This is a genomic window from Terrisporobacter othiniensis (assembly GCF_000808015.1).
Classification (GTDB): domain Bacteria; phylum Bacillota; class Clostridia; order Peptostreptococcales; family Peptostreptococcaceae; genus Terrisporobacter; species Terrisporobacter muris.
Genome location: NZ_JWHR01000121.1, coordinates 56,520 through 101,753 on the forward strand (window position 1 = coordinate 56,520; position 45,234 = coordinate 101,753).

The window sequence follows — 45,234 nt, forward strand, 5'->3', positions numbered from 1 at the left end:
TATCTAGTATAATCGATGAAATTATTTGGGATGGTGATACTGGTAATATAAATGTGTGTTATTTAGGTACTAAAAAAAAAGCACTAATATAGAAAATATAGCTACTGCAACTGATTCAGAGTTTTTAAAAACATTGTATTTTAGTTGTTGTAGCTTCCGTATGCCCAACATAAAATCCTGATTTTTCTCCTCCAACAAATAAGTTTTTCATATTTTCCGCTCTCATATAATTATCCCTTGGAGATACTGCCATATATCTGATTGAGTTTCCCTTTCCTCCACTATATGGATCTACTATACAAGCAGTTTCAAAACCAGATACACTTCTTAATTTTTCCAGATTGAAGAAAGGTGACATTAATTTTGCATGTGCTGTGTTAATAGTATTGCGACACTTAAACCAATACGTTTTAAATTGTATGGAGATAAAACTTATCGTTTATATAATTATAGCAAAGATGATACTCTTTCAGAAATGATAAAAAAATATAGATTAAATAATAATTTATCTTATAAAGAACTTGGTGAACTTGTAAACTGTTCCCAAGGCCATTTATGGATGATTGAACATAAAGATAGAGACTATCCTCAATCAAAGGTATTAATCAAAAAAATATTAAAATTAGTAAGAAAAGATTTTATACTATGCATAGTAGTAGGAAATATAATTAAGTTTATTTTTACATAAATTTATATTAAATATAAATGAAAAAAATATAAAAATTGGATCTTTATAGATGAAATGAGGCCTAGGTTGGTACTCTCTGTATAATTGATTACCAGTTTTATCGTGACTGACAATTATACATATAATAATGAATTATAATATCACATATTTAAAATCAATATTTTAGACTAAAACACTCAAAAAAACTAATATTCCGCATAAATAACTGGAAAATTTATGAAAAATATGATATAATTTTAAAAAAATACTCATATAGTAGTATTTTTCAAACTTCCATAAATCAAGAACCTATAAACTTGACATCTACTTATTAAGTTTAAAAATAGTTCTTGTTTAACCCCAATAAAGTGGTTAATATCCCTGTAAACCAAAATCCCTAATTTAAGTTTCAAAACCACACTATACTTAATTAAATAACTTATTTTTTATATTTTCTTTTTAAAGAAATGTTATATTTAGAAGAAGAGAAAAAATGAAAAATTTAATTAAAGAGGTTTTCAGGGAAAATTATATAAAATTAGAAATTAGAGATACAATTGTTGTTATCAAGTTTACTTTAGATTCTACACAGTTTATGTTTTTTCTTTTCTTCTTAATTTTTCTTAATTTTAATAGACATGTATTTACTAGATAGTATTATATATATATTGGCTACTCAGTCTAAATATCAAATTACAAAAACTGTATTTTTTATTTAGGCCCTTATTTCAAAAATATGTATTTCCCAGGGTATTTGTTACCCAAATAATTAATTAAAAAGTGCTAGGATAAAACTCATCCCCCTAGCACTTTTTCTTATACTTTTAATCACATGAATTTAAATTATTTATTATTTTTCTACAAATACATATTTTTTATTTAAAGATAACCATCCTTTACGATATGGAGCATACCCCCATTTTCCATTTTTAGATACTTTAGTAATTTTATACCTCACACCCTTTGGAGCTGTATGTAATATATCAACTTCAGTTGTTGGTGACTTTCTTATATTAAGCTTTCCTTTTGTAATTACATAATAAGGAACTTTATTTGTTATATACTCATTAGTTATTGGTTTATTAAATCCATTTAATCCTTTTGATTTTATAAGAGATGTATAATCTACATAACAATAGTTTTGGTCAGTACTTGAAGAAGGTATTCCATTTATTTTTTTATTTCTAAGCAGATTTGTCTCTCCTCCAAACTGCCACATCATTAGATCCTTTTCTTTGTAACCACATTCTTTTGCATAATGAGCTATCCATTTATCATACTTAGAAAGTTCACTTTCAATAAGATGATCTCTTAATATATATTTACCTGAATATATAGCTACATAATAGCCAGCATCTTCTACAACCTTAGCCATAGCTTTTACTGCATCTGTTAGCTGTCTTTTTGATGTTTTCTTTAATACTTCTGTATCTTCTATATCCAAGAATATTGGATATTCAAACTTTTTTCCTTTAAGTAAATCTACTATAAATTTACCCTCTGCTTTACCTTCTGCAACAGTAGCACATCTACTATAGTAATAAGCTCCTATAGGCATTCCTATAGCTTTTGCCTGTTTATAATATTCTTCAAACTTAACATCCTTTGCCATTGTTTTACTAGAAGATAAACTAGTTCTTCCAGCTCTTAATATTGCAAATTTTACACCTTCAGATTTTACTTTACTCCAGTTAATAGTTCCATTGTGATAGCTAACATCAATTCCAAATATTTTTTCCATTTTATTTACCTTCCTTTTCTATATTTTATAAAATAAAAGTGACTCTGCATGATCTACACAAAGTCACTTTATTTTTCTACTTTTTCTAATTTATCAACTTTATTTGCTCCAACTTCTAAAGCTTTCTTTATGCTATTTGGGACCCATACATCTAGCCTTACTAAATTTTCTATGATACTAAGTCCTTCTTTAAAAATAAATCCTATAATAAACGTTCCTATGTATGCACTAATTTGAGGTATAAAATAATCCAATGCTATAAATATACCGAGTACTATACACTCTCCAAAGCTCCTGAACATTCCTTCACTACATCTCCTTGACTTTAATCCACCTTCTTTAGCCGCTGCTAATATTCCAGCAATAAAGTCTATTGATATTCCTACAAAAAATACTTTAAATAATACTTCTAATGTTATTCCCATGTTGTTATTCTCCTTTTTCGTATAAAAAAAGAATCTAAATTTATTAGATCCTTAAGATTTGTGTAAATGCAATAATTTATAAAATTCTACTTAATTATTATACACTAGAATGCTTATTACCTATTGCAAGCCAAAATATTGATTTATTACCTGTTGAAGTTGATGATACTAAAATTCCTATTTCACATGTAGTAGATGTTGTACTAGCACATGAAAAAACTTGATTAGCATAACTTGTGTTATCACTTGTGACTACAAAAGGATTAAATGCAAACTTTTTAGGATATGTTATCGTTTGAGTATATCTTGTATTTGCTGTCATTCCTGTAAAAGACGCTTTACCCCAGCATATTAGCAAATCACCCATCACCATATAGCTATGATTATCATTATTTATATTATTAACTTTTTTATGACCTTTGAGTTTTTCAATATTTTCACTTATCTTGTCAATTTCTAGATTTGTTCTTTCAATTTCAGATTCTTCTTCTGTTTTAGCAGTGGTAGAATTAGTAGTATCTGTTTCTCCACTTGCTCCAATAATCATGTTAAAAGTACCATTATAATTAATATTCATATTATGAATATAACTATTAAAACTATCACCTTTTTTATTAGTTATTAAAACATCATCTCCTAAATCAGCTAATATATTACCTCCAAAATTCATTGAATAACCTTTAAATTCTAAATATGGAGCATATATTAACATATCATCTCCCCAGTAAGCATTACCATTCTCATACATTTTCTGCGAAAATAAAGGGTTATTTATTTCAAGCACCTTCCCAGTATCATGTATATTAAACTCCATGGAATCGCTATCTTTCCAAATCACTCTAAGTGTTTTAATTTTAAATATATCTTTTTCGTATGATAAATTTAAATAATCATCTATTGTAAATGTATGCTTATAATTAGGTGTATCATCTTTTCTAAATGTTTTTATTGTTATTTGCCCATCTCTAGTGCAGCTCACATCACCTAAAACCAAACTGGCCATTAATCCCAAAACTTCTCTACAAGAATAACCATCTATTTTAATTTGCTTTGAATTAGTAGCTATTAGTTCAAATACATCTTCATGAATTTCAACTCCTGTTTGGTTTTGAATTCTTAATAATTTATCATATGTAGTTAGATTATCTTCATCTATGTAAGGAATATCTAGTTTAACTATATTATCATACATTGTGAAAGTCGTTGTTGTGTCTGTCTCACTTTCATTTGCAATATTAAAAACACCGTAAGGAACATATTCATACAATCCATTTTCAAGCAACAGTCCAAATTCAATTTTAACTTGCTTAGATGTATCTATAATTGAATTTGGAGTAATAAAAGTTAATGTGCATGTAGTAGAGATACAATTACCTACACTAAAAGCATTATCATTTTTTAACATACTATTAAAAGAGATATTTATTACATCTTCATTTGTAAGAATTGTATCACCAATTGTAATTCTACTTTCATAGTTTTTAGTTATTTTGTTATTAGCTATTTTAAAATCTTCCGATACATTTATATGCATGTAATCACCTACCTTTCAACTAAATTTGTCTTTAATCCTTCCCATCTAGTAACACCTTTGTTTACTCTCAATACTGGTGCTGACCTGTCACCAGTATAAAAAGTCTTAGTTGTTATTCCACCAAGCTCTGGATCTGGGTATTTTACAGTAAAAAATACATCACTTACTGATTTTAGTATTTTAGATATCTCTGAATTTGATAGTGGTCCCCATTCTACTGTTAACTTTCTTTTTACTGCTACTCTAGTTCTTTGCATCGTTCCATTTGCATTTCTTTCACTTTCTTTATCAATATCCTGTAGGTCTACTTGAAAAACAGAAGGATCTTTTACTTCAACACCTGCTATTGTTAATATTGCCATTCTATCACCTCAATAAAAAAGGAGCTAAACTAATAGCTCCTAGATTGTTATTCCTTGCCTTTTCAGTTGTCTAAGTATATCAATTATTTTACTTCTAAATATTGTATTTCCATCTAAGTTGATAACTATATCTCCTGTATATGTATCACCTTTTTGTTGATTATAATTATTACTAAATCCTTGAACAAAATCATTTCCAAAGTTCATTCTTGAAACTAATCTATTAGCTATTAAATCAAGTGCTCCAGTGTTGTTTTCAAGTGGTAAAACTACCTCTTTACCAGCTTCACCTATCATTGATAACGTTGGACTGTCTATTAAACCACCTTTAGCAAGATAAGGTATCTTAGGCGCTTTCCAAGTCCTCCCACCAAATATCGGTACCCAATCTGGAACAGTAAATTTAATCTTACCTAATACAGCATTGTTTATCTGTTTTATAATTCCATTTATAGTACTTTTTACATTACTAGCTGTTGTCTTTACTTTTAATGCAATACTAAAAGCCCATGACCTTATTTTAGATTTAGTACTATTATAAGCTAATTTTACCTTATCATAAAAAGAACCTACTTTAGCTCCTACACCTAACGCCCAGCTTTTAATTGATTTTTTTGCATCTTCGTATCTTTCTTTTGCTCTATCATAAAATGAAGCTACTTTTGCTCCAAGAGAAAGTGCCCAATTCTTTATAGATGTTTTAGCATGGTTATATCGTTCCTTCGCTTTATCATAAAATGAAGCTACTTTTGCTCCTGCTTCTAATAACTTATCCTTCATCCAATTCTTAGCACTATCATATCCTTCTTTTGCTTTATCATAAAAAGAACCTACTTTTGCAGCTATTTCTAAAGCCTTATCTTTAATCCAATCTTTTACTTCTTCCCACTTTTCTAAAGCTTTTTCCTTAAAATCTTCTACTCTTGAAGCTATGTTGATTACAAATTCTTTTACTGCATCTACTATCTCGTCCCACTTTTTCTTTATATCATCTTTAAGCTTTTTAAATTTATCTGTAACACTTTTACAAAAATCTGTAAATTCTTTTTTCTTTTTATCTACCCACTTTTTGAAATTAAAATTTTTAATTTTCTTCCAATCTTTTTGTAAATCCTTACAGAATTTTAAAAATATCTTACCGACTGCTTTTATACTTGGACACATTTTTTGTAAATCTTTCATAAAATCGCCAGCTAAAACTTCTACAACTTTGAGAACTACTTTTGCAATTAATTTAAATGCTCCACCAAGTACAGTCCCTACTATATCAGCCAAAGTTTTAAATAATATACTAAATCCTTCTAACCATGGCGATAATGCGTCTTTTATAGCTTTCCATGTCTTAATCACATTATTTCTAAAATCTTTGTTTGTTTGCCAAAGATATGTTATTGCTCCTACTACAATTCCTATAACTGCTGCTATACCAACAACCACTGGATTAATACCTAACAACCCTTGTATTATAGGTCTAACTCCAAACCTTTTTATCCCTAATGCAACTTCTTTTACAAAGGTTATAACTTTTTTAAGAGGTTTGAATCCTTTTGATACTTTAGATACAATACTACTCCATTTTGATATAACAAAATAGGAACCAACTCCAGCAAGTAATCCTGCACATATTGCTATAATTGCTTCCTTTCTATCAAGAATATATTTCTTCATATTATCAAATACTTTTTTGATTTTTTCCACTTTAGCTTCTAAACCTGATGTCTCTATTTTACTTCCTATATCCACAGTTGGTATATTTCCTATTCCTAAATCGCCTACACTACCAACTCCACCAGCAGAGGGTGTTGAACCTCCTATACTTGGTAAATTATTAGTTTCGCCTGTTTTATTAGAAGTTAAATTATTTATTTCATCTAATCCACTTATTAGTCCTTTTATTTCTTTCTTCGCTTTTTTAGCACTTGCTCCAGCTTTTTTAGTAGCTTTACTAGCCTTATTTAATCCTTTACTAGCATTTGTTGAACTAGATCCAACATTGCCTAAAGAAGTACTTAATCCCTTTGGAGTAGTACCTAAAGAGTTACTTACATTAGTTGCTCCTTTCTGTGCTTTACCAAAGAGGGCTTCTGTTATAGCCGAGAAATAAGCTGCAAAAACTTGTAACTTACTTATAACAACATTTAATACTTTTATAACGGGTAAGAATATATTAATTAATCCTTGTCCCATAGTAGCTTTAAAACTTTCAAATCTTAATTGCATAACTCTAATCTGGTTAGCCCATGAGTCACTAGTTTTAGCAAAATCTCCTTGAGCTAGAGATAATTGTTGCAAAACAAAGTTATATCTTAAAGCAACTTTTTCTTGTTCTGACATCTTAGCTGTAGTTACTCCATAACCATTTGCTAAAGCATATTGGTCCAGTGCATTTTGTGTCATTACTACCCCAAGCTCTTTAAGTGTTTCAGTCTCACCAGTGAATACAGATTTTAATTTAGTGTATGCTTCATCACTTGTCATATTGTAAAAAGAGGCTACATCACCAGCTAATCCAGTTAAAGTTGTACTCATGTTGTATGCTTCTTGCTCTGTGAACCCAAAAGATTTTGCCATGGCTCCTAGAGTACCAGTGTATTTTTTAGCTATTGTTTCAGAAAGTCCAAAATCATTTATAGCATTCTTAGCAAATTGATTTACACTATTACTCATACTTGTAAAAGTAGTATCTACAACATTTTGAACCTCTGCCAAGTCACTTCCTAACTGAATACAACTCTTACCAAACTTATAAATAACTGTTGTTGCAAGTGCTGTAGCTATTGTTTTCTTTACAGTACTCATTACATTAGATACATTTCCCATAACTCTATTAGTTTGGTTCTGTACAGTATTTAATTGTCTTGTATAATTAGAGGAATCAGCTGTAATTCTTACATTCAATTCACCTATAGTTGACATTACTATTCCTCCTTTCTTCTATTGTTGTACTCTTCTGAATATGCCATAAATCTTGCTTTATGTAGCTGCCATTGATTTTCTGCAATTTTTCTTTGAGCTTCTTCTCTTTCTTCTTTAAAAAGTTCTGGCATTAAATCATATATATCAGTTACTTTTGCATCTTTAGAGAATATACAAGCCACATTTTCAGCTACCTGTCTTGCTAATACAGAATTAGAAATTAACTTTGTTTTAAGTTCATAAATTTCTTTTTCTGCTTCTCTTTCTTTAACTCTTTGATTACTTTCAATAAGGTCATAAACTTCCTGTAAGCTTAAGTCCCAAAAAAAAGAAGGAGTGTAACCCAAATCCAAAAAGCTTGGGTACACTTCTTCTATTAAATCACTAATTGTATTTATTGTTACTGATCTACCTCTTCCATGCTCTTCTCCATCTCCTCCGCCATTGAATGAGTAAAAAAACCCGATACAGTAAATATTCCTAAATATATCTTTTGATAGAAGTCTAACTGTGAACCACCTTCTTCACAATATCTATCGAATAAATCATATACCTTTTCTAGCTTTATTCCATGATGCCAGTCTTTCATAGCTGCATGAGTTACTTGTAGCATAATATTTAATGGTGGTAAATTATCTCCTATTTGAATTAAGTTCATCAGTCCAGTTTGATATTTTTCTTCCAATTTAACTATCGCAGAAGTTTTAAGCTTTAACTTATATTCTTCTTCTCCTACTTCCCATATTTCAAATGGTTTTCTTGTATTTTCAATCATATTATCTCTCACCTTCTATTATATTTTTTCTAGTATCGCACTTTCTAAAAATGCATTAACTGGGGTCGGCCCAAGTAAGCTCAGATTGAAGTGCCATTGATGTTGTTATTGCTATTGGATCATTAACCGAACCTCCACCTAGTTTATTAGATACTTCTGCTGAGAAACTCACTGATGCTCCATCTGGATAAGTAACTTTAAAGTTTGTTGGTTTAGATGCACTTTCAAATCCTCTAAGAACTTTCCAAACTGCATTAGTATACTTGAATTTAAATTCCATATCTCCAGCATCACCAATACCTTTTTCATATTGTTTTACTGAATCACTTAAACAAGTATTTTCCACCTTTTCAGGCTCAACCCCTATATCTGGAACTTCTTGAAGTCCTTCTATGTCTGTGTATGAAGTTGTGCCACTTGTGCTATATCCTATTTTTATTCCATTTGCTAACATAAATTATCACCTTTCTTTTCTAATCCTCTATATAAACTATATAATTTACACTAAATTCTGCATTGCCTTTTTCATCTCTTCCAATATAAAAAGGACTTTGTTGAGGATTAAATCCTACTTGCTTATTTAGTATCTCGTATATATTTCTTATTATTTCAAATCCTTTTTCATAACTTTTATTCCTTACTATAACTTGTAATCCAGGTCTCTCTAACTTCTGATTGTCAAAGTATAAAGTTGCTGGTTGTCCAGCTGTAGCAAATAATCCTACACTATCGCTATCTGCTAGGCTTCCCATAGTTATATTTTCTTTTATATCATTTACTTCAAGTATTTCTTTAACTTTACTTATTAACACTTTTTATCACTTCCTTTATTGCCTTTATATATCCATCTTTATTTTCATTAAAAGGACTTTCTAGGAATTTAGGCCCACCACCAAGTGGATGGTGATACTCTAAATGTTCATGCTGTTTTCGTGTATAAGGTAAACTTGAACCTACTATATATCCATTTGGTATTTTCCTAGGGACTGCAAGTTCTCCTCTTAAATCTCCAAACTTAACTGGTGCTGCTTCGCTCGATTTACTAGCAAAATCTAAAGCAATATCAGTTAATTCTTTTTTTACTTCTTCTTCTGTTTGTTGCCTAAGTCTTGCCAAGTTATTATTTAATTCATCAATACCTCTAATATTAAAATTACTCATAGTAAATAACCTCTATATCCAACTATTCCATCCAATGAAGTCATATAGCTTACAGATATAACCTTCCTATCATTTATTAAGTCTCCAGTTTTAATATGCTCTACACATTGTATTACTCCACTTGATACAACTTCTTCACCTTTAGAATTAGTGATTACTTTAAACTTATCAACTAACCTACAAAGTATTTCTTTTTCCTCAAATACAGGTTCATTATATACATTAGTTCCTCTTTTAGATTTATAAGTACAAACTTGACCTAAATAATCACTTAACATATTGATACACTTCCTAACAAATAAGGTTTTAAGTACTCTATGGCTTCACTACATACTTTATTCTTAACTTTAGAAATATCATAACTTTCACTAAGCCCTTCTACTGAAAAACTTGTTACTCCTTGTTCAATCAATTTAGCTCTCTGACTATTAGCTGTTTGAATTAAATATAATGCTTGTTCACATATAGCTTTTTTTACTGCATCATCTTTTAAATCATCAATATACCTACTAAATTTAAGTCTTTGTATTTGACTAGTAGCCATTTTTATAGCTTGATTTTGTTTATTTGATTCTGCATTTATAAAGTCATCTCCAAATAATCTTTCATTATGAAAATAACTTAGTGCATCTTCTGTATTTATCATACTCTCACCTACTTAAAAATTAAAAAGAAGCTAGGTTACCCTAACTTCTCTATTAATTGAGATTTATTCAATTTTGAATACCCTTCTATTCCTTGCTCTTTAGCTATTATTTTTAATTCTGCTAAAGTCATGGTCGAATAATCTATACCTTGTGGTCCTTCCACATCTTCCACTTCACTCATTAATGAGATACTTGAAGCTTCTGGTATGCTAGGCACTGTACTTTACAACAAATTTTATTGCATTATGTTTTTTGTCTAATATAAATACGTCTTCAAAAGATTCTTCAAAGTATACATATTTACCTTGAGTAACAGCACTTGGTGCTTGTAATTGTGCAAACTCATAAGAAACTATAGGTAATACCGCACTTGGATGAACTAAACACATAGCTATATCTTTAGCAGATCCACCTACACTAAATCCATCATTAAAAGTATATTCAGTCTTCATTAATTTAGTTGGCACAGATATTACCTCAACTTCATCAAGCCTTGAAACTCCTCTTAATAAAGTTTTATCTCCATTTGCTCTTACTATTGTCATAGCATTATCTATTAATGTTTTTGTGAAGGTGTCAACATATAATATTCTTCCAGTAGAAGGAACTAACGCTTCATCCATTTCATCCATTAATTTATCAAATACTTTTAATACTGTATCTTCTGTCAGTTCTGCATCCTCAGGAGTTATAGCTTCTTTACCATTTTTTAATTTATATAAATTAGATATTAAGTAAGCATCCATTTCTGGGAACTTTTCAGTTTCATTCATTGTCTTAGTAATATTTGTTATAGAAGCTACTTGATTAGTTTCGTCTACATCTCTAGGGTGAACTAAGGTTTCCCATGTCCTATGATTTTTTAATGTCTTAGTTTCCCATGCATTATTAAAGTTTCTAGAGAATTGACCTATAGTATCTCTATCTCCATTTTTTCTTCCTCCTACAGATAAAGTAGGTATTTGTATAGTTTTTGCATCTACTATTCTATATTTGGATGAATTCTCGGTACTCCACAATCTACCAAAGTGTAGTACATTAGGATAAGCATTTGCTAATGCTTGTGAATATTGTTGTGCGTAATTTAATGCTGCCATTTTTTATTTCTCCTTTATTTATCTTATTTTCGTAAAATTAAAATTAAATCCATCTTTAGATTCTGCTCCTTCTCCAGGAGGATTAAAGCCACTTCCTGAAGGTGTTTGTTGTTCAGCTTCAAATAAATATGAAGCTTCTTTTTTTAGTACTTCTAATTGAGTTTCTAACCCTTCTAATTTACCATCTTGGTATTTTACTTCATCAAGATTCAATAAAGCTTTTAAAGCTTTGCTATTTTTACATTTTGCTGTAGATAGTGCACCGTCTAAAGCAAAATCGAATTGAAGTTTATTCATTTCATTTAAATGTTTTTCTTCTAATTCTTTATTTGAAAGTTGCAACTGTTCAAGCTGTTTTTTTAGTTCTTCATTATCTGTATTATTTTTAGATAACTCTTTTAATTGCTTTTCATAAACCTTTGAAGCTTCTTCTAATTGCTTCTTTTGTTCTTGTAGCTTGTCATATCTAACATCTACATTCTCTAATGAAGTAGTATATATTTTATTTTCCTTCATAGAGGTTGTAATTTTGTTTATTTGCTCGTCATTTAATCCTTGAGCTTTTAATATTTCTTGTATTGTCATAATATCCTCCTACGTTTTTATACGTGTTTACATCACCTAGAGTTTTTGCTAATTTGTTCTTTTACGTCTACAAACAAGCTAAAAAAGACAATAAAAATAAGCCCTATAAGGACTTTATATTATCTATTTCAGATAAAGCTATCATCAATTTTCCTATTAACATAGTTAGCTTATCTTCATTTTCTTTAGTTTCTTCAGCAACATATAAGCTTGCCATTTCCTCATATAAATCAGCCATATCTCTGAATTGTTTAGCCGCTTTTAAAAATTTTTCTTTCGCTTTCTTGTCTTTCGATACTAAACTCTTATTTATAGCTCCACTAGCTAAACCAAATTTTTTTGAATAATTCATATTATTTAACCCTTTCAACTTTATAATTTTCCCATTTCTTATACGCATCTACATACATTTCTCCTTTATCTCCATTGTATGTACACTCATAATACATTCCATCAAATAGAGTCGTACTAAGTAGTGCTTTATTATTTTGCAGTGCTTTGCAACTCCATACCATAAATACATCATCTATTGTAATTTCCTTTTTATCTGTTTTATCTAAATGTTTATTAGTATAGTTACATACCTCTTGCTTACACCATTGTAAAAATTCTTTTTCGTTCATTATTTAATTCCCTCCTATTTACTAAATAATCCTTGAATACTTGCTCCTAAAACAAGCAATAAAAAAGTGTACCTATGTACACCCAAAAGCTACTAAATATAAATTGTAAAACTTCTAACATAGTCATTCCTCCTATAATTTCCTACTAAATTTAAGCATAAAAAAAGCACCTACATCTCTTCTGTAAGTGCTTTTATTTTAGCAAATCACTATCTTCAATTAATTTTATATCCTCATAGATATATTTTTTATCTTCATCTGTAAGATCACCATCATATTCGCCTGATTTAATAACTTTAATACTTCGTGCTATTTCATCTGATAGATTTTTACTTTCAGAATCTAATGATCCTGTTATAGATATCTTATCCGGTAGATTTTTAATATTATTTGATTCAACAGCATAAGCTCCTATTGCAATATAATGACAATCTCTCTCTATTGGCATTTCATCAGACATATAGTAGTCATTTTCATAAGCTACTCTTGCTACACACCCTTTAAATTCTGAACAACTTCTAAGCGAAGAGTTTATTAGGCTAGCAACATCATTCTTAATTTCTTCTAAGTATTCTAATTCCATTCTTAATCACCTTCCTTTCCAACCATCAAAAGTTTTGCCAGATACAACATTAACTTTTATATTTGGATGCTTTTTTATGAATTGATTAGCTACACTTCTACAACTTTCACACATTTTCTTCTCAGAAAGCATAAATATTTCATTAATTTCTTCATTTTTTGCTACATCATTCAAATATTCAAAGAATTTAGCTTCTGTATCATAATATCTAGGTACTTGGTTTACTTCACCATCAACTAAATCTCCTAAATCACTTGTTTTAAATACTCTACCTTCATCTTTTAATAATACTAACTCTTCCTTATCCCCTTTAAATTTTATATATTCTATATCAGTTTCATAAGCTATTCTACTTGAAGCGAATTTAGTATAACCATTATACTGTAATACTGCAAAATTCCCTTGCTTCTTAAACTTAGAAGTTTGTTTATTTCTTTTCGTATCAAATGCAAGTTTATCTAGTTCTAAAATTTTCTTTGAAGATACTTCTCCAAAATCAGCTTTATAAGAGTTAACTATCTTATATGATTGTTTTAACTCTCTCCATCTCTCACTATCATTATACTTTATTTCCCTAAAACTTTGAAAACTTTTTGGTGCTTCTTCTTCCAAAACTTGTCTAAATGTTTCATATTGTTTTTTATCATTTCTTAGTCTAGCTTTTTTCTTCTGTTCTTCTAAATATTTATTTATACTTTCTTCTTTTTCTTTAGGGATTTCAAAAGGTTTATTACTATTTTTTATATCTTTTTCTACATCATTATATTTTTCAATATAAGGTGTTATTCTATGTCTACAACGTGGGTGAATATTGTTATAACCGTTATTAAATCCAGGTATAGTATTTAACTTAGGAAACCTTTTGTCTTTTCCACTAATACTATAGACTCTTCCTTCATAAGGTACACATACTGGACATGATGTAGAATGTTGTGTCATCTTAACTAAATCTTTTTCATGCTCTCCAGCTATATTTAATACACATGTATTCTGAGTTTCTGCTACTATGCTCCTACTTAATAATTCTGCATAACTAGTAAAAGGAATAACTCGACCTCTTTTGTCTGTTATTCCTCCTAATCCTGTATCTATTAAACTATTTATTAATTCATTCTGCAGCTGCTTAATAGTTTGTCCAGTAGCAAATTTCATCTGAGTATCAGTAAGACCTATATCTCTTATAGTGTCCTCTATTCTTCTCCCAACTTGATTATTAACTTCTGCAAAGTTGTTTATCATGTTATCACTTAAAAGTTCTATAGCTTGTGCGTGAAGCTGTACAAAGCTATCTCCTATACTCGATATACCTAAGACTTCCAATGAGTTATAATAAGCTTCCAAATATAACTCATTAACTATATCTTTGGTGTAATTAGCACTTTTCATTTGAAGTTGCATTAATTCAAGTTTTACTTGCTTTAACATAGCTTCATAGAAATCTGTAACATGACCTTTAACCTTCTTGGTGCTAATTATATTGATAAGTCTTTTTTCCGCTTGAGTATACATTTTGATAAGTTGATTTATTTTTTTATCATAGCTTTTCATTATTCTTCATCAACTACTTTATTGTAATCAAAATTCATATTTGACATTGGATTATTATCTCTTTCATCTTGAAGAATTGCTTCCAGTTCCTTTTGGGTATCTTCATCTGATAAACTATCCAACCTTTGAATAGCGCTAAACTGTGATAATGTGGATTTATTGCCTGTTCTTATTCCCATTATTTCTGCTTGCTCTTTTGGATCATCAGGTAAACCATCATTCCAAAATATATTAATTTTCTCTTTTTCAAGATTAACTATATTTTCTCCACCTAATTGTGACGCTAATTTAATAGACTTTTTTATTGCACTATCAAATCTCATTCTAGTACGGTTTACCTTGGCTAATGGTGAAATCATCATTCTCCTTAGTGCTGTTCCAGAAGCTGCATTACCTGTCTTTTGTTCAGTATCAAATATGGCACTTCCCATTTCACTTATTACTGCTAATATATTGATTAATTTCTCTATCTGTTTAAAGTTAGCTTCTAATTGTGCATTCCAAGTCACATATTCAACTGGCGGGTCCTCTGTAGTACATCTAATAAAGTAATTTCCCATTTTTAATTTATATTCTCCAGTATGGTAATCTCTTTCTAATGCACTTTCTGGACCTTGAACACTAGGTTCTGCATGTTTATCTAATATCTTAGATATTTGACTTATTCTAACTTCTATTTCTGAAATAATGCTATCTAAATCTGCATAATCATCTATTCCATAAACTCTATCAGATGTTAATAGATTATGAACTGGAACTATTGCAAAATCATTCAATCCAGTTATTACTTGCTTAATTTCTTCATGAACTCCAGTAATCATATTTTCAGCATCATTTAATTTAAATGTTATATACTCATATAATCCTTTACTATGTATCTCTACATATAAATAATGGTCATATTCTTCTTTAGTAGTTCCCCAAAAACTTATATTTGGCTTAGGTACTTTGTAAGTATGAGCTAATATATGATGTTTTACTTTACGAATATTTTTAGAATCTACAACTTTAAAATAAAAAGAAGGCTGAGTGATATCTATAATCCCTTTGCCTTCTTCATCTTTATAAATATTAAATATACTATCTCCATACCTACTCATATCTATAGCTGCACTATAACAAGTATTAACTAAGTCGCTATTTTCTGAAATAGTATCTAGGGATATTTGATGTATTGAATTATCTTCACCGCATGCTATTTTAGGTGGTTCTCCCAATAAAAAATCAGCTATTTTTAATGATATTAACTTTTGAAAGTTAGCTATCACTGAATAACTGACTATATCTTCAAAGTTTCCTATTACCCTTGTAATCCTCTTGAAACTTTCCTTATAAACTTTTTCATGTTCTCCTTCAAATATCATTTTATTCTTATGATATTTATCTAATCTTTTTCTTTCTCCATATGGTGGCCAGACACTGCCAGGTTTTAAAAAGTCTAAATTTGTTAACATCAACTCACCTCCTACATTCTAACTTTTGCTACTCCAGATGTTGTAGACTTCATATCTCTTTCTAAACCATATCTAGTAGCATCTATTGTATGATTATCTTTATCTTCTAACTTTGGTCTTACATTCCCATCTTTATCAGTCTGATAATCTATATTTTCATACTCTTTTGCTACATTTGGAGTCCTTTTATTATCTATTACAATTGCTTCTAAATCATCTAACCAGTTTTCACCAAACTCTATACTTCCTGGTCCTTTTTTAGCTTTTAATGCCTGTATTCCATATTCTTTTAATTCTGCAATACTTCTAGGCTCTGCACTATCACAAGTAACTGGATAGTCATTATATTTCTTTGATTTAATCTTAGAAGCTAATTCTCTTATACTCATCTTCACTCCATATATTTCATCAATAAAATAAAGTATTCTTTTTTTACTATCATAATGCATTCTAACAAATGCCATTGGATCTGTAGCATAACCAAAGTCATTACCTTGCCTTATGTTATCAAAAGAAGCTATTTCTTCATCTGTTATAGTTCTAAATACTAAATTGGAAAAAGGCACTACTCCAGAACCAATAGGCTCTCCTAAGTACTCCCATCTATATTTAAATTCATTCTTATTTTTAACTTCCTCAGCTTCTTCCATGAAGGCCTTAGATATATGAGGATTTTCTAAATAAGTGCTATGATGAACATAAGTATTATCTGAAATGAATTGTGTATTATATTTTTTATTAACCCAACTTTGCTTTCTCTTTGGTGGATTGTAAGAATAAAATACTTTATAATTTAATCCTTCTTCTAATTCCGCCCTTAAAACTGAGTTAACTATCGTTGATACTTCATCTTCTGTTTTAAACTCCGCTAGTTCTTCTATCCATAAATAAGTAATAGGGTACTTACTCATTTTAATAGACTTAATCTTAGCTGGATCATCTGCTCCTCTAAATATAAAACTGTTTCCTCTAGGTATATAAGTTAGTTTTAAAGGACTCTTTCTTATTTTCCATAAATGATTAACTCCGAGTATATCTATAGCTTCTTTCAGTTGCTCAAATACCGATTCTGCCAATGTTCCAGCTACTTTTCTAATACATAAACAAGTTACTGGATTTTTCATTAATGCTAGTACCAACCATATAGCAATATGAGTTGATTTAGCAGAAGCTCTACCACCTTTTAAAACATGATATAAATACTTATCTGAGTTAGTAGCTTTCCAAAATGAATAAAAATTCTTATTTATTATCTCAGATATTTTTTTATGCATCTTCGTCTAAGCTTCCTACATCATCAATTATCGTTATGGCTGAATTACTATTGACTTCTACTTTATCCGTAAACATACCTAGATGTTTTCCTAACATATCTAAAGCTTTGAGCTTATCATAAAACTTAACTTCTCTTTCTTGTATGTCCCCATCATCTGTAGGAATAGATTTTATTTTTACTCCAGATATTACTGCTAAATCATCATCACTAGCATTTTCTTTTACTGTAGCTTGATTAAAATTAATTACATCACTTGGATTTACAAAGGCTATCTTAGCTATCTCTCTTAGCACTCTATCTTGATTTATGCCTGTCCTTCGACTTCTTTCAGCTATAGCTTTATCTATCTCATTTTTTATTTCAGGTTTTTTCAAGTTTTCATTTCCTATAGAATAAGCTGTATCTGGACTATATCCTGCCCTAATAGCCGCTTGAGTGGCATTAAGGTCTACCAAATATTCTTCTATAAATCTTTTTTGCTTATTCGTTAATCTAGCCATTAATACCACCACCTCACTTATTCGTCGTTTTATAAATATGCAATAAAAAAGAACCCTACTAGAGAGTTCTCATTAAATAATATCATTCAGGTGCTTTTGAAATTATGTAATTCTAATTACCATATCTTTATATAAATAAATATCTCTTCCTACCAATTCTTTAATCATATAATTTTTCTCTGCAAGGAGTAATAAGCCATATAGAATATTATTTTCATCAAATAAAATCTTTTCTTTCTCTAAAATCTTTTCTTTATCATCTATTAACTGAGTTAAATATTGTCCAACTTCATATTCGCTTCCCATTTCACTAATCATATGTTTAATAGGCGATAGCATAAATGCGGATAAATTAGTACTAATTTCAGATGTTATTATCTCTTTAATCATTGTTCTATTACTATCCATTTTGATTACATCTTGTTGCATATTCGATGCTATATCCTGAAGGTTTTCATACAAGAATATAAGTCCATATAGTTGGTGTTCCTTGCTATTTACACTAAATATTTTACTATCATTATATTTAATAGTATATTTAACTAAATCACCATAATCTCTATGATATATACCAAGATTTTTACTAGAACTTTTAGAATAAATAGTTTGGATTTCTAATCCTCCAGGTAATATAAAGGTACGATCCCCAAATATACTATTAAACTTAGAATTGAAATGATCTTTAGCTACATCTATTTTTCTATTTTTACTTTCTATGTATTTATCATCATAAAGTTCCCAGTAACCTCCAACTTTAACCGCAAAATATAAGTCTGCGTTCATTACTTTTGCAAAGTCTTGTTTAGCTTTTAAAACTTTTTCAGATATACTACATCTCTGTTTTACTGTTGACTTTATTTCTACTATAATCCTTTTTCCATTTTTTAATTCAATGAATAAGTCTGATGTTTCTGAGTCTGTAAGTTTTGATATTCCTTCTTCAAACGCGTATATTGACTTGCAATTACCTAATAAATATATAATTAGAATAAATTCTTGTTCATTATCTTTTCCCCATATCCTTTTAGTTACGTCAATTTCCTTTAACTGTAACATTTCTACTACCTTTTTCCTATCTTCTTCATTTAAAAAACTCTTTATACTATGATATGCTTTAACCTTTTCCATTGGTGTCGAGTCCATATAATAAACCTCCCTATAATAAGAATATAAGATATAATTCTACTTAATTCTAGGATTTCCTTCTTTTTATAACATATCTCTCAACTTATTTCTATAAGTATTATTATTTGTTACTCTCATTAAGCTTTCTATCTCCCATTCTCTTGGTGTATTAGGAAGCTTCTTTCTAATACATAAATCAACTATGCTCTTTACCTTCTTAAAACTTCTCACATGAGTATGACCTATCCTAAATTCTTTGTTAGTGTTATGTACTATATATCCATCACTAACTTTATAGATGCTATATTCTTTACGTTGAAATATTCTCCTTGCTCCATATGTTTTATTATGATTAGGAACTTCTTTCATTAGATCATCATACTTATACAAATCTTCTGGTATCTCTGTAACCTCTGCTATTAAATTAGCATCAACCCACTTCAATTTCTTCACATTGTCACTTCCTTGCATTTTCCCAATAAAAAAGGATGCACATTAGTACATCCAGTGAAAGGGGTTTATTTTAAGAGAGAGTTTTCAGAATCGAACTGAAAAGTTTGGAGATTAACTGCTCCAGCACTCTCATAGTAGATAGAAGCACATCTATACTTCTATCTTTCCGTTAAAAATCTATATAATTAATATTAGGAGGTGAAAAGAGTAGGTCCTGCCACTAACCTATCTCTTTACAATACTATAATACTACATAATAAAGGGACATCAGTCCGAACTTTGTCCTAAGTTTGTCCGAAAAGTGTCCCTCTATTTTATATTTACGCAAATTTCTTATATATTTCATCTCTTAACATAGTTGGATATATAGAATTTAAAGCACTTACAACTAGTGAATTTCTTAACTCATAATATGTACTCTTACTAATATGCATCTTTCTTAATATTTCATTTCTGCTAATCCTAACTCTCCTGCTGCAATATAGAATTTCAAATAGTTCCTTTTGTTGTATTGTAAAATTATTTACAGCTATTTCTATTCTTCTCTTTTCTATTTCTAATTTTCTCTTTGTGTATTTTAAGTAATTTATTCTTTCTTCTTTCCTTATGATCTCTTGCTCTACACTTTTAGAAATATTATATGTTTTTCCTTTTTTTTCACTATCATAGCTGATACCTGAACAACCTACATATTCATTTTCTATTTGAGCTATTTCTAAATCTATCATTTCTATATCATTTAATATTTTTTTATAATTAAATAATCTACCCTCTGTTTTTTTATAATAATTGTCAAAATCTTCTTTTGTCACGTATATTCCCCCTTGGTGATTATATGACTGCTATATATAGTATTCTTCTAAATCTACTTGTGGTGTAAATGTTTTACAACCGCATTCACATTTATACACCTTTCTATTTTTTATCTTATCTATTTCTACTGTAATATCTAATTCATTTTTAACAACTCCACACTCACTACATCTCAAGTCCATCGTATCTTTATCCTTTGCTACAAGATATATTACATTACCTTCTTTTATTTTTCTCATTCTCGTTTCTCCTCCTGCTTTTTATTACACTTCTTCCTTTTAATTAACGGATAGTTTAAATGGTTATAAGGTTTATAAATCTCGGGATTTCTTTCTAACCTATATAATTCATTTTTTTAAGTCCACTATTCAGTGTTCTCCTACCACAACTCACTATAAATAATGTATTATCTAAATTTCATATTCTGTCAACTCGCATACCAGTAATCTCTTTTATTTGATTGACTTTTTCTAGTTTTGTATTTTATTTTATAATGTCTATTTCATATGTCATCTCAAAAATTCTATCAATTTTCATTTCCAACTTTTTTATTATATCCTTTCTTACCCATTTTTATCAATTCTTAAAAGTTATTGATTTATTTTGTAATATTTTGTCTCTTTTATATCTTTACTCTTGATATTTACAAAGTATTTAACCTATTAAATAGTTAAAATGGTATCTCATCATCATCTATAGCTTGAAATCCTTCTGGGTCTAATCCTCTTGGTGGTTCATAACTTGGTGTAAATGTTTGATTATTTTCTTCTGATTTTTTTATGCTTTCTAATGCTTGTACACTTTTAGCAGATACTTTTGTAATACTTCTTTTTTCATCATCTTTCATGTATTCTTCTTTTCTAATACTCCCTTGTATTGCTACTAATCTACCTTTACTTATGTAATTATTAACAAAATCAGCAACTTTACCAATAACTTCTACTGGTATAAAATCTACTGGTATTTTACTTTCTTTATCCTTGTAATCTCTATTTACTGCTATTGTAAATTTTGAAGTGCTTGATCCACTTCCTGTAATAACTCCTGGTTCTGGGTCTTTTGTTAATCTTCCAACTAATACTACTTGATTCATGCTTTTACATCTCCTATGCTATATTTTTAAGCTGTTTTCTTAGCTTCTTTTCTCTTCTTCTTCAATTCCTCATACTCTATCCAGCCATATTCATCACCATATTTAATGCTTTTTTGTACCCATTTGAGTGTTTCTGGATAAAGATAATCAAACATCTTTTTTCTCATAATACCTTGCTGTGTTTCCATGCCCTTCACATCTATATACTCAACTTCACCATTGTTATGATAAATAGCAAAATCAACTGTATAAGTTATAGCTCTATGTGTCTTACCATATTTCTTAAAGCTTGGCTGTAATTCAAATTTTTGTTGTAATCCAAAGTCTTTTATTTTACCTTCTTCTTTTAGCTTTTTAAGGTGTAAATAATATTCAGCTTCATGTTTACTATCAAATTTGATTCCATCAACTTCAACTTTTTTATTTCCATATTTATTTGCCATTTTATGCTCCAATCTCCAATCTATCTGATATATCTAAGTTTTTATAATATTCAAGTTGTCCTTTATTTTTCATGTGTGTCATTACATCGCTGCTGCAAGTTCCAAGTAGTTGAATGGTGTTGAATCATTATAATTAATATATTTAGGTTTGTATTGTTCGACTGTGCTGTATTTATGTTTCATAATATTCAATCCCCCTCTTTGGTCCAGTAGAATTTCATCCCCTGGAATATTTATAATTAATCTACACATACTATTACTGTTTATAGACTTACCGATACATGTAATATTTACACCGACTCATAAATAACCTTATCAGAAACGATAGGGTTATTTATTTTTTAAAAATTCCCCTGGAATAATTTATTTCAAACTACACATACTATTAGTAACTTATCGATACATGTCACTTTTTAACCAACTCGTATTAACCTTATCGGAGACGATAGGGTTATTTATTTTTTAAAAATTCCCCTGGAATAATTTATTTTAAACTCCACATACTATTAGTAATGACTCATACTTTCTTACCGTATTTGGATATATAGTATTTAACCTTATCATCAATGATAAGGTTATTTGTTTTTTCTAGAAATTTCTGCTATCATAGTTGCACAGTATCCTTAATCAAATTTACCTTTCTGACTTTCTAATAAGATTTTTTCTAATTCATCTGGAGCGTATCCAGCAAATGAATTATTTACATTTGCTCCTGCACCTTTTTTATATGTTTTTTGTATATTATTGTTATTTTCGCTAACACTATTAGTAAACCTATTTTGTAACTCAAACGCTTTGAGTTCTTCATAACTGGTTACATTCTTTTGTAACCAGTTATTTATTATGCCTTTAAGAAAATTGAATTGTAACTTTCCTTTATCAGTACATATAACTAATGCTTCTTTAAAAAGTTCTACATCAATTTTTTCTGATATTTCTTTAATCCATTCTGCTAATCTTAAATAGTTTTCATATGTAGGATCTTCTTGTGCTGCTGCATTCAAAATTTTATGTTTATTTATTCCAACGCTGTTATACATTTTGTTTCCCCCTTAGCTGTTGAAATTACCCCACAAGACTTGTAGGGTAATCCCCTTATATTTTTAAAGCTTTAACTTGGTATTTCTAAATTATTTTCTCTTGCATAATCTATAACCATTTTCTTGACTGGTTCTCCACTAAGAGAATCTAAACCATGTTCAATAGCTCTTAAATAAGTGTCATAAATTGTAGTCCTTTTAAACTTACTATCTTGATTTTCTTTTACTATCCTTTCAAGTTCATCAGGACTATACTTATCTATCCTACTATTTATGTTATGAAATCTTGTCCTAACTTTAGGTATAAACGCACTTACATTATTTTTATGTGGTTTATAATCCTCTTTTATAGCCTTTATAAGGAAACCTACAACACTTTTACAACCTGTATTTTTAGTAAGTATTAATTTTTCTTCTAAATAATCAATATCTTTATTAGTATCTTTAAAAGCATTATGTATTTTTAAAAGTTCTTCTTCTGATAAATTAAAATAAGATTTTATTTTATCAACAACCACCACGTCACATTCTAATTTGTTGTTGTTATTATTATTATTGTTATTGTTATTATTATTGTTATTGTTATTCCCCATAGTCTTTCCATACTCTATTGATACAGTATCTATAGGGTATTCATAGGGTATAGATAGGGTATCTATACTGTATTCATATTTATTACAACTATCTATGAATAACTTTAAGAATTCTTTGTTTTTAACTTGATTTAACTCTTTTTCTATGCATTTCTTTACTTTAATACTGTCTATCCTATTATGTTTTATCCAATTCAGTATAATTATCTCTCTTGTTTCATCGCTATATTTTATTTTTCCGTATTCTTCAAATCGTTTTAAAAGTTTATCTACTGTTTCACGATTATAACCTGTTTCAGTTTCGATAATTCTTTTAGGCAACTCATATATGCCACACTGACAAGTTTTACTATTAGTCATTAGATAAATATAGAAATACTTTTCTTCTGGTGTAAGCTCCAATACAAATCCATCTTGCCAGAATTCAACGTGTATTTGTCTAAATTTTGCCATTATCTATCCCTCACTTTTATGTATCTAATTAAATCTTCTACCGTTCTTAAGTTGTTTGATATAGTTTCCCTATAAGTTATATATTGTTTACTTCTTATAGACTCATAAAGCTCCAAAAACTCTAATTTGCATTTTATATATTCATAATCTATTGAAATCCATGGATATTTTAAATTCCATTCATTTATACTTTCTTCTAATTTCATTGATGAGCTTTTTAAGTTATTAAATTTTTTGTATGATACTACTAAATTATTAGGACTAGAAGAACCTCCCATACTTCTAGGGAATATGTGATCTATTTGTACATCATCTTTTGATAACTCTAATTCAGTGTAAAAACACCTATCTCCATCTCTCCACTTTACATAGTCATAAGTTGTTATTTTTCTTTTATTTGATAAATCATTCATAATCTCAACTCCCTCTGTTGTATATATTTATTTCATAAGGAAGAGAATTAACTCTCCCTTACTTTTAACTATGCTATTGATATCTGACCGTCTATATTATCTTCACTTTCCGTAACTTCTGTGAACTCTACATCTTGTACATTTTCATGCTTTTTAGGTTCATAGTTTGCTATTAGTTTTAAAACTTCCTCTGCTTCTTCAAAGGTTAATTTATGTAGATCATATCCATTACTGTGACAAAACTCTTCTAACTTACTTGTATCTTTTTTAGTTTCAAAACTGAATAGGTCCTTTTGAGATGCTAAAGCTAATATCATATTCTTTTGTTTGGGACTTGCTGTGCCAGGCACTATTTCTTTTTCCGGTAACTTTGTATCTACTCCCATTTCACTTGCATCATATAACCCTTGTAAATCTTCTGGGAATGCTTCTCTTAATGCTGTAACCATTGCACATTTTCTAATCATTACCATAGGCATTGTTTTCCATGTAGACTGCGACTTTGAATATTCCTCTAAACTTACTACTGACTTTATAGGAAACTTTTTATCACTTGTGTATACTTCACACCACCCACCTATTAAAGTCTCTCCTGGTAACTTTAAAGAACCTTCTCTTTCGTGCGTATTACCTTCTTTATCAACTGTAACGATTCCAGCTTTCATACCTTCAAAGTTTGGATTTCTATATGCTCTTTTTACAAATACATCTTTACCAACAACTATATTAGCTGGACTTGTACCAAATTTTATTAAATATGCTTCCCTTATAAAAGGATTCAATTTCTGTGCTTTACATAACTCTATAAACATCAATGTTTCTTGCTCTGTAACTGCTCCATTTCCACTTGTAAGGTAATTCTTTACTGTGTCTGCTGTAAGTACTTGTCCACCTTCTAAAGTAAATTCTGCTAGTGCTAAAGCATTATTATTTTTATTCATTTGTTTTACCCCCTACTTTTTAGTTTTTGGAATAATAAGACTTGTCCCAGCTTCAATATGGCAACCTTCTATCTCTATTCCTGCTTTTATTTGTTTTTTAATAAGATTGCTATCTACTTTTACAGTTGTTGTAACTACTTCTTCTTTGTATATATTTGGTATAAGGTCTATATCATCTATTTTTAAGCTTCCTGAATTATTTCTTATTGATATTTTTCCCAAATCAGTTTCAATCTTTGTTGTACCTAATAACTCCATGCTATCTTTAAGCATTGATTTAATATTTTCTTCTTTCTTCTTAACTTGTTTCTTTAGGTCCTGTAATCTCTTAATTTCCCCATCTATAGCATTAATTTGACTATCTATATTTCTGAATACATGTATAAATCCAACTGACTTATTTTGTATTTCATTTCTAATTATTTGATTAGCTTTTACTAAGTTCTCTGCTAGATCTTCTTCTCCAGCTTGTAAATATTCTTCTATTAAATTATCTACTTCTAAAAAGTTAGAAGTTAATTGATATAATGAGCTCATTTATATTCCTCCTAAAATGTGATATAATTTACTTGATACAATTTACTTAATATTTTTTAATTGGACCTCTGCAAAGGTCATTTTTTTATATAACTCCAAGATAAGGTATGTTATCATTCATAGCCTCATACAATATGTCATATTCCTTTGTATCGTCTTTTAACATTAGTTCAATTTCTTGTAGTTGATATTTCAACCAATTTATCTCATCTTTATTTGCAGATTTATAAACTTTATGAACTTCTGCATCATCTATATTATTTTCTAATGCTTTTATTCTTGCTTTCATACTGCCTATAACATCTTCTAATATCCAGTTACTCATTTTTCTCACCCTTGTTCGTATAATATTTTTTCATTCTTCTTTTTCTTGCACATGGTTTACATTCATATCCAAAACCATTTTTATAATTTTTATTTACATAAAAGTTCTCTGAATTAGCTTCTAGTATCTTTTTGCAGGTACTACATTTTTGATAACCATATTCTTGTAATGTACCTCTTACAAATCCTTTTCTGTGTGCAAAGTTATAAAGTTGCTGAACATCCATATTAAATTTATCTGCTATATCTTTTACATCGTTAAAAGGATTTTCATACATTTCTTTTAATTCCCATAACTTTTCTTTAGTTAATTTCATATCTCCACCTATCTAGTAAAACCTTTTAACTTTCCATCATGTATAATGAAATACAGACCTAAACTCTTAAAATACTCACACTGCTCAAGTGTTATACTTTTTATATCGACTATTTTTAAATCCATATCTTCTCCCCCTAATTTAAGCTCTTCTCAAGTTCTTTCTTTTTATTAAGTTCTATTGTCTTCTCAAGTCCTCTTTTTAACGCTTCAACATATTCAACTGGCTTACAAGCTATAATTCCTTTTGCCAATCCTTCACACATAATATCTTGAAACTTATCCATATTTTCCGGTGTAGGATAATTACAAATTACAGTGATTTCCTTTTTAGCCATCACCTCACCCCCATATAAATACTTATGTTTATAAAAATTTGTCCTATTCAAATTCTTATTTAACTAATTCATCTATTGTAATTCCAAGATAATCAGCTATAGCTTTTACTGTATAAACTCCTGGATTTAAATTCTTACCTTGTGTGATTTTATATATGTTACTTACTGGTATATTCGCTTCTTTTGCTAACTTATGTATGCTCATATTTCTTTCTTCCAACAATTGATTTATTTTGTCATCTATTGCCATCTCATTACTCCTTTTGATATAATTTTTTATGGAATATTTTCCAAATATTTATGAAGGACGGTGTTTTTATGTGGTCATCTTATGGAGTAAAATTCAAATGTCCAACTTGTAATGAAACTTTTACTGTTAGAACAAAATATCTATTAGATAAAGATTCTGTCACTTGTTCTTGTTGCGACTATAAATTTCCTGATGAGGTTATATCTAACATAAAAAAATCTATTCAATATGCTTCTAAAGCATTTGTTTTTGTTAGAGATAATGATTTATCAAATAAGTTAGAATTTGATTTTTTAACTATTCCAAAGGAAGATTAAAGTCATCAACCTTAGGTATTGAATTAGATGTATGCTTCTCTTGAACTTGCCTTTCTTGAGCAGTTTTATTTCTGTCTAATTTCTTATAAGCATATAGTGCGTGTTCTTTTATCATTCTTGATAATTCAAACTTCTGCATCCTGAATCTATACAAATCGTCATCACAATCTTTTATACAAATACTTTTAATTTCTCTCTTGTCTGAATCTTTTTCAAAGTTGCGTTCAATAATTAAATTTTTTCTTGTTTCCTTTGTTGTTAAAATATTTTCATCTATACTTTCTATTAATTCTTTAATTGATAAGTTGCATAATTCGTTCATACCTCTACCTCCTACTTTTCAATTCTTTGGTCTTCTTTAAATTTAGGTAGCTTATCTTGTAATTCTTGTTTTGTTACAGGTACGCCTACTAATTCAACAACAGCTCTATCTCTTGGATTACCAAATAATGATGACCCTATATCATTCAAACGTTTTTCAAGCTTTAAAAAAGCCATTCTTTTACTAGTTGCTTTTTGATATAACTTAAAATCTACTCTCTCTGTTGAAACAATATATAAACAATCTCCAACTTGACTATCTAATTTTGCATTGATTAAATTGTTAACAGTTACATCTAATGCTTTTGCTAATTTTTCAACTTCATCAAGTCTTATACGGTGCTTAACATTCTCGATATTACTTAATCTACTTAGTTTTATTCCTGATTTTTTAGCTAGTTGTTCTTGTGTTAATCCTAAAGCTTTTCTTTTATCAACAATGTTTATTGCTACATCGCAATAAAAGTCATATCCTATTCTTTCTAAAATACTATCTCCATAAAATCTCATATTAAATTACCTCCTAATTAAAAGTTATTTGTCTAACGTTATCTGCAACTAAATGTAATTGCATATTTTTAAGTTTTATGTCCTGTTCAAGTGCATAAGGTAATCTATAATTACTAACTATCTCCATTGCACTATCAAACTGACATCTTTTTATTGCTTCATATCTATTTACATCAAATTCTCTTTTAATTTGATTTTGAATATCTGAATAAACCTTACCTCTCAAAGAATTATCATTATATGCTGGAGTTTTATATCCGCCTAATGCTTTCGTTCCTATTTTTCTAACAAGTGCTTGTAATTCTTTACATTCCACTTGGAAAAGAGGTATATCTCCTTTAAAATCTTCAAACTCATTTTTTACTTCTTCTATCTTATGTTCCTGTTCTTTTATTGCTTTGAATTGTAATTCTAATAGCTCCATAGGACTTAATGGTTTTACTGGTTGTTGTAATTTATTTTCCAGTATATTTATGTATTGAATTGTTTTAGCTCTTACCACTGCACTTTCTTTATTTAATATTTGCAGTGCTGCATCTCTGTTTAGAGAATAGCAAGGCTGTTCTTTATTTTGAGAATTTATATAAGATGACTGTACAAAATTGTACTGTCCTTCGAATCCTGCATTTTTTAAATCTTCAATTTCTTTTCTTATGTCTCTCATCAAAGTATTGTGTTGCTTTATATTGTCATTACCTTCTTCAATTCTGAATTTATTGATCATATCTACTAAATCCACACTACTAATTCTTACTTCATTTTTTTGAATTACTTCATAACTTGCTAGTAAACTGCCTTTCATCTTTATTCCCCCTTAATTTATAACCATTTTGGTTGGTTTGTTGTTAAAAAAAATTTCTTCTGGATTTTTCTTTAAAACATAAGCTATTTTAATTGCTTCTCTTATAGTAAATTCAGTTTGCCCTTGTTCTTTCTTTTGATAAGTAGAATAAGGCATTTCAATTAATCGAGCTAATTGTCGTTGTGTTAATCCATTTTCTGCTCTGGCTGCTTTAAGCTTTCTGTTCATATATTCACCTCTAATCTCTATAACCATTTTGGTAAGTCATTTATATTTCAATAATACTACCACTTTGGTTGTAAGTCAACCGTTTTTTATTATTTATTTTTAATTTTTGGTTGATTATATATATTTTTTGGTTGATTTTCACTATAATTTAAATTAAATAACCATTTAGGTAAGATTTTTAAATTTAATATGGAGGTTATACATGGATATGTTAAGTAATAGATTAAAACAATTGAGAATAGAAAAAGGTAAAACACAAAAAGAAATGGCAAAAGATTTAGGTACTACAGATGTATCTATTGGAAGATACGAAAAAGGAGAAAGAGAACCAAAAACAGATATGTTAAATGCTTTGGCAAACTACTTTGATGTTACAACAGACTACCTTCTTGGTCGTACAGACGAAAAAAATCCTAAAAAAGAAATCAATAATGCTACAACTATAGCCGCTCATAGACTTGGGGATATTGAACAACTTCCAGATGATGCAATTGATGAAATAAACAATTATATAGATTTAATGAGATTAAAATATTTAAAAGATAAAAAGTAATGGGAGTGTTGGGGGAGTATGGATAAATTAGAACATCTTTTACAAATAGCAGCCGATGAAAATATCTTGTTACATTACGATGATTATATCCCCTATAACTTAGAAGGGTTGTATGTGAACATAAAAGATGTTGGTCCTGCTATTTTTCTTTTAAAAAAATTGAAGCAAAATAAATCTAAACATATTGAAATATTAGGGGAAGAGCTAGGTCACCATTTCACAAGTGTAGGCGATAGTATTTGTAATGCTTCTACATATAGAGATAAATTAAATATACTTAAATGTGAAAAGCAAGCTACTGATTGGAGTACTAATCATATAATCACAAATAAAGAACTAACTAAAGCTCTAGAGCATGGATGCAATTCATTTTATGAAATATCAGAATTTCTAAATGTTAATGAACATATAGTAAGAGATAAATTTGAGTACTTAGCTAGAAAAAGTAGTACAGGCTATATTCAGTTAGGTAGTTATAAAGTTATACTTACTAATCTGCCTAATATTTATTTGTATAAGGATTTATAGAGATAGCTATTTATTATAATTTCTTAATATAGCTACTTTTTAATTGGTAAATTATTTATAATACAATTAAAATTCGCAATTGTTATATAATGCGAAATAAAATTTCTTATGGTTATTTTGGGGTTTCACGAAAACAATCTGTTTTATCATGTAAATGATATATGTAGTCACTATAACATTTTCTACATTATGATTATAAATCTTGGCTTTCTAATTTACATATCAATGTATTTATTGGTATAGATTATAAGCAAAGGAGTTGTCTCAAAATGATTTAAAAATCATAAAAAGAAACAACTCCTTTGTTTATAGTATTCTAATTATTCTATACTTATGCATGAAACTGGACACCCATCTCTAGCATCTTGAGCTGATTCTAATAAATCATCTGGAATATCTTCTTCTATAGGTACTGATATACCTTCTGAATCCATACTAAATACTTCTGGACATGTTCCTGCACATGCCTCACATCCTATACAAATATCTCTATCTACAAAAGCTTTCATATTTTACCTCCTTATACGCTATTTATATTATGATAATGGTTGAGATATAATAACTAACATTTTACTTGTTTCTTTAGCTATAATATTATGCTCAACTCAAACATCAAGTAGTAAAAAGTCACATTGATCTAAGACAAATTTACTCCATTCACCCAACTGTAACAACTGTAACTATTCTATCTTTATATGGCTCCATAAAGCCATATGCTAACTATTCTTGTTATTATTATGCCCTATATAACGAGAAAAACAATAAGAAGAACTATAATTATTTGGAAAAATAAGCTAACAAATATCACTTTACTAACTTATTGTTCCACTTAAGAAGTATATTTATAATTATAACTAATTAATTTATTATTTTATAATTGTAACTAGTACTTTACTAGTTACTCTAGCTATTACATTATGTTCTATCCTTGCATCAAAAGGTAAAAAATCTCCACATTTTAATTCAAATGTCTCTCCATTTTCAAACTTCATATCTACTATTCCATCGATAACTTGTATAGAGGCATATCCGTTATGAGTATGATTTGGAAGTCCTTTACCTTCATCAAACTTGAAAAATATTGTTTTATATTTTTCATTTTCACATAAGAATTCCCTATTAGTATCTATTTTATTTATATTTATTACTTCCATAAAATCGCCCCTTATTTATTCTTGTATACATTGTTGTAGACAAGTTTTTATGTCATCTTCAGGTGTACTTATTGGTCTTAAATCAAAAGTATCTACTAAATATTGAAGTACATTTGGACTTAAAAAGGCTGGAAGTGTTGGTCCTAAGTATATTCCTTTTACACCAAGTGATAATAATGCAAGTAAATCAGCTACTGCTTTTTGTTCATACCAAGATACAATAAGAGATAGTGGTAATCCGTTTACATCTGTTTCGAAAGCATCAGCAAGAGCTGTTGCAATTTTTACTGCTGAGTAAACATCATTACATTGACCAACATCTAAAAGTCTTGGAAGTCCTGCAACCTCACCAAAGTCTAATTTATTAAATCTATATTTACCACAAGCAAGTGTTAAAATTACACAGTCATCAGGTACCTTTTTAGCAAATTCAGTATAATAATTTCTACCTGGTCTTGCACCATCACATCCTCCTATTAAGAAGAAGTGTCTTATCTTACCGTCTTTAACTGCATTAACTATATCCTCTGCATGTGAAAGTGTTGCATGATGACCAAATCCAACTAATATTTCATGTGGTTCTTGATCTTCTTCGTATCCACCAAGTTCTAGAGCTTTTTCTATTATAGGAGTAAAGTCTTTCTTACCATCTGGACCTACGCCAATATATTGCACACCATCCCATCCAACTACACTTGTAGTAAAGATTCTATCCTTATAAGATTCTCTAGGTCGCATTAAACAATTTGTTGTCATTAATACGCATCCTGGTAAATTATCAAATTCTTTTTGTTGGTCTTGCCAAGCACCTCCGAAGTTTCCTACTAAATGAGAATATTTTTTTAGCTTCGGATAACCATGACATGGAAGCATTTCACCATGAGTATAAATATTTATTCCTTTTCCTTCTGTCTGCTTAAGTAACATCTCTAAATCCCATAAATCATGTCCTGACACTACTATAAATGGACCCTTTTTAATATGAACATTAACTTTTTGAGGAGAAGGATTTTCATATGTCTTAGTATTTGCTTCATCTAATTTTGCCATTACAGCTATACTCATGTCACCTGTTCTCATTGTCCATCGAATTAAATCGTCCACGCTTAAACTATCATCTGTAGTTGCTTCTAAAGCTCTAATATAAAAGTTATCTACTTGGTCATCATAATATCCTAATTCTCTTGCTTGATGACCATAAGCTGAGATTCCTTTTAATCCATAAACTATAGTTTGTCTAAGTGAACGAATGTCTGGATCCAGTTCTTGATCATACATTATACCTGCTTTTTTAGAATCTTTAAGCATTTCTGCTTTAGTTTCACTTAAATCATATGTAGCATGTTCAGTATCATTTTTTATTTTACCTACTTTTTTTCTCAATGCTTCTTTTATTTTTTGCGATTCTCTAAGCATTTTAACATGTACATCTGCATCAAAATTTACATTTGTTAATGTTGTAAATAAAGAATTTTCTATAAAACTAACTATATCTTTATCTACATTTTCGCCTTTTTCAACTATCTCTTTTGCATAGCAGCTTATGCCTTTTATTTGATAAATAAGTAAGTCTTGAAGATTTGCCACTTCTGGTGTCTTACCACATACACCTGATTTAGTACATCCCTTACCCCCAGCTGTCTGCTCACATTGATAACAAAACATAGGATATTCCATTGCCATATTATTTTCCACGATAAATACCTCCTAATTTTTGATTGCATTATAGTATTTGCAATATTTACTTAAAATATAATTACATAGGTAACTACTTGGAGTTTTTTTATGGAAATAATTAGATAAGATTCATATGCTATCTAATAAATCTTTAAGATTATCAATTTCTACATATATAAAAAATAATCGAACATTATGTATAATATAATCAGAGTTCGTGATTTTAATATAATACGAAACAAAAATAAAACAGTACTCATTAAAAAGTACTGTTTTTCTTTGTTTGAAGCCTTGTATTTATGCCATTATTTCAAAGTTTAAGTTATTAAAATTATTTTTTTGCAAAACTTCCACAATCAGTTTGTTCAACTGTAGTCGCTGAACCACTGTGTTTTATAACTTTAATTTTGTCTAAAGCACAGTAGTTTTCTTGACCACTATGGTGTATACATTCTGTAACTTCGCAAGCTATACTTTCATTTTTTTTCATTGTTACATCTCCTTTGTTGTCTTATTTTTATGTTGCAATATTATTATGTAATATTATCACTAATTATATTCGAGTAGTTTGTAAGAATATATTTATATTAAAATTCTCTTTTAATTCTATTTAATCAGTTATTTCATCTTATTATCTTTTACTATTTATTTTAAATCTAATCTACCTAATATTTATTTATATAAAGAGTTATAACAATAAATGATAATTATAAATTTAATAATATAATATAGAACAGTTAAATCTGCTCTTTTTGTGTAAAAATCAATATTTTTATCATGTTAATTTTTGCAATATTTTTTATATTTTGTACTAAATAATGTTATGTATTAAACAAATACTAAATATAGCAATACTATTATTTTTGGAGGTATTAATAAAATGAAAAAACTTTTCACATTAGCGCTCTGTCTTATATTAGTTTCTACAAATATATCTTTTGCAGATACAAATAACATATCAGTTTCTACAAATATATCTTCTGCTAGCAAAGCTGACATCCAAAATGCTATAAAAGACATTGAAATGGTAAATAACTCAATAAATATTATGATAAAAAAAATAGTCGGAGATGATCCTCTTGAGACTGAAGAATTAAAAAAAGACATAGCTTTTGCTGAAACTATACTAGGATCACAGTCAAGTAAAATATCAACTTTATATTCTAAAGAATCTGATTTTGAACTTCGAAGAACATACTCTAATATCTTATATACATTATCTCTATATCAGTTAAGTTTAAGTAGCATGTTGGTATATGTTAATGATACCAATAAAGTAGATTACTTTGTTGATACATGCACATCTTATTCAATAGGAGAGAGTTCATTAAAAACCCTTAAATCAAGTAATAATTAAAAATTAAAAATAAAAAACATTAATTTAGATTTTGTTAAGTTAATGAGTAAAATTAATCAAATATTAGTGAATATTTATACAAAGAGATGTATAATAATATAAAAAGGAACTATAAATCTATGTGGAAGTAGAGTAATGGTTCTCAAAATCAAGCTAATAACTTAATTGTTAAGACCACTATCGACCCAAATTCGAGTAGTGGTTTTTTACTTTTTTGTATATGTAGCAATTACTGCGCAGATAGCCGTTGCAACTATTCCAGCAAGTACATTCAATAAAAAAGCCTCCATATTATCACCTCCTTTCATGAAGGTAAATAATATGAGAACCACCACTCTATAGATTTATAATTCCTAATTTAAAGTATAATCTTATTCAATTCTTTTTTCATCTAAATATTTTATTTCTACTCCTATATATCATAAAAAATAGACTAATCACTTAGTCTATACTCTATCTATTATTTAGCCTCTTTTAATTCATTTATATCAGTCCAGTTTTTAGCTGTAACTTTTTCAACAACACTTAAATCTTTCTTAATCTTTTCTACATCACCTTTAATATAAGCTACATCTAAACTTATTTTATCTAGAGTTGCTTTATTAAGCTCTGCACTATGACGTAGAGCTTTAATCATTTCTGTGTTTTCTTTTACTTGTGTTCCAATTGAATCCAATTTTGTGTTTATTGGTTCTAATTTTAAATCTAACTTATTATCTAATAAATCACTTATTGCACTTAATAACTCATTATTCATATATACCCCTCCAAAAAACAACTATTTATATATATTATAGACTTTTTTCTAACAATTATAAACAAGTTATATATTCCAAGTTTTATAATTTAAATTATAAGTCTATATTATAGTAACTAATTTATAAATAACAATTTAATTATTTTAATAATTTCAACGTATATTTTTATTGTTAATACAATATAATATAAGAAAAATAATAAAAGAGAAAAAAGGGAGTTTAAAATGAAAGAACTTATTTTTATTTTACTTCTTCTTATAATACTATTACGCTTGATCATCTATTATAGTGATATTATATTGATTATTCTGGATAGAATAATTACTATATCTTATATGATATTGGTAATGTATTTAATTATGAAGTAAGCAAAACCCCATGCATAAGCATGTGGGAACTCCCTTTAAATATAAAATTAATAAAATAAAAAGAAAAACAGTACTTATATAAAAGTACTGTTTTTCTTTGTCTAAAACCTTGTATTTAGTTTTTTATCTAAAATTATAACTTCCCAATCTACTTAAATTACTATGTTTTACTTATATGGCACTATAGTAAATATTTTTAAGTACAAAATTAATAAATGCATTGAATATTCATTTTAACTATTTTTTTAGCATGATATAATTATCATGAAAGGTGGTTTTATAATATGAGGATTGCAATTTATTCTAGAAAGTCGGTTTTTACTGGTAAAGGTGACTCTATAGAAAACCAAATACAACTATGTAAGGAATATGTTAATTTGCATTATCCAGGGGAAAATAGTATAGAAATATATGAAGATGAAGGCTTTAGTGGCGGAAATATTAACCGACCTAAGTTCCAAGAACTCCTAAAAGATGCTAGAGAAAAGAAATTTGACTGTCTTATATGCTATAGATTAGACAGAATTTCTCGTAATGTTAGTGACTTCTCTACTCTTATAGAAGAACTTAATGACTTGAAAATATCTTTCGTAAGTATTAAGGAACAGTTTGATACATCAACTCCTATGGGAAGAGCTATGATGTATATTTCTTCTGTATTTGCACAACTAGAAAGAGAAACTATAGCTGAACGCGTTAGAGATAATATGATAGAACTTGCTAAGCATGGTAGATGGTTAGGTGGTACACCTCCTCTTGGATTTGACTCTGAAGCAATGGTTTATATTGATGAAGAGATGAAAGAAAGAAAAATGAGTAAATTAAAAGTTAATAAAGAGGAAATTGAACTTGTAAAAACTATTTATAGAAAGTTTTTAGAGTTAGGATCTATACATCAAGCAACAGTTTTTCTTCAACAAAATCGTTTATGTGGTAAAAGAGGTAAATTATTATCTGCTTCTGCTGTATCTAAAATTATAACTAACCCTGTTTATGTAAAATCTAATGACGATGTTTTAGACTATTTAAGAAGTATAGACATACAAGTTTTTGGACGAAAAGATGGATATGGAATACTTACATATAATAAAAGAGATAGTAAGTTTAACAAAAGAGACAAAGAAGAATGGATTGCTGCCGTATCTAAACATAAGGGTATCATTGAACCTAATGACTGGCTATTAGCACAAAGGTTACTAGATAAGAACAGAGAAAAGAGTAAAACCTTTAGACTAGGTACTTCAAGCAAAGGTCTTTTCTCTGGTCTAGTAAGGTGTGCAAAGTGTGGTTCTCCTATGAGAATAACTTATGGTAGAAATAATAAACACTATTATACTTGTACTAGAAGAGTACAGTCTAAAAATGCTCTTTGTAACAATCCTACTGCAAGTGGTCCAGATTTCGATAAAGCTGTACTTGATAATATAATGACTGTAGATACAAGTAAATTCTTAAATGGATTAAATAGTAATAGTAAAATCATAGAAGATGACAAAGAAAAAATAAATAAAATTAATACAGAAATAAATAATAAGAAAAAACAACTTGATAAATTAATTGAAAATATGGCTCTGTTTGATAGTGATGTAACTGATATATTAGCTGACAAGATAAATGCTCTCTCAAGGGAAATAAAAGAGTTACAACTACAAGTAAATGAAGTTGCTTGCACTGTAGAAGATGCAACTTTAGAAAATAATAATTATGAATTGGTAATTAATACACTAGATAAGTTTAAAGATAACTTTAATAGCATAGAAGAAATAAAAACTAAAAAGGCTTTATTGTCTATGCTTATTGATGAAATTCGTTGGAACGGTGACACAACAGAAATTGAGATTGATTTCTGGGGAAGTAAAAAAAAAGTGTAGGGTCCAATGACTCTACACCTATTTTGAATGATATATCGCAATACTATAAACCTTGCATGACCAGTGTCAAGAAGTATGATGTTTTCCGCAAATTCATGAAGAGCATATTGCTGACAAACTTTTATATCAAGTTTCTTTTCATTTCTAAGTTCTACTGGTAAAGGTATAACTGCAAAACCATTGTCTTTTAACTCTTTTTGTATCTCTTCACTTAAGCTTTCTTTTAATAATTTCATCGAACCACTAAATGCCCCAAAATCACCATTAGCTCTTTCACCTATCATGTCATTTACGCCACATCTTGCTGTAACACTTACCCTTCCTCCGAAAGAAGGACATCTTAGTACACACATTGCACATCCATTTCCATACTTAGTACAATTACCCATAGGACCTGAAGATCCTGTTGTATCTACAAAACTATCTCCCTCTACTCTTTCTCCATCTTCCAATATTACGGCCTTTAATATGTCACCGTCACAGTCCACGTCCACAACCCTACTCATTATTCTAACTTCAATACCCATGTCTTTTATAAGCTTTCTTACTTGTGGTTCAATTTTCAAAACATTATATACTGTGGCATGATCATGCCCTGGAAAATTTACGTTTTTATGAGTTGCATTTTCGTCTGTTAAAGTAAACAATTCACTTGCACCTAAGCAAATTGCCTCTTCACATGCAGTATATCTTCCGTTATTTCTCATTATTCCACCAACATTACCTAGTCCTATCAATAAATCTGTTTTTTCCAAAATGACTACTTGTGCTCCAGCTTTTGATGCACTTATTGCAGCTGCACAACCAGCCCAGCCACCACCTATTACTACAACTTTTGCCATTTAAATCCCCCCTAGATTATTTAAGATTACTTAGAAATTCTCTTCCATTCATCTGAGCTTTACAAGTCTTTATTCTGCAATTATTTAATCTCATAGTGCAGGCTCCACATATTCCTTCTCCGCAACAAATTAAATTATTATTTGGGATTGCAAATTTTATACTATCATCAATGCTATCTACTAATTGTAAAATAGACTTATTAAAATATATTAATCCACAACTATAAACAAAACTAATATTGTTATTTCTTATATAATTTATTAAAATTTCTTTTTTATCATCTAAATTGAAAAGCTGAATATTTACTCCCATGTCTTTTATTTTTTCTTCCATAACTTCTAGTCTTTTACCTTTTTCATTTATGAATACTTCCACTTCATTGTCATTTCTAATTAGTCTTTTTATAACTTTTAATGAATTCACTTGAGATAAGCCATCTAACACTACAAGGCATTTGTCGAACTGATTTGATTTTATTTCTTTTAGTCCAAAAATCCCATTAAAATAAGGAGCCTTTACAATTAATTCATCACAATTTACTAAAGGCTTTGTTTTTATTCCTCTTGGAACTACTACAACTTCCAAAATATTATTTTCTTCATCTACATCCATTACAGAAATAGGTGCATTAAAAAATCCGCTATCTCTATTCTTATCTTTCAAAAATACATAAGAACCTGGCTCGAATAAATCTTTTATTAAGAAACTAGGTATCTTAATTTTCAATAGATAAATATTATTTTCTATTTTTTTGCTTTCTATTATTTTGCAAAGTACTTCATGTCTTTCTTCTACTGGTACTATTTTATTGTGTTTAAGTTCATTGTAAATACAAACCCCCTGCCATTTACACTCACAAGTCTTTTCACCCCTAATTAAAGAACATTTGATGCAATCTCCACTGTGAGCAAGATGACATGGGCAATATTTTCCACCTGCATCAGCACAAAATTGATTATTTTGTCTCTCCATTTTTGTCCACTTCCTTAAAATGATATTTTAAGCTATAATACTAATTTATTAATTATATAAAAATGAGTGACAGAAAAAAAGAAGTTTAAAATAAATTTATTTTTAAACTTCTTTATTAACCTATCTATTTATTTTTTACTATTTAATAATTTACTTTATAACATATATTTATGGTTATATTTTATATGCAAGGATCCGCTGCAAACCATACAGCTGTGTAATAGTCATCCTTATTTGTGCCACTCCATGCAATGGCAACTCCAAAATCTTCTATGTATTGTAAATCAATAATTTCTGCTTTTAGTCCATTTTTTATGACAGAAAATGAATAAGCACAATTGCTAACACTATGGTTGTTAATATCGTATCCTCCTAAAGCCAGATATAAATCATCACTTTCAAACATAGCTTCTACTAAACAATCTCCTCCATCTATTTCTGCTACCATATCTGTATCAATAAAAAATGTAAGTATATCTCCAATTTTTATTTTTGATTTATCAATTTCTATCATATATCTAGCGTCAACTTCATAGTTGCAAATTTTTATAGGCTTTAATGGTAGTTCTTTTAAATCATATGTAACTTGATCATTATTAATATATACATATAAAAATCCCAAAGGCGTTTGTAACAATATATATTCCCCCCTTTTTAATTCTATATTATAGTATATTGGTGAAGTTGTATTAATTATCACTATATATTTTTGTATGTAAAAATTCCCCATACTATTTCTAGTATGAGGAGTTTTTACATAATCTATTTAATTCTTATCCAAAATATCTATTTAGTAATCCTAAGAATGCTTTACCATGTCTAGCCTCGTCTTTACACATTTCATGAACAGTGTCATGTATTGCATCAAGTCCTAGTTCTTTAGCTCTCTTAGCTATTTTTAATTTCCCTTCAGTAGCACCATATTCAGCTTCAACTCTAGCTTCTAAGTTTTTCTTAGTATCTGCAACAACTACTTCTCCAAGAAGTTCTGCAAATTTAGCTGCATGTTCTGCTTCTTCTAAAGCTATTCTTTTGTAAGCTTCTGCAACTTCTGGGTAACCTTCTCTATCAGCTTGACGGCTCATAGCTAAGTACATTCCAACTTCTGTACATTCCCCAACAAAGTTAGCTCTTAAATCTTCTATTATTACTTCATCAACACCTTGTGCCACACCTATTCTGTGCTCATCAGCCCAATGTAATTCACCTTGCATTTCTTCAAACTTTTCAGAACTTACTTTACAAACTGGACATACCTCTGGTGCTTTTTCTCCCTCATATATATATCCACATACTGTACATACAAATTTTTTCATTTTAATATCCTCCCAAATTTTATAATTTATTTTAAATGTTTAAGCAATTATCAATTTATACTATATATATACCTTAACATTTTTAGTTTAAACAGAAAAAACAAATTTTTTTAAATTTTCAAATATTGAAATTATCTTATTTTTAGTAAGGCTTATAAACACTAGTATTAACTAATTCTTTTCTTACAATATTATTTTCTTCGTCTAAGTATAATCTATATGTTTGCACAGTAATTTTATTTTTTGTATATTCCTCTATCATTCTTATACTTATTCTTTCTCTATCTAGATTACATCCATAAATTTTTGAAGTAATTGCTCCATTTCCCACTATATTTTTTATATAAACTGGGTGGGTGTAGGGATTTGTAAATTTCAAGTCAGTATATCCATAAGATACAGTAGCATCTCGTCCCTTTGGAGCGTATTTTGAGGGAAGAGAATGATTATGTACCTCGTCTATTGTAAGTCCTGAGAGTAAAGCTGCATTATAAATTGTGGTGGAAACTTGGCATACACCTCCACCTTCTCCATTTGTAACTTTACCTCCAACTATAATTGGAGCACTTTTATATCCATTAACCCAGTTTCTAGCTCCTGTACGTTTATTATAAGAAAAAGTTTCTCCAGGCATTAATAAAATATCACTGGTACTTTCCCCTGCCACATGAATATTGCTTCCTCTAGAGGTTGAGTCATTAAAACTTGTGCTAAATTGTCCTAGTATGGAATTTATACTTTTCACCTGCTCAGTAGAAACTTTTGGATATGATGTAAGTACTGGTAAATTTATATTTTCAATTTTCTTTTTGTTTATCATATCATAAATATTTTCTTTTAATCGTGATAAGTCAACTTTTTTACCTTCTTTTGATTTGGTTCTTTTTATTTCTCCACTAAGCTCAACATGAAAACTGGCATCAACGGCATCCACATTTATAGCTCTACAAATTACTTTTAGTTCTTTACTTAACTTTATTTCATCATATGTGGCTTTTAATCTAATATTATGTGATTTTTTTAATTTAAGCTTTCCTTTTCTCTTTATATTTTCCAACATGGAAGTATCTCTCGTATAATTAAAAGCTTCATTTACTCTTTCTTCGATATGATAATCAAGGTCTATACTTTTTGCTTCTATTGCCCATTTTTCATTTCCCCAAGTAATATAAAAATCCTTTAAAGGATACTTTGCTTCTAGCTTTTTAATTGCTTGTTTTTTAGTTAATTTTCCCACATCAATATTTTCAATTGTAATATTACTATGAATTTTTTTCTCATTTTCATTTGATGTTAATCCAAGGGATGTAAATCCTACAACTACTATCATTGCTACATATATAAATTTATTTAAAATTTTTATCTGTCCTCTCATATTACTCTCCTAACTATACAAATTATATAATTATATTTTCCCATGAGAGTTTTTATATTCTAAGGATTACTTTCATTTTTTAACTATTGTCATCTATATTGTATTTATCAAGTGTTTCATCAAAAATAATTTCATCCTTATCATTGTTTTTATTCCATATATTTTTTGTTATTAAAATAATCTGATTATTTAATATATATTTTTTAAAATAAAAAAGATATGTTTTAAAATCAAACATACCTTTAATTATACTAACTTTTAAGTTTTATATTAATAAATCTCAATCATTTCATAATCTCTTAAACCAAGTCCTAGCTTATCTGCTGCTTCTATAGTATGAATTCCATTTCTAGATTCAATTCTTTCAATCATGTGAGACTTACCTTCATCTGGTGAGTTATAAACTGCATCTACACAAGCTTGGTCCAAAGCTACAGGATCAGTAGATGCCATAATTCCTATATCAGCCATCTTTGGTTCTTCAGGATTAGCATTGCAGTCACAGTCTACAGATAATTTATTTGCTATATTTATATATACAATATTTTCTCTTCCCATAAAGTCCATTACTGATTTATCTGCATCTGCCATTGATTCTAAGAAAGAATCATGGTCTGATTTGAATACGTCTTCAAATACTTCACTTTTTCCTGATGTATGAATAAGTATTTTGCCTCTAGAAGATGCTATTCCTATGGACATATTTTTAAGTGCGCCTCCAAGTCCTCCCATTTGATGACCTTTGAAGTGAGAAAGCATTAACATAGAGTCGTAATTTTTTAAATTTTCACCTATAATATTTTCTTTTAGTTGAATTCCACCTACTACTGGAATTGACATTTCATTCTTTTCATCCAAAATATCACAAGGTGCTATGGCTTTAAAACCATGCTCCTCTATAGTTTTCCAATGAACTTCATTTGTATTTCTTCCACCAGGATATGCTGTATTGCATTCAACAATAGTTCCATTTAACTTTTTAACGAGATTTTTTATAAGATTAGGATCTAAAAAATTATGTCCGCCTGGTTCTCCTGTGGAAATTTTAACTGCTATCTTCCCTTTTAAGTTTACTCCCATAGCATCATAAATTTTAATCAAACTCTCTGGTGTTATTTCTTTAATAAAATATACTTTAGATTTTTCCATAATAATTATCTCCTTTTTATACTTTGTCATAAGTATAATCCTTGGAGTTAACTCTAAGTCAAGGATTTTTCAAATAATAATATCATATCATTCCACTTGGCCCCTCCATGAACTGAAGCTGATACACCTTCATTTACAAATCCGAATTTTTCATAATAATGCACTAAATAATCTTTACAAGTAAGAACCATACCATTTTTACCACGTTCTTTAGCAAGAGATATAAAGTCTTCTAATAATATAGCTGCTGTACCCTTGTTTCTGTACTGGGGCAAAACATCTAATCCAAATACTGTTTGATATTTTCCATTTGGATTGTGTAGTTTTACATCATGGTATAGCTTGTCAGGAAGTGAAGCTTTCTCTGTAGTGCATCCATTTATAAAACCAACTACCTTCTCATCTTCCACTGCCACTAAAAAGTTTTCTGAAAAAGCTTCAAACCTTTTTTTCATAACTTCTTCACTAGCTGCTTCTTCTGATGGAAAACAAATACTTTCTATTTTTATTATTTCTTCTAAATCTTCTTTACGTGCTAATCTAGTTTGCATAAGCTCTCCTTTATAATTTTTTAGTTATCATATTTATGTAATATAATTATATCATAAGTTTATTTTTTCAACATTTCCATAATAAAAAATTGCTTTGCTTAACAATAAAGCCAGCAAAGAACAGTTACTTTGCTAGCTTATATAAATTATTATTTTATTTATTTTCGCTATCTTGTGTTGTATTTTCATTGTTCTTATCTCCGTTTTGGTCTTCATTTGGATTTTGGTCAGGTTTTTCTTCATTAGAATTATCATTATCTGGATTTTCTTCATCTGGATTTTCTTTATCATCATTATCATCTGGATTTTGTTCTAGTTCATCCTTGTTGCCATCTTCATTCTCGTCCTTATTATCATCCTTGTCTGGATCGTCTTTATCTGGATTTTCTTTATCTGTATTATTGTCTTTATCATTATCCTCATGATTATTGTCATGATTATTATTTTGATCATTCATATTCTCATTAATTTTGTTTTCATCATTTTTATTATTATCAGTAGTTTCTTCTTTATCATTTTCTGATGAATTTTGTGGAGTAATAAGATTTTCTTCAGTAGGAGTTATTGCTTCTATCTTATTCGTCTCAGGTGATTCTTCAGTTTTATCAATATCTTCACTTGTATTTGTAGTTTCCATATTGTTATTGTTTTTATTTATTAGATATTGTGCTCCAAAAGCTGTTGAACAAAGTAATACTACTCCACAACAACCTATAGCCATATATTTTTTTACTTTAGGACTAGGATTTAATTTATGAATCTTTTCAAAATTTATTGCACTTTTCTCACTTATTTCTCCTCCATCCAAATATAAATTAACATCATCTAAAAACTCACTTAAATCTTTATATTTGTATCTTGAAATATGCTTTTTATTTGTAGATTTTTCTAATATTTCAACTATATTTTTATCTAGATCTTTGTGTTCTTCTTTATTAAATAATTTTTCTCCAGTAATCATTTCACACAAAATACTTCCTATAGCATACACATCCTCATGAGTATCAAATTTTTTAGGATTATAAATCTCACAATTTATATGACCTTTGTGATTATTAATAAATGATAAAGTATCAATTTTCACTACGCCTTCACCATTAATAATAATATTTTCTACAGTCAAGTTTTTAAAGTTTATTTTTTGATTATTAAATGCCTTAACACCATTTATAACTTCTCTTATAATTTGTAAACATTGATCTTCATTAAGTTTATTAATTCTCATAAGTTCATCTAAAGTTAAGCCTTCAAAGTTTTCACTTTCTATATAGTAATAAACCTTGTCTTTCTTCATATAAGTTGATATTTCATTTATACATATTACATTTGGATTGTTAATATCTTCTAATAAGTTTACTTCCCTCTTAAAATTTTCTAAGTTTTCTTCATTACCTTCTACATTTATAAGTATATTTATAACTATTTGTTCATTAGTTTCTTTATTTATTGCCATATAAACATTAGACCATTTATTTTTATCAATAAAATCTCTAATCGTGTATTTATTATTAAAATTTTTCACAAGCATCGCCTCTTTTAATCATTATAATAAAAATAA

61 protein-coding genes and 1 pseudogene (1 of these 62 cut by a window edge) are annotated in these 45,234 nt (G+C 28.7%); 7 read left to right on the plus strand and 55 right to left on the minus strand.

The genetic code is table 11. The features are described from left to right. A protein-coding gene (locus QX51_RS15400; protein ID WP_039680778.1) for a recombinase family protein crosses the window boundary here: on the plus strand, positions 1 to 92 show its 3' portion. It extends 1,495 nt beyond the left edge of the window; only the last 92 of its 1,587 coding nucleotides appear in the window; the start codon falls outside the window, past its left edge; the stop codon is at positions 90 to 92. 32 nt (positions 93 to 124) lie between these two features. On the opposite strand, the gene QX51_RS15405 is transcribed toward QX51_RS15400, so the two are convergent. Then, a complete protein-coding gene (locus QX51_RS15405; protein ID WP_039680779.1) occupies positions 125 to 358 on the minus strand; it encodes an FAD-dependent oxidoreductase in 234 nt (77 codons plus the stop codon). 9 nt (positions 359 to 367) lie between these two features. Between QX51_RS15405 and QX51_RS15410 the strand changes: the two genes are divergently transcribed. Beyond that, the gene (locus QX51_RS15410; RefSeq protein ID WP_039680780.1) at positions 368 to 688 is read left to right on the plus strand and encodes a helix-turn-helix domain-containing protein; all 321 of its coding nucleotides are present in this window, start codon (positions 368 to 370) and stop codon (positions 686 to 688) included. Positions 689 to 1,517: 829 nt separating this feature from the next. On the opposite strand, the gene QX51_RS15415 is transcribed toward QX51_RS15410, so the two are convergent. From QX51_RS15415 to QX51_RS15590, 37 genes are all read right to left on the minus strand, one after another. Further along, on the minus strand, positions 1,518 to 2,408 hold the full coding sequence (locus tag QX51_RS15415) for a GH25 family lysozyme (RefSeq protein ID WP_039680781.1): 891 nt from the start codon (positions 2,406 to 2,408) through the stop codon (positions 1,518 to 1,520). 68 nt (positions 2,409 to 2,476) lie between these two features. After that, entirely contained in the window at positions 2,477 to 2,833 is a 357-nt protein-coding gene (locus QX51_RS15420; RefSeq protein WP_039680782.1) for a phage holin family protein, read from the minus strand. A 97-nt stretch (positions 2,834 to 2,930) separates the two neighbouring features. Next, a complete protein-coding gene (locus tag QX51_RS15425; RefSeq protein WP_039680783.1) occupies positions 2,931 to 4,367 on the minus strand; it encodes a gp53-like domain-containing protein in 1,437 nt (478 codons plus the stop codon). 8 nt (positions 4,368 to 4,375) lie between these two features. Continuing rightward, on the minus strand, positions 4,376 to 4,729 hold the full coding sequence (locus QX51_RS15430; protein WP_039680784.1) for a DUF6711 family protein: 354 nt from the start codon (positions 4,727 to 4,729) through the stop codon (positions 4,376 to 4,378). Positions 4,730 to 4,768: 39 nt separating this feature from the next. Further along, a complete protein-coding gene (locus QX51_RS19630) occupies positions 4,769 to 7,645 on the minus strand; it encodes a phage tail tape measure protein (RefSeq protein WP_052233097.1) in 2,877 nt (958 codons plus the stop codon). 2 nt (positions 7,646 to 7,647) lie between these two features. Then, entirely contained in the window at positions 7,648 to 7,998 is a 351-nt protein-coding gene (locus QX51_RS15440; protein ID WP_039680785.1) for a hypothetical protein, read from the minus strand. Between the two features lie 47 nt (positions 7,999 to 8,045). Continuing rightward, positions 8,046 to 8,420: a DUF6096 family protein gene (locus QX51_RS15445; protein WP_039680786.1), complete on the minus strand. Its 375-nt coding sequence runs from the start codon at positions 8,418 to 8,420 to the stop codon at positions 8,046 to 8,048. 55 nt (positions 8,421 to 8,475) lie between these two features. Beyond that, a complete protein-coding gene (locus tag QX51_RS15450; RefSeq protein ID WP_039680787.1) occupies positions 8,476 to 8,874 on the minus strand; it encodes a phage tail tube protein in 399 nt (132 codons plus the stop codon). Between the two features lie 19 nt (positions 8,875 to 8,893). Next, on the minus strand, positions 8,894 to 9,232 hold the full coding sequence (locus tag QX51_RS15455) for a minor capsid protein (protein WP_039680788.1): 339 nt from the start codon (positions 9,230 to 9,232) through the stop codon (positions 8,894 to 8,896). After that, positions 9,219 to 9,581, minus strand: a complete 363-nt coding sequence (locus QX51_RS15460; protein WP_039680789.1) for an HK97 gp10 family phage protein — start codon at positions 9,579 to 9,581, stop codon at positions 9,219 to 9,221. Before QX51_RS15460 ends, QX51_RS15455 begins: the two co-directional genes overlap by 14 nt. Beyond that, on the minus strand, positions 9,578 to 9,859 hold the full coding sequence (locus QX51_RS15465) for a hypothetical protein (protein ID WP_039680790.1): 282 nt from the start codon (positions 9,857 to 9,859) through the stop codon (positions 9,578 to 9,580). The genes QX51_RS15460 and QX51_RS15465 overlap by 4 nt, the downstream gene beginning before the upstream one ends. Next, positions 9,853 to 10,227: a head-tail connector protein gene (locus tag QX51_RS15470; RefSeq protein WP_039680791.1), complete on the minus strand. Its 375-nt coding sequence runs from the start codon at positions 10,225 to 10,227 to the stop codon at positions 9,853 to 9,855. The genes QX51_RS15465 and QX51_RS15470 overlap by 7 nt, the downstream gene beginning before the upstream one ends. A gap of 35 nt (positions 10,228 to 10,262) precedes the next feature. Then, positions 10,263 to 10,409: a Rho termination factor N-terminal domain-containing protein gene (locus QX51_RS20110; RefSeq protein ID WP_082007850.1), complete on the minus strand. Its 147-nt coding sequence runs from the start codon at positions 10,407 to 10,409 to the stop codon at positions 10,263 to 10,265. A gap of 28 nt (positions 10,410 to 10,437) precedes the next feature. Beyond that, positions 10,438 to 11,325 (minus strand): hypothetical protein, encoded by an 888-nt coding sequence (locus tag QX51_RS15475; protein WP_039680792.1) that lies wholly within the window; start codon positions 11,323 to 11,325, stop codon positions 10,438 to 10,440. Between the two features lie 18 nt (positions 11,326 to 11,343). Beyond that, a complete protein-coding gene (locus QX51_RS15480) occupies positions 11,344 to 11,910 on the minus strand; it encodes a phage scaffolding protein (RefSeq protein WP_052233098.1) in 567 nt (188 codons plus the stop codon). Positions 11,911 to 12,013: 103 nt separating this feature from the next. Then, entirely contained in the window at positions 12,014 to 12,262 is a 249-nt protein-coding gene (locus QX51_RS15485) for a hypothetical protein (RefSeq protein ID WP_152607245.1), read from the minus strand. Position 12,263: 1 nt separating this feature from the next. Then, on the minus strand, positions 12,264 to 12,533 hold the full coding sequence (locus QX51_RS15490; RefSeq protein ID WP_039680794.1) for a DUF6275 family protein: 270 nt from the start codon (positions 12,531 to 12,533) through the stop codon (positions 12,264 to 12,266). Positions 12,534 to 12,726: 193 nt separating this feature from the next. Then, positions 12,727 to 13,116 carry a hypothetical protein gene (locus tag QX51_RS15495; protein WP_039680795.1) on the minus strand — a complete coding sequence of 130 codons (390 nt, stop codon included), beginning with the start codon at positions 13,114 to 13,116 and terminating at the stop codon, positions 12,727 to 12,729. 6 nt (positions 13,117 to 13,122) lie between these two features. Continuing rightward, positions 13,123 to 14,664 carry a phage minor capsid protein gene (locus QX51_RS15500; protein ID WP_039680796.1) on the minus strand — a complete coding sequence of 514 codons (1,542 nt, stop codon included), beginning with the start codon at positions 14,662 to 14,664 and terminating at the stop codon, positions 13,123 to 13,125. Continuing rightward, positions 14,664 to 16,118 carry a phage portal protein gene (locus QX51_RS15505; RefSeq protein ID WP_052233099.1) on the minus strand — a complete coding sequence of 485 codons (1,455 nt, stop codon included), beginning with the start codon at positions 16,116 to 16,118 and terminating at the stop codon, positions 14,664 to 14,666. Before QX51_RS15505 ends, QX51_RS15500 begins: the two co-directional genes overlap by 1 nt. 11 nt (positions 16,119 to 16,129) lie before the next feature. After that, complete coding sequence (locus QX51_RS15510; RefSeq protein WP_039680797.1) at positions 16,130 to 17,392, minus strand: PBSX family phage terminase large subunit; 1,263 nt, start codon at positions 17,390 to 17,392, stop codon at positions 16,130 to 16,132. Next, complete coding sequence (locus QX51_RS15515; RefSeq protein ID WP_039680798.1) at positions 17,385 to 17,894, minus strand: terminase small subunit; 510 nt, start codon at positions 17,892 to 17,894, stop codon at positions 17,385 to 17,387. The genes QX51_RS15510 and QX51_RS15515 overlap by 8 nt, the downstream gene beginning before the upstream one ends. Positions 17,895 to 17,996: 102 nt before the next feature. Continuing rightward, the gene (locus QX51_RS15520; RefSeq protein ID WP_039680799.1) at positions 17,997 to 19,037 is read right to left on the minus strand and encodes a hypothetical protein; all 1,041 of its coding nucleotides are present in this window, start codon (positions 19,035 to 19,037) and stop codon (positions 17,997 to 17,999) included. Positions 19,038 to 19,103: 66 nt separating this feature from the next. Beyond that, entirely contained in the window at positions 19,104 to 19,472 is a 369-nt protein-coding gene (locus tag QX51_RS19635; RefSeq protein WP_152607246.1) for a hypothetical protein, read from the minus strand. Between the two features lie 320 nt (positions 19,473 to 19,792). After that, entirely contained in the window at positions 19,793 to 20,284 is a 492-nt protein-coding gene (locus QX51_RS15530) for a hypothetical protein (protein ID WP_052233101.1), read from the minus strand. 30 nt (positions 20,285 to 20,314) lie between these two features. Further along, positions 20,315 to 20,524, minus strand: coding sequence for a hypothetical protein (locus QX51_RS15535; RefSeq protein ID WP_039680800.1), 210 nt, complete (start codon positions 20,522 to 20,524; stop codon positions 20,315 to 20,317). Positions 20,525 to 20,955: 431 nt separating this feature from the next. Further along, a complete protein-coding gene (locus QX51_RS15540; RefSeq protein ID WP_039680801.1) occupies positions 20,956 to 21,378 on the minus strand; it encodes a single-stranded DNA-binding protein in 423 nt (140 codons plus the stop codon). Positions 21,379 to 21,404: 26 nt separating this feature from the next. Continuing rightward, a complete protein-coding gene (locus QX51_RS15545; RefSeq protein WP_039680802.1) occupies positions 21,405 to 21,821 on the minus strand; it encodes a DUF1064 domain-containing protein in 417 nt (138 codons plus the stop codon). A gap of 623 nt (positions 21,822 to 22,444) precedes the next feature. After that, the gene (locus QX51_RS15550) at positions 22,445 to 22,861 is read right to left on the minus strand and encodes a DnaD domain protein (RefSeq protein ID WP_039680803.1); all 417 of its coding nucleotides are present in this window, start codon (positions 22,859 to 22,861) and stop codon (positions 22,445 to 22,447) included. Between the two features lie 71 nt (positions 22,862 to 22,932). After that, entirely contained in the window at positions 22,933 to 23,907 is a 975-nt protein-coding gene (locus QX51_RS21295; RefSeq protein ID WP_242842764.1) for a hypothetical protein, read from the minus strand. After that, entirely contained in the window at positions 23,907 to 24,320 is a 414-nt protein-coding gene (locus QX51_RS15560; RefSeq protein ID WP_039680804.1) for an HNH endonuclease, read from the minus strand. The genes QX51_RS21295 and QX51_RS15560 overlap by 1 nt, the downstream gene beginning before the upstream one ends. Before the next feature lie 68 nt (positions 24,321 to 24,388). After that, positions 24,389 to 25,261, minus strand: coding sequence for a phage recombination protein Bet (bet, locus tag QX51_RS15565; protein ID WP_052233102.1), 873 nt, complete (start codon positions 25,259 to 25,261; stop codon positions 24,389 to 24,391). Positions 25,262 to 25,273: 12 nt separating this feature from the next. Beyond that, positions 25,274 to 25,798 carry a siphovirus Gp157 family protein gene (locus tag QX51_RS15570; protein WP_039680805.1) on the minus strand — a complete coding sequence of 175 codons (525 nt, stop codon included), beginning with the start codon at positions 25,796 to 25,798 and terminating at the stop codon, positions 25,274 to 25,276. An 85-nt stretch (positions 25,799 to 25,883) separates the two neighbouring features. Then, positions 25,884 to 26,123 (minus strand): hypothetical protein, encoded by a 240-nt coding sequence (locus tag QX51_RS15575; protein WP_039680806.1) that lies wholly within the window; start codon positions 26,121 to 26,123, stop codon positions 25,884 to 25,886. Beyond that, positions 26,116 to 26,439, minus strand: a complete 324-nt coding sequence (locus QX51_RS15580) for a hypothetical protein (protein ID WP_039680807.1) — start codon at positions 26,437 to 26,439, stop codon at positions 26,116 to 26,118. The genes QX51_RS15575 and QX51_RS15580 overlap by 8 nt, the downstream gene beginning before the upstream one ends. Before the next feature lie 136 nt (positions 26,440 to 26,575). Further along, positions 26,576 to 26,776 carry a hypothetical protein gene (locus QX51_RS15585; RefSeq protein ID WP_039680808.1) on the minus strand — a complete coding sequence of 67 codons (201 nt, stop codon included), beginning with the start codon at positions 26,774 to 26,776 and terminating at the stop codon, positions 26,576 to 26,578. 55 nt (positions 26,777 to 26,831) lie between these two features. Continuing rightward, complete coding sequence (locus QX51_RS15590) at positions 26,832 to 27,026, minus strand: helix-turn-helix domain-containing protein (RefSeq protein WP_039680809.1); 195 nt, start codon at positions 27,024 to 27,026, stop codon at positions 26,832 to 26,834. 50 nt (positions 27,027 to 27,076) lie between these two features. On the opposite strand from QX51_RS15590, the gene QX51_RS15595 reads away from it, so the two are divergent. Continuing rightward, positions 27,077 to 27,343, plus strand: a complete 267-nt coding sequence (locus QX51_RS15595; RefSeq protein ID WP_152607247.1) for a hypothetical protein — start codon at positions 27,077 to 27,079, stop codon at positions 27,341 to 27,343. Here the strand turns inward: QX51_RS15595 and QX51_RS15600 are convergent. The 4 genes from QX51_RS15600 to QX51_RS15615 are packed head-to-tail and all read right to left on the minus strand — an operon-like array spanning position 27,324 to position 29,231. Next, positions 27,324 to 27,665 (minus strand): hypothetical protein, encoded by a 342-nt coding sequence (locus QX51_RS15600; RefSeq protein ID WP_039680811.1) that lies wholly within the window; start codon positions 27,663 to 27,665, stop codon positions 27,324 to 27,326. The two genes, QX51_RS15595 and QX51_RS15600, sit on opposite strands and share 20 nt — an antisense overlap. Positions 27,666 to 27,676: 11 nt before the next feature. Continuing rightward, positions 27,677 to 28,174 carry a helix-turn-helix domain-containing protein gene (locus tag QX51_RS15605; RefSeq protein WP_039680812.1) on the minus strand — a complete coding sequence of 166 codons (498 nt, stop codon included), beginning with the start codon at positions 28,172 to 28,174 and terminating at the stop codon, positions 27,677 to 27,679. A 13-nt stretch (positions 28,175 to 28,187) separates the two neighbouring features. After that, complete coding sequence (locus tag QX51_RS15610; protein ID WP_052233103.1) at positions 28,188 to 28,976, minus strand: ORF6C domain-containing protein; 789 nt, start codon at positions 28,974 to 28,976, stop codon at positions 28,188 to 28,190. Between the two features lie 12 nt (positions 28,977 to 28,988). After that, entirely contained in the window at positions 28,989 to 29,231 is a 243-nt protein-coding gene (locus QX51_RS15615) for a helix-turn-helix transcriptional regulator (RefSeq protein WP_082007851.1), read from the minus strand. A gap of 175 nt (positions 29,232 to 29,406) precedes the next feature. Between QX51_RS15615 and QX51_RS15620 the strand changes: the two genes are divergently transcribed. Both QX51_RS15620 and QX51_RS15625 read left to right on the plus strand, forming a co-directional pair. Next, positions 29,407 to 29,757, plus strand: coding sequence for a helix-turn-helix domain-containing protein (locus tag QX51_RS15620; protein WP_052233104.1), 351 nt, complete (start codon positions 29,407 to 29,409; stop codon positions 29,755 to 29,757). Between the two features lie 18 nt (positions 29,758 to 29,775). Next, on the plus strand, positions 29,776 to 30,285 hold the full coding sequence (locus QX51_RS15625; RefSeq protein WP_039680814.1) for a hypothetical protein: 510 nt from the start codon (positions 29,776 to 29,778) through the stop codon (positions 30,283 to 30,285). 320 nt (positions 30,286 to 30,605) lie between these two features. Here the strand turns inward: QX51_RS15625 and QX51_RS15630 are convergent, their stop codons facing one another. From QX51_RS15630 to QX51_RS20115, 4 genes are all read right to left on the minus strand, one after another. Next, positions 30,606 to 30,794, minus strand: a complete 189-nt coding sequence (locus QX51_RS15630) for a ferredoxin (protein WP_039680815.1) — start codon at positions 30,792 to 30,794, stop codon at positions 30,606 to 30,608. Positions 30,795 to 31,151: 357 nt separating this feature from the next. Further along, positions 31,152 to 31,439, minus strand: a complete 288-nt coding sequence (locus tag QX51_RS15635; protein ID WP_039680816.1) for a cupin domain-containing protein — start codon at positions 31,437 to 31,439, stop codon at positions 31,152 to 31,154. A gap of 15 nt (positions 31,440 to 31,454) precedes the next feature. Beyond that, the gene (hcp, locus tag QX51_RS15640; RefSeq protein ID WP_039680848.1) at positions 31,455 to 33,116 is read right to left on the minus strand and encodes a hydroxylamine reductase; all 1,662 of its coding nucleotides are present in this window, start codon (positions 33,114 to 33,116) and stop codon (positions 31,455 to 31,457) included. Between the two features lie 331 nt (positions 33,117 to 33,447). Continuing rightward, on the minus strand, positions 33,448 to 33,606 hold the full coding sequence (locus QX51_RS20115) for a DUF1540 domain-containing protein (protein ID WP_074429534.1): 159 nt from the start codon (positions 33,604 to 33,606) through the stop codon (positions 33,448 to 33,450). 390 nt (positions 33,607 to 33,996) lie between these two features. Between QX51_RS20115 and QX51_RS15645 the strand changes: the two genes are divergently transcribed. After that, positions 33,997 to 34,473: a hypothetical protein gene (locus QX51_RS15645; protein WP_039680817.1), complete on the plus strand. Its 477-nt coding sequence runs from the start codon at positions 33,997 to 33,999 to the stop codon at positions 34,471 to 34,473. 460 nt (positions 34,474 to 34,933) lie between these two features. Here the strand turns inward: QX51_RS15645 and QX51_RS15650 are convergent, their stop codons facing one another. Beyond that, positions 34,934 to 35,230 carry a hypothetical protein gene (locus QX51_RS15650; RefSeq protein WP_039680818.1) on the minus strand — a complete coding sequence of 99 codons (297 nt, stop codon included), beginning with the start codon at positions 35,228 to 35,230 and terminating at the stop codon, positions 34,934 to 34,936. Positions 35,231 to 35,883: 653 nt separating this feature from the next. Between QX51_RS15650 and QX51_RS15655 the strand changes: the two genes are divergently transcribed. Continuing rightward, a complete protein-coding gene (locus QX51_RS15655) occupies positions 35,884 to 37,470 on the plus strand; it encodes a recombinase family protein (protein WP_039680819.1) in 1,587 nt (528 codons plus the stop codon). 146 nt (positions 37,471 to 37,616) lie between these two features. Here QX51_RS15655 and QX51_RS20120 read toward each other — a convergent pair. The 8 genes and pseudogenes from QX51_RS20120 to QX51_RS15690 all read right to left on the minus strand — a co-directional run. Continuing rightward, positions 37,617 to 38,312, minus strand: a pseudogene (locus QX51_RS20120) (FAD-dependent oxidoreductase); the annotation flags it as partial. Positions 38,313 to 38,328: 16 nt separating this feature from the next. Next, a complete protein-coding gene (locus QX51_RS15660; RefSeq protein ID WP_039680820.1) occupies positions 38,329 to 39,285 on the minus strand; it encodes a sulfide/dihydroorotate dehydrogenase-like FAD/NAD-binding protein in 957 nt (318 codons plus the stop codon). A gap of 181 nt (positions 39,286 to 39,466) precedes the next feature. After that, positions 39,467 to 39,922: a hypothetical protein gene (locus QX51_RS15665; protein ID WP_039680821.1), complete on the minus strand. Its 456-nt coding sequence runs from the start codon at positions 39,920 to 39,922 to the stop codon at positions 39,467 to 39,469. 136 nt (positions 39,923 to 40,058) lie between these two features. Continuing rightward, entirely contained in the window at positions 40,059 to 40,601 is a 543-nt protein-coding gene (locus QX51_RS15670; RefSeq protein WP_039680822.1) for an NADH peroxidase, read from the minus strand. 142 nt (positions 40,602 to 40,743) lie between these two features. Continuing rightward, positions 40,744 to 41,976 (minus strand): VanW family protein, encoded by a 1,233-nt coding sequence (locus QX51_RS15675; protein ID WP_039680823.1) that lies wholly within the window; start codon positions 41,974 to 41,976, stop codon positions 40,744 to 40,746. A gap of 270 nt (positions 41,977 to 42,246) precedes the next feature. Next, positions 42,247 to 43,125 (minus strand): DUF362 domain-containing protein, encoded by an 879-nt coding sequence (locus QX51_RS15680; protein ID WP_039680824.1) that lies wholly within the window; start codon positions 43,123 to 43,125, stop codon positions 42,247 to 42,249. Positions 43,126 to 43,178: 53 nt separating this feature from the next. After that, complete coding sequence (locus QX51_RS15685) at positions 43,179 to 43,676, minus strand: GNAT family N-acetyltransferase (protein ID WP_039680825.1); 498 nt, start codon at positions 43,674 to 43,676, stop codon at positions 43,179 to 43,181. Between the two features lie 154 nt (positions 43,677 to 43,830). After that, positions 43,831 to 45,198, minus strand: coding sequence for a protein kinase domain-containing protein (locus QX51_RS15690; RefSeq protein WP_161791936.1), 1,368 nt, complete (start codon positions 45,196 to 45,198; stop codon positions 43,831 to 43,833). Positions 45,199 to 45,234: the final 36 nt, after the last annotated feature.

Coding starts and splice junctions, on each gene's coding strand:
- QX51_RS15670 (WP_039680822.1), bottom strand. CDS start 40,601: ATGAAAAAATTTGTATGTACAGTATGTGGATATATATATGAGGGAGAA.
- QX51_RS15575 (WP_039680806.1), bottom strand. CDS start 26,123: ATGAGTAACTGGATATTAGAAGATGTTATAGGCAGTATGAAAGCAAGA.
- QX51_RS15675 (WP_039680823.1), bottom strand. CDS start 41,976: ATGAGAGGACAGATAAAAATTTTAAATAAATTTATATATGTAGCAATG.
- QX51_RS15680 (WP_039680824.1), bottom strand. CDS start 43,125: ATGGAAAAATCTAAAGTATATTTTATTAAAGAAATAACACCAGAGAGT.
- QX51_RS15430 (WP_039680784.1), bottom strand. CDS start 4,729: ATGGCAATATTAACAATAGCAGGTGTTGAAGTAAAAGATCCTTCTGTT.
- QX51_RS15595 (WP_152607247.1), top strand. CDS start 27,077: ATGAAGGACGGTGTTTTTATGTGGTCATCTTATGGAGTAAAATTCAAA.
- QX51_RS15465 (WP_039680790.1), bottom strand. CDS start 9,859: ATGTTAAGTGATTATTTAGGTCAAGTTTGTACTTATAAATCTAAAAGA.
- QX51_RS15590 (WP_039680809.1), bottom strand. CDS start 27,026: ATGGCAATAGATGACAAAATAAATCAATTGTTGGAAGAAAGAAATATG.
- QX51_RS15480 (WP_052233098.1), bottom strand. CDS start 11,910: ATGACAATACAAGAAATATTAAAAGCTCAAGGATTAAATGACGAGCAA.
- QX51_RS15580 (WP_039680807.1), bottom strand. CDS start 26,439: ATGAAATTAACTAAAGAAAAGTTATGGGAATTAAAAGAAATGTATGAA.
- QX51_RS15635 (WP_039680816.1), bottom strand. CDS start 31,439: ATGGAAGTAATAAATATAAATAAAATAGATACTAATAGGGAATTCTTA.
- QX51_RS19630 (WP_052233097.1), bottom strand. CDS start 7,645: ATGTCAACTATAGGTGAATTGAATGTAAGAATTACAGCTGATTCCTCT.
- QX51_RS15685 (WP_039680825.1), bottom strand. CDS start 43,676: ATGCAAACTAGATTAGCACGTAAAGAAGATTTAGAAGAAATAATAAAA.
- QX51_RS15460 (WP_039680789.1), bottom strand. CDS start 9,581: ATGAGTAATTTTAATATTAGAGGTATTGATGAATTAAATAATAACTTG.
- QX51_RS15405 (WP_039680779.1), bottom strand. CDS start 358: ATGTCACCTTTCTTCAATCTGGAAAAATTAAGAAGTGTATCTGGTTTT.
- QX51_RS15540 (WP_039680801.1), bottom strand. CDS start 21,378: ATGAATCAAGTAGTATTAGTTGGAAGATTAACAAAAGACCCAGAACCA.
- QX51_RS15585 (WP_039680808.1), bottom strand. CDS start 26,776: ATGGCTAAAAAGGAAATCACTGTAATTTGTAATTATCCTACACCGGAA.
- QX51_RS15475 (WP_039680792.1), bottom strand. CDS start 11,325: ATGGCAGCATTAAATTACGCACAACAATATTCACAAGCATTAGCAAAT.
- QX51_RS15610 (WP_052233103.1), bottom strand. CDS start 28,976: ATGAAAGGCAGTTTACTAGCAAGTTATGAAGTAATTCAAAAAAATGAA.
- QX51_RS15600 (WP_039680811.1), bottom strand. CDS start 27,665: ATGAACGAATTATGCAACTTATCAATTAAAGAATTAATAGAAAGTATA.
- QX51_RS15450 (WP_039680787.1), bottom strand. CDS start 8,874: ATGTTAGCAAATGGAATAAAAATAGGATATAGCACAAGTGGCACAACT.
- QX51_RS15645 (WP_039680817.1), top strand. CDS start 33,997: ATGAAAAAACTTTTCACATTAGCGCTCTGTCTTATATTAGTTTCTACA.
- QX51_RS15485 (WP_152607245.1), bottom strand. CDS start 12,262: ATGAATTATTCAAAAAAATTTGGTTTAGCTAGTGGAGCTATAAATAAG.
- QX51_RS15630 (WP_039680815.1), bottom strand. CDS start 30,794: ATGAAAGCTTTTGTAGATAGAGATATTTGTATAGGATGTGAGGCATGT.
- QX51_RS15560 (WP_039680804.1), bottom strand. CDS start 24,320: ATGAATGATTTATCAAATAAAAGAAAAATAACAACTTATGACTATGTA.
- QX51_RS15535 (WP_039680800.1), bottom strand. CDS start 20,524: ATGAGAAAAATAAAAGAAGGTAATGTAATATATCTTGTAGCAAAGGAT.
- QX51_RS15515 (WP_039680798.1), bottom strand. CDS start 17,894: ATGGCTAGATTAACGAATAAGCAAAAAAGATTTATAGAAGAATATTTG.
- QX51_RS15620 (WP_052233104.1), top strand. CDS start 29,407: ATGGATATGTTAAGTAATAGATTAAAACAATTGAGAATAGAAAAAGGT.
- QX51_RS15545 (WP_039680802.1), bottom strand. CDS start 21,821: ATGGCAAATAAATATGGAAATAAAAAAGTTGAAGTTGATGGAATCAAA.
- QX51_RS15605 (WP_039680812.1), bottom strand. CDS start 28,174: ATGAGATTTTATGGAGATAGTATTTTAGAAAGAATAGGATATGACTTT.
- QX51_RS15650 (WP_039680818.1), bottom strand. CDS start 35,230: ATGAATAATGAGTTATTAAGTGCAATAAGTGATTTATTAGATAATAAG.
- QX51_RS15570 (WP_039680805.1), bottom strand. CDS start 25,798: ATGAGCTCATTATATCAATTAACTTCTAACTTTTTAGAAGTAGATAAT.
- QX51_RS15500 (WP_039680796.1), bottom strand. CDS start 14,664: ATGAAAAGCTATGATAAAAAAATAAATCAACTTATCAAAATGTATACT.
- QX51_RS20110 (WP_082007850.1), bottom strand. CDS start 10,409: ATGAGTGAAGTGGAAGATGTGGAAGGACCACAAGGTATAGATTATTCG.
- QX51_RS15415 (WP_039680781.1), bottom strand. CDS start 2,408: ATGGAAAAAATATTTGGAATTGATGTTAGCTATCACAATGGAACTATT.
- QX51_RS15410 (WP_039680780.1), top strand. CDS start 368: ATGTGCTGTGTTAATAGTATTGCGACACTTAAACCAATACGTTTTAAA.
- QX51_RS15445 (WP_039680786.1), bottom strand. CDS start 8,420: ATGATTGAAAATACAAGAAAACCATTTGAAATATGGGAAGTAGGAGAA.
- QX51_RS15425 (WP_039680783.1), bottom strand. CDS start 4,367: ATGCATATAAATGTATCGGAAGATTTTAAAATAGCTAATAACAAAATA.
- hcp (WP_039680848.1), bottom strand. CDS start 33,116: ATGGAATATCCTATGTTTTGTTATCAATGTGAGCAGACAGCTGGGGGT.
- bet (WP_052233102.1), bottom strand. CDS start 25,261: ATGAATAAAAATAATAATGCTTTAGCACTAGCAGAATTTACTTTAGAA.
- QX51_RS15660 (WP_039680820.1), bottom strand. CDS start 39,285: ATGGAGAGACAAAATAATCAATTTTGTGCTGATGCAGGTGGAAAATAT.
- QX51_RS15470 (WP_039680791.1), bottom strand. CDS start 10,227: ATGATAAATACAGAAGATGCACTAAGTTATTTTCATAATGAAAGATTA.
- QX51_RS15655 (WP_039680819.1), top strand. CDS start 35,884: ATGAGGATTGCAATTTATTCTAGAAAGTCGGTTTTTACTGGTAAAGGT.
- QX51_RS21295 (WP_242842764.1), bottom strand. CDS start 23,907: ATGGCAAAATTTAGACAAATACACGTTGAATTCTGGCAAGATGGATTT.
- QX51_RS15420 (WP_039680782.1), bottom strand. CDS start 2,833: ATGGGAATAACATTAGAAGTATTATTTAAAGTATTTTTTGTAGGAATA.
- QX51_RS15625 (WP_039680814.1), top strand. CDS start 29,776: ATGGATAAATTAGAACATCTTTTACAAATAGCAGCCGATGAAAATATC.
- QX51_RS15520 (WP_039680799.1), bottom strand. CDS start 19,037: ATGGACTCGACACCAATGGAAAAGGTTAAAGCATATCATAGTATAAAG.
- QX51_RS15505 (WP_052233099.1), bottom strand. CDS start 16,118: ATGTTAACAAATTTAGACTTTTTAAAACCTGGCAGTGTCTGGCCACCA.
- QX51_RS15495 (WP_039680795.1), bottom strand. CDS start 13,116: ATGGAATTAGAATACTTAGAAGAAATTAAGAATGATGTTGCTAGCCTA.
- QX51_RS15615 (WP_082007851.1), bottom strand. CDS start 29,231: ATGGTTATAGAGATTAGAGGTGAATATATGAACAGAAAGCTTAAAGCA.
- QX51_RS15490 (WP_039680794.1), bottom strand. CDS start 12,533: ATGAACGAAAAAGAATTTTTACAATGGTGTAAGCAAGAGGTATGTAAC.
- QX51_RS15510 (WP_039680797.1), bottom strand. CDS start 17,392: ATGCATAAAAAAATATCTGAGATAATAAATAAGAATTTTTATTCATTT.
- QX51_RS15550 (WP_039680803.1), bottom strand. CDS start 22,861: ATGTATAACAGCGTTGGAATAAATAAACATAAAATTTTGAATGCAGCA.
- QX51_RS20115 (WP_074429534.1), bottom strand. CDS start 33,606: ATGAAAAAAAATGAAAGTATAGCTTGCGAAGTTACAGAATGTATACAC.